This window comes from Paenibacillus anseongensis (genome assembly GCF_009757995.1).
Taxonomy (GTDB): Bacteria; Bacillota; Bacilli; order Paenibacillales; family NBRC-103111; genus Paenibacillus_E; species Paenibacillus_E chondroitinus.
Map to the genome: position 1 here is coordinate 173,014 of NZ_WSEM01000003.1, position 57,671 is coordinate 230,684.

Below are 57,671 nucleotides of genomic sequence, written 5' to 3' on the forward strand. Positions count from 1 at the left end.
TGGCAACAAACAGAATATATCCAATTAAGATTGGGATACACAAAAGGCTATACTTAATAGCTTCTTCATTAGTCGGCGTTTCGTTCTCATTAAAAAAGCCTTTTTTATTTGCATATGGCACAATAAAAAAGAACAAGTATAAACCAACGAACAAAGATACACATAACACAAGAAAATTTAATTTGTGGTTTAATACAATTGACTTTATTTTACTAGTTGAAAAAATAATCATAAACCTCCAATGCTCCCAAGAGTAATCTCTTAAAAGTTCTCTTTGCACCAGTTGTTCAAGGGTGCATTTAACAATTACTCATTTTAAATTCTACAGTTAATGGAAGTATCCTGCCCATTAGTTGAGTGGTTCATTTTAACTTGTCGGCATTCGGACAATGTTTGTGTCATCCGACACTTAAGCCTGGCATAAGATTTAGAAGCTTGTTTTTTCCCAATCAGTCTTACATTTTTTATCGTATGTTATAAAACCCTTAGTCGAAAACCTTTTTTCAAGCATCCTACTAGCGTCGTATTTACTACAATTCCTTTTGACATAAATTTCATCGTATAAAAATAATATAAGGAGAGAACTAGATGCATCGTTATTCGACAAATAGAAGCCTAGTAATTCATTGTATTGAGTGCTAAAAAACAAACCTATATACTCTACTTTGAGTATAATATTTTCCTCAAATTCAGTTAATCCTTCATAACTAGCAAATAAATTAAAATCATCTAAATCGAAAATTCTATTCACTGAGATTAACGGATTCATGCCTCTTATATACAGACCTATAACCTTACCGTCATCTTTCTCAAGAAAAAGAACATGGTCTAATCTCTCATTATCATCCTGATCATGTAAATAAATAATGTTTGAGATTTCTTTTTGCTTGAAATGAAAATCAAACTTTTTTGTAAAAGATAATATATAATTATTCATATTCAACCTCACTCTTTAATCAAACTAATTCGGACATCAACCTATTCCTCTAAAATCCTGTGCAACATAGGTGCCCCAGATATTACTTTTGTGATTTAATTTCTTGGTTCGTTCTCTAACAAAAAGAATCATACCGACGACAGTATCCTTACTAAATGCACCTAAAATTTATACAATATATTGGAATTGATCTGCCCATTACTTTAACGAAGCCAGGGAGCAGCTGCCGCGTGGCGAGTTGCTCCCTGGTTATTATGCTATCGTTCGCCGTTAACTCAATGCCGTGGCACATAAATACGGTCAGTATCGGTATCAATTACAACATCAGGCCTAACACCCATCCCGCACGAAGAAGGCAGACGCTCAAATTGAAACATCCTACAAAAGATATCTGTGAACTCATTTATGTTAGTACAATGAGATTTGGCTGTTTCATATTTGTTTCTTATTTCCGAAATAGAACATGTCTTGCCAATAAGATATGCATTTTCGAAATAACCATCGATTTCGACTATCAAATTCATCACCGCTGGTTGCTAACCAGCCTGTAAGCTTAAAGGTAATGTAACATAGTAAACGAAAATTCTTTGTTAAACTAAAGTTCCCGTTAGAGTTTAACTTCCAAGCAAGGCTGCATGCCGAATGGCCCGATGCGCGAATATGGTGTTATATGAAGGAACACTCTTCTTTAACTACTCTCACCATTCAGCTTGTTTAAATATTTCAGGGTTGTCTTCAATTATATTAGTAAGATTTAACTCTTCTAAAAACATCTTCATCCATGTAATCCAATTTGTATCGCATGTATCATCTGCCATTTCTATTGCCTGAATAATATAGGGAGTTAAATCTTCAACTTTCATCTTAAGCATTAAATTATATGCTTCGCTTGCTCCTGGCCAATTCATATCTTTAAGAAGAAAAAGCATTTGGGGAATCATTCTTACTTGGTCATGATATTCCATTTCGTTAATGATTTTCATGCAATTATCCCATTGATCTTTACTTGTTTGTGTAATTAATCCTTCAAAGAACTCTTTAAGATTGATTAATTTCTCAACTGCCATAGATTGTTCTTCAATTGGACGATTCCAACTTAATGAAGAAAGCAATTTTCTAACATTCTCTTCCATGAAATCACCTCCAAAAAGACACTTCTGTTCTTTCATATAACGTCTAATCTGCGAACTTCGCAAATTCTCCATACTTGAAATATTCGCGAAGTGATTAAACTATCCTGCCCGTTAGCTTAACGCCTCCAACAGACACCCGTATCCAAGTCCAGCTCTCTGTAGTAGTCATTCACAATAGCTTCACTTATATTCGCATTGCTCTATCAGTAAATCACCAAGTTGCTAACAGATCCAGCTATTGACAGAAACCTTAGCCCTTGGATATTCTAGACGTTCGCCAGCCCCTGTTCGGGACTTCTCCCTAGAGAAGACTCCCATCCTCGGCGTATATGAAAGAAAGCCGGAGACATTGCCTCCGACTACCTCCTAATATTAATCAACGACCTGAAGATTAAACACTGTATCAATATAATACTTTTTTACATTATATAAATAATACTTTTAAACCCATTACTTCATCCGTATCCCTTATCTACACTTTAAAATAAAGGTGGGATACTAATGTCAACGTTACTTATTCGTTTAGGTGAAACTATACGTAATTTAAGGAAATTAAAAGGACTCTCACAAGAAGAATTAGGTGAAATGTCTGGATTCCATTTTACCTACATTGGTGGATTAGAAAGAGGAGAACGAAATATTTCATTAACTAACTTAGAAAAGGTCGCGGCTTGTTTATCTGTCACATTATCGGATTTATTTAGCTCCGCTGAATCCAATGATGAAAAAACATACACTTCGATACACGAATCAGCTACACTTGAAATTACAAGCACACTGCAAAGGCTTAATGATAGTGAAATCACTATGTTTCGGAATATTCTTCGAGAAGTATTAAAAACCTATAAATAGCATCACCAACACTAATTCAACTACAGTTATTGTTATTACTTAAAATAACCCTACGTTGAATTTTTCTTTTTTTATGCAATCTATAATCATGCTTTAGTAATTGGATATTATTATGATACTCCTGAATTTCTTCTGGAGTCATTCTAGAATCTGGTTGAATCAAGTTTGCATAGCAATACTTCCATCCTTCTAATTTAACTAAAATTTTATCCGACATTAGTGGCTCGTAAAGCACCTCCACTTTCTTTTCCTCGTCTGTCCAGTTTTCTGGATCGAATAATCTTTGTTTTAAAGCCATTTGGCACGAGTAGTAGTTCCCCTTGAATAAGAATCCCTTTGGTGTAATAGTTGCTTCATCGCAAAGCAAGTAGTCAATTTGTTCCACACTAGTAACCTCCCTATTAAACTATGATATTTATAGTATTAGCGAGAAACAGTAAAATAATACTTTATTACACTATATAAATAATACATAAACATAAAAAACTGTATCCTCAATACTGGGAACACAGTTTAGACGTTTATTCACAATTTATTTTTATCGCTTTGGTATTCTTCAATTTTTTGTAATACCCACTCTTTAATTTCGGGGGAAGCGTTTAGATAGCCATGATGTAGTTGGTTAATAATCAACGGCCAAGTAAGAGTTTTATTTTGAGGAGAGTTTTCAAACCTCTTCAATACCACTGGAAATACTCTTTTTAGATAACTATCCCGTTGTTCAATTAATCCCTCTAATAATTGGTTTGTCTTGGAAAAACAGTCAACTTTATTTCTTATCCTACTATATAATAACTTGCTTGTACGATTTAAAATTAATGTTTTTGAAATCCTTCGATTAGGGTTCTCGATGAGCAATTGCTCATAAGCTTTTTTTACCGACTCGTACGATTCTATATCCAATTGACGATAGTCACGATACTTAGATGATTTTTTTTTAGGTAGCAGATTTTCCATCCATTCTCTTTCAGTTTTCATTAAATTATTGAACTTTTGTAGACCAAACTGATTTCTAACTTCACACCTTGATGTAAAATTTCCTATGTGCATTAAGTTTATAAACTCGTCTTTAAGTGGTTCAATGTTTTTTGGCATCAATGATCTATTAGTATTTAGAATATTAAGTTTGAATTTTTTTACTGTCGCTTTGGCCGATCCTATTTTTTTTGAAATATAAACTATTGGCATGTTTTCGGAAAGCATCTTAGTAACTGTTTCCCTCCAAAGGAAGCCAAAATCCACCAACAAAACCTTTTTGGCCGAATTATCTATAAAGGATTCAAATCGCTGTATATAGGAATAACCACAAATAGAGCATGTAAACTGCCCACTAATACGCTTTTTAACGATTCTAATACACCCAGTTATCACAGGTAAATTATATGACGGGCAGATTCTATTCTTACATAACCATGGCCCCTTGTCGAACGGTAACCTCGTTGAATATTCAAGATCACACAATATAAGTTTTTTAAAATCACCGATCAGAAATTTAACAAGAAACAAATACAAATAAATATTGGTATGTAAGTTATTTGGAGTAAATAGCTTTACTATGACAGTTTGTTCTAACAGTATCTTCTCATTTAGTCCATATTTATGTAATAATTTTGTACCAAAGAAAGCTATCATATCCTCTATTACTTTTCTCTTTAGGATCGCTCCCTTAATTCCAATATATCCTGATTTTGCCAAAATAGGAATAAATTTTTCAATTAACTTTTCTGCATCAATTTCTGTATAATGATCGATCATCAGCCTTAAACTCTCGACCATCCAGATCTCAAAAGGATCAAGTTCTCCTGGATGTAAACCATTCCGAGGCACCATATGTCCAGATGAACATCTTGGAACTAAAGCTAAATTAAGGGGAAGGTCGCCTTTTAAAGAATAATCTTTAGAACACAAGTTACAGCTTGTAATTAAGCTACATTCATGAATTGCACATATGTTGATATAACGAAATTGATGCTCCCTATGAGGGTAACAGATCCCATATTTAATAGCATCTGAGTGCATGCACTCAGGGCAATACTTAATTTTATCATCAAACATTCTCCAAGCACTTTTGAAAGTAAAAGGCTTTTTTATTAAAGTCTCCCATTTTGAACGTTTAATAAAGGGCATTACAAAAGGAAGATATGTATGCTCCCTGATAAAGCTTTTTCTGCGTTCTTCATCTTTATAGTGTAATTCTAAAAAAAGATCTAACTTAGTGTATATTCTATGCTTAACAATTTCAACGGAGTATAACTCTGTTAGGGTCTTATAAAAACTCTCATTACCGCTCTCAATGTGGTACCTAAATACAAGGCTACGGATGTCTTCATCTGGGAAAAGAATTGGCGAATTTAATATAAAAACCCCTCCATATTATATTTAAAAGGGGCTATTACACGATTAGTTTATTGAATTTAAATAATCCCCCCTCTATAACAAGTATTGGAAGTAGTTTGATTATTATACAAAGTGTCGAAAATCAATACTCTAACGTATTAACATTAAATATGTTATCCTTATTGGATTTCTAAGCAGCCTCAGAAACTTCATTATAAAAGTTAGAAATTGATCCATATAGAAACCGAATAAATAATATATGTTTAATAGGATGATATATATGTTTTTTTCTGTTAAAAAAATGTTGTAACCAATTGATATTTGATAACTCACACTCAAGTAATTTAAGAGTAGACCTGGTGTAGAAGCTTATAAAATCATTAGCAAGGGCTCTTTGGTTTAACCTCCCCGTCAAAGAGAAGTATTTGGTTTTGCTTATGCGATCTCTGTATAGCTGTTGCCACTGATGCCCCGTAAAAACATTTGCACTAAAAACGTATGCAATGTCTTGGCTTATATTTATCAACTCTAATTGAGCTCTGTATTCGTCTAAGGACACAACTTGGTTAGCTATATCGCATGAAAAATCATGCCCACACCTGCAAAAGCGCTTAATAACCAAAAAATTATTTTGTGTCTCAAATCTGAAATTACAACCTGGACAACTCCTTTTTAATCTTTTGCAATGCTTAGGACAATATAAGATCCCAGGCACTTGATGCAGTCTATGCCAGTAGGGAAACCCATAATTCAAATCATCCTCTTTAACACAATCTGAACAAAAATTTAATACTTGTCCCCATAAATTATTTTTGATCCCTAAAATAAAATGCGGTCGGTATTTTAATGTTCCATTAATCATTTGAAGAATTACATCAGATTCTTTATAATCTAAAAACGATCGAAAAATCGGGTATATTGTGTGATTCATAAGAATGTCATTACTACAAATCCTGCCCCACTTACAATTATATCTCTTGATAAAATTGTTGAGATGCGAAGGTAACATACACTTCATTTTGAAACTTGGATTCCCAAAAAGTTCTTTCATGGTTTGACTATTAGTTTCATTCCCACTTTCAATATGATAGCGTGTGCAACAGCTGTAAAAAAGCTCATCTGGAAGCATTTCTGGAAATGAGATCATATTCTCACCTTACCTATAAAAGATTGAACTCTAACGGGTCTTTAATCAAATCAGCATCAAGCAACGACTCTTCAATCGACATTTTTTTTTGCTCGCCAGCTTTAACTATATAACGAATATCAGATATATCCATGAGAGGAAGCTCTCCCTTGTTTTTTTTCAATTTAGGGAACTGTGCTACCTTATTTTTCGTCTGACTACGAGTGCTAGTTTCTTGCGATTCCATTACCAATTTTGCAACATGCTGGTACATAGAGTTTAAATCTCCCATACCATTACTTGACTCAAAAACTCTCTGAGCAATAGACTCAGCTTCTTCAATACTTTTTGACATCTTACTGGTAAACGCAATCAGATCTTCTAATATACTCATTCGATTCTTTTGTTGAATTGCACGTTCATGTTCTTGAGCAAGTTTACCATGAACATAAACTCGGTGAGCAGCCTCTTTAAAGTACTCATTAAACTCTGTCCAATGTATGTCCTTATTCTCGAATTCAATTAATACTGCTGATTCTCCTCTACGTACTCTTTCAAACATTGGCTGAAGCAGTTTTAGACTTTTACTTGCCACAGAGTTAATTAAATTCTGTGTAATTCGCTCGTCACCTCCGTTTACAATCGCTTGGCACTGTACATGCATAAATAATTTAACTGCTATATCTGGAATACCAATACAGTGATAATACATTTGCGACTTGAATTCTTCTGTCAAAGGCACTCTTGAAAGGGTATATTGAAACTCCCATAATGCTTCAATAAAATCATCCCATTCTGTTATCGCTTTTTCTCCGTTCGTATTTAATTCTCCTTCGACCATTCGATCCGTAATATTCTCCACGTAGCTATCTGGTATAGCTCTTCTTGAGTTAGCTAGTGAGCTTTTGAATAAGTATAAGGACTTCAGATTTCCCACAATAACGACAGGAATGCCAATAGTATTCGTTAGCTCTGTAATAAATTCAATCATTCTCTCATCACCGCCTGAATGCGCGCGGTGCACTTTTTGGATTTCATCTATAAGTAAAACCCCAAGATTAATTTGGTTAGCAACTTTAACCATTCTCTGTGCAAGAACTTCAATTGTCCCGGCCTTTTCTCCGAATTTTTCAAAAAAGTTGGATCCAGAACCTAATGCTTTATCTACCGCGGCGAAAAAGTTCCTGCTTAATTGAGAAACAGATTTACTACTCGGGCACTCTACATGGAGCCAAACAACCTGGGCTTTTGTTAATTGTCTCCCCTTGTATGACTTATGATGGATAACCTGAGGAAATAACTGTAGAATCCTCTTATTCGTTACACTCTTCCCCATACCACTTAGGCCAATATCTGCGAACCCTTCAGCTGTATGATTCACTCCTGCAATATTTCTGCCTTCTTCATCTACCCCAGAATTAAACACTTTATCCAAACCTAGAGCGTATTGCCTGTTATAGCTTGGTGAGTATGGATTTCTAGATTGATATCCTATTTTTATCATATTGTAATACTGTCGATACCGGTAAAAGTGTCCGGATAATGGGAGCCAAAAACTTTTACGAATTTGTTGAACCAAAGCCAATCGATCTTCAATATCTAGCTTTGATACATCACCTTTAAAACGGGGAGCACTATAGAGTGCCTCATATAGTTTATGAGCATTTAAACGATCAGGTATCGCTTCAATAAAAGCGTTCCCTTGATTTTCTGGGATTACTTGCTTTTTATATACTGCATCACAGTGGTAGCCTGTAAGATATTCTTCGTCATCAAGATTATTCATGCATGTAAAGTCCCTTTCTTTTCCTTATGCTTGTTTCTTAAGAAATCACTTAATTTATTCGTGGAAGACAGTTGTAAACTAGTTGCAGCTCTGATAATTTCAACTTCGTCCTGAATAACCTCTTGTCGTTGTTCTTCCCATTGTTTCGTAAAGGCATCGACACGATCTCGAAATTCCGCCTCTTTAGCTGTAGCTTCCCTTTTTCCTGATGGTTTTTCTTCATTCGAATATGTTTTTGCTGCTTTTTTTGCTGCGACGTCAGCTTTAAGGTGTGATGCTGCCAGTGCACGTCTTTCAGCCTTCGCTTGCATATTACTACTAGATAGTTTAGTGTACTCTTGCTTTTTAAAATCGAAAATTGCTTTAGCATCTTCAAAATTTAACCCTTTGTATTCGTTAAATCTTTCTGTCAAACTGCACGGTATTAATTTACCGGAATCTAACCGGATTAATATTGCACTGCAGTCCCGTGGATCATAGGAAACCTCAATTTCTTTTTTACCATCAAGTATTTCACTTATGAACCAGCCTGCATCTTCTCCTTCCTTACATGCATAGCATAATTTTGTATTTCCTTTTAACTCCAAACCGAAGCGAGTAACTTTCGCAGTCATTTTTGGAAGTAGTGTATAATGAATTAAATTCTTAGGGCGTTCATGAAGTAAGTTTTTATTAGCACCCCATTCCCAAAGTCCATTTGGCGTAAGGTCAACATGATCTTTAAACATCTCTGGACTTACTACAAACTCACGAGGCAGCGACATTTTATTAAATGAAATAATATGTGCAATCATAAATACATTAAATGTATCTAATGTTATTGTTTCATTAGGTGGGGAATCCCCCCGCTCGCGTATATCTTTTAAAATCGCTCCGTGATTACGAAAAAAATCTCTGATAATTTTATTTGTAATATGAAAGTGCTGCTCAACAACACCTTTTAAATCTGGCCGATATGAGGGGGTATTTGCAATATCGACCCCAATCCCAACTAGACCATTGGGATATTTACTTTTCATTTCACCACGATCTGAAACAATGTGACGCGGCAGATGAAAACAATCCCAATCTTCGGGATCTATCTCAACTCCATATCTTCTACAAAACTCAACTTTATTAGCGGTTGCATTTTCAAGAGCCATCATTGCCCCTTCAAGCCAACTTGCATGGTGGACACTAAGGTGATATCCAACAACTTTACGTGAAAAAACATCTTTTACAATAAACAAAGTTGCTCTATTAATTGGCGTTTTATGATCCATTGCTAGTAGAGTAACATCTGCAGGAGTAGAATCAATTTGATAAAGATAGCCTGGGCCTTCAATATACATACTATTGCTGCCTAATAATGCTCTAAACTCTTTCTTCATTTTCCGTAGGCCGTAGGTATGCCCTTTTCTTTCCCTATCTGAGTAGTTTTTTTCATACCAGTATCGTAACTGCTTCACTGAAGGAGTTTTGCTTCCATCAATTAGTGGTACTAATTCTCCACTTTTTCTTCTATAATGCGAACCTGCATAATATTGCTCACACATCTTCTGGTGAGTTTCTATCAAGTCTAATTTTTCCTCAATACGGAATTTATCTATCGATTTTTTAAAAATTTCAAAATCTTTATCATCTAATGTTTTAATATATTCCCCTTTTCGGCCAGGTCTTGTTTTATATTTTCTATCTCTTCCTTCAGCACCGGAGTCAAAATAGTTTGGTAGTAAACCGTTTATGCATTTCCCATAAAACCAGTATCGCTTTATGAGGTCATAAAGGACATTAAACTCTACGCCTGTTTTATCTTTTATGCTCTCGAAAAGCCTCATTCGTTCAGTTGAAATGTATATTTCTGGTTCCACAGCTACGATATTCTTAATTAGATTCCATTTATCATTTAACTTTTTTGAGTACTTCTCTAGGTATTCATCAGAAGGATTAATAATACGTAAATCTAGTTCATACTCGACTTTTTCTGCTCTAGACTCCTTCAAATCGTTAATTAAATCCTCCATTTTCATGGGATAAGGCAATCCCATTTTTTTAGAATTTGTAATATTAGTAACAAAAATATCTTCTGAATTTGGAGAAATCCAGCATACTCGAATATAATTAATGCTTTCACCTAGCCCAGCTAAAAGTCGAATGACAGAGTTTACATATATCACTTTATAACCCCCTTACTTATAAATAGTGGCTTAACATTTCTAATTAATTTTTGCATATCTGTATGAATCACTTTATTGGCTAACATGTGTTTTAGAATAAACAGGCAAGAACCCGATTCTAAACCATATTTATTATCCGCTCGTAAACAAAGTTTCTGAATGGGAGTCGCAGTCGCATCATCAATGAGGTATTGAATAAATGAATTCTTGATATGCTCTACCAATTCAATGTCTAATCCTTCACGACTATCTAAGAACCTTCCGTCAAAGATCCAATCAATATTCATAATTATAGTAGAGGGTAATCTTGATTCAAGAATAATCCCCCAATCTAAACCTTGTTCTTCAAAATAACGTCTCTCTATTTCGAATAATTCTAGTGTTCTTGATGTTAAGTCAGTTACCACCTTAACTGTTCTCACTACATCCCTAATTCCATTGGATGTTTCAATGGAAATCATAAAATCAGTAGTTTGATAAACCGGCACATTATTTATATGTGCATGAGGTATATGTAACTGCTCAGCTATCTCTAGTGTTCTTTCGATTTGAAGTGGGTACTGTTCTCTAATGTCCACTACAATATCCATCCAGCTTAATAGCATTAGATAGTTGTACTCTACTCTGGAAAGGGTGTGGTGAATTCTTTCTGTTTTCCAACCGAGTGATCGAGTGAGGTAACCATCTCCTGGAGTCTTGTTATCACTCGCTTGAATAAAAGGGACATAGTCTTTGCCATATCCTTGACCTCGTCCGTCCTTGATTCTATTTTCTTGAGATTTTCTTACTGAGTTGCCTCTATTCATATTTCACTCTCCCCCTAAAATAATAAAAAAGAGCCCGACCATATTGTTGGTCAGGCTCTAGTTGTAACAAAGCGGTTTACTATCATCTTTTCCAGAATAATTGCTAGACAAACCATATTTCAAAACTTTATTTGTCATTTCAAGACTTTATTTGTTATTTCAAAACTTTATTGTCAATTTCAAAACCAATTTGTCATCCAACACTTCGATTTCCAACCGCCCATTGACTTTCCATCTTCCACGTAATAAAATATTTTTACGTAACATATTAATTGTACTGGAGGCATCCTCTCCATGCTAAACGATATTCAGGAAAGGTATTACATCGAATCACCCGAGCAAGCTACAGTACTGCTTAACCCCATCCGCGGGGAGATTATTGCACAGCTCCTCGAACCTGGCTCTGCAGCTGAAGTTGCTCGAACTCTTGGTGAGACTGCGCAGCGGATCAACTATCACTTGAAAGCTTTGGAAAAAGCGGGTCTAGTGCAACGAGTCGGCACGCGTCAAGTGCGCAATCTGGTCGAAGTCCTGTACAGATCCATTGCCAAAACCTTCGTGCTAGCTGACAGTTTGAGCATGAAGCCTGAGACCGTACAAAAGCTGAAGGACCAAAGCTCGCTCGCCCATCTTGTCACAACGTCAGAGCGAATAAGGCGTGATGCCTTGCTGCTCATGGAGCAATCTGATGTTGGAGAAGAAATTCCCAGTGCTACGCTGCAGCTTCAAGTTCATTTGTGCGATGAACATCAGCGACAGGCGTTCATTGAGGAATATGCTGCCATGGTGCAGCAATTAGTGGAACGTTACGCTGCCGGCAAAGATGAGAATGAAGCCTATCAAGTATTATTAGCCGTGTATCCGAAACCGAAAGAATGAGGAGGACACCTTCGATGAGTCAAGAACATGAGCAAGAGAATGAATCAAAAAGAGAACAAAAGGACACAGTGCCAGGTGCAGCTATCATCACATGGGAGCACACTAGAGAGCGAGTAGCTCCAATCAAATCAGAGGGCCAAGTGATCTCCATTGACGATTATCGCCGCCAAGGCTTATCTGAGTCAGAAGCTACCTTTAACGTTCATGAATTCCCTTCTTCTCAGGGTGAGGAACCCGTCCGTCTTGTCATCATTTCCTCTGGTTTTGGCCAGAAACAGCCTGCTTACCGTCATACGCTACAAAGCAGAGCCGCGGCTTAAAAGAAAGATACTCCTCAATATAGAAAGGATGAATCCTATGAGTTTCATACCTATGGTTGTTGAACAATCCTCGCGCGGAGAGCGCTCTTACGATATTTATTCCCGTTTGCTTAAAGACAGAATTGTCTTCTTAGGAACAGAAGTGAATGATCAAGTAGCCAATGCGATTATTGCGCAGCTCCTGTTTCTTTCCGCTGAAGATCCTGAGAAAGACATTTCTCTCTACATTAACTCCCCTGGCGGTTCAACATCAGCCGGATTGGCTATCTATGATACGATGAATTTCATCAAACCTGACGTATCTACAATTTGTGTGGGAATGGCGGCATCCATGGGTGCGATTCTTCTGACAGCCGGTGCGCCGGGCAAGCGTTTTGCACTGCCAAACGCAGAAGTCATGATTCATCAACCTTGGGGCGGTGCCCAAGGGCAAGCCAGTGACATTCATATTCGCGCTCAGCATATTCTCAAAACACGCCACACACTTAACCGTATTCTCGCAGATACAACGAAACAGCCAATCGAGAAGATTGAGCTAGATACGGACCGTGATTACTATTTAGAGGCCGCTGATGCGAAGACGTACGGTTTGATTGACAAAGTTATCGAGAGAATTTAAGCTCGAGACCAAGTCACTTAGGTTAAAAAGGGAACTATGATCCACTATTTCCCTTGCAAACGGCCTTTCGGCAAGACTAAGTGAACTGTGGGCCGCTATTTCCAGGATTACAAGCGAAATGATGACAACCTAAGACAAATAAGACCCTACAGTTCTGCATGGCTACCGAAATTAGCCGAAGTGGCTCAAATAGCGACCTGTAGTTCCCTCCCACAGCCCACTCGCACTGATGTAAGCGAATTGGGTACTACTAGATCCTCAAAAAGAAGAAGCTGTCTCAAAAGTAGCAAACACTACTTTCACAGAGATCAGCTTCTTCTTTGTGCGATATGGCTGCTTCACAACCTAAACTCGGATAAGACCTTCCCTCGAAATCGTCAACTTCTCCCAACCGGTATCCGTAATCAGATACGTATCCTCAACGCCAACTACTCCCCGCCCGGGGAACGTAAACTTCGGTTCAATGGCGATGACCATGCCGGGAGCCAGCGGGTATTTGAAGCCTTTGGCGAGAACCGGCAATTCGTCGATCTCGAGCCCGATGCCGTGACCAAGGAACTTCACTTGGTCGGCGCCGTACCCCATGAAGTGGGCGCTCAGCCCCGCTTCCTGCACTTGATCCAGCGCGAGCAGATACAGATGCTCGGCAATCATGCCCGGCTGCAGCTTAGCCTCCGTGGCGCGGAGCACCTGCTCCGCCACGTCGTAGGCCCGCTGCAGCTCAGGGTCCAAATCGCCGATCACGAGCGTGCGCGTCTGATCGATCAAATACCCGTCGACCATGCAGCCAATGTCGACGAGAATCGGTTCGCCGCGCACAAGCAGCGCGCGGCCTGAGCTTTGCGGGCTGGACGGGTGGAGCCCCGTACCCCCGGCCGGCCCGTCAAAATAGGTGGGCACCGCTGCCGCCGCGCCTGTCGCGACCATTCCGGTGATTAACTCGGAATTGTACGCGCGCATGCGCATCAGCCCTTGGTGCCCGCGCAGCCGGAGCTGATGCTCGATGAGCGCCATCAGCTCAAACTCCGCTATCCCCTCACGAATGTGGGGGATGACTGCTTCCAGCGCCGCGTCGACGACGCGCGCCGCCTCCCGAATCGCCGCGACTTCGTCCGGCGATTTGATCATTCGCTGCTCGCGCACCAGCAGCGAGCCGTCCTCCCAGGCCGCGCCGGGCAGCGCCGCCTGGAGCTTCCCAAACAGCTGGACGGGTAACACGTCCAGCTCCGTAGCGATCCGCAGCGGTGCATCCCCCGCCGCGGCGCAGCGCGCGCGAAGACGCTCAGCCAGCGTCTTCCAGGATCCCAGCGCTTCCACGTCCGCTGACGCTTCCTCCTCCGCGCGGATCAAACTGCGGCGAACGAGATAAAGCGCCTCGCCCTCCGCCGGAATAAACAAATACCCTGTCTGCATCGAGCCGCAGTAATAATATATATCCACATGATGGGTGACCAGGAAGCCGGACCATCCCCGTTTGATCATCTCACCCTGAAGCCACTGCTGCCTTAGCTGGAAAATCGTCATTCGTACCTCTCCTCACAACTCCAAGAATGTACACCTCATCTGCTATTATACATTCAAAATACCATTTCTGCAGAACACTTAATCCTCCAAGTAATCGGCTGCAAAACAGTATAAGTTCTCGGGAATTGCAAGCGAATGAACATAATGACCCCTGGTCGGTTTAGCGTAACTGAGTAACCATAAGCGGAATTCGTATAGGTATAAGGAAATACCTCCCCTTCATTAACGATCTTAAATAACTCCACCACCACCTCATCCTGTAAAAAAGTGCCCGGCAGCGGATTATTCGCCGTATCCAGTCTTAAGTTTGCCTGCAAATATTGCAGGGCTACAGTCCTTGCCCTACTCTCATCAATAGCATGGATACCTTCAGCCAGCTTCACCTGATCATTTTGCTGAGCAGCCGCATGAACCGCGCGATTCAGTGCATGCTTCCCATGAAAAAGCGTATGCATGGCCAACTCTTCATCCGTTTGCAGCGCATACATCGACATAAACACGGCACTCATCAGCGCCATGAATAGCAGCTTATACACAACATCCCCTCAACCTTCAAGGCACATACTCACTCATCTTCATGCCGCTGGCCCCCATGCGGTCTGTTTCGGCTGGCACCGTGATCCCCACTAATCGATCAATAACAAAAAGCCGCTGATACGGATACGTCAGCTTCAAACTCAAGCCTGCTCCCCGCCAAACAGGTGATGTTGCATCCGTCCCTCCCATTCCCGTTGTGGTTCCAATCTTATACACGAGTTCTTCTGGCGTAAAACCCCTGGCCTCCATACGATTCCTGGACTCTTGAATCATCGACTGATCGATGTACCCATGCCTGCCGTTAGCGCCGATCTCCAGTAAATAATCAACCTCTTTTTGCAAAACAGCCTGGCGAACGATAATGACATGCTTGTACACGGGAGCGAACATGAACCAACAGAGCATAGTCACAAGTAAAACGAAAGCTAATAGCTGCTTCATGGATCAATCCGCTCTATGGTTCCATTAATTCTGGCACCTCCGTTGTTCACCTGCATGCGCGTTCCCGTATTTCCTCCAACCACATTGTTATAGATAACAATTACAACCATAATCAACATCACTGTCATCAAAATCGACCTCACAGCCTGCCCTCAGCATTAAGGCCTTAATGCCGTAATATCCGTATTGGCCTGCGTGCCATGCGTCGAAATATTCCGCCTTAATCCTGTCGAACCATCATTAACAATCGATGTAAAGAGGAAAGCAACCACAATCAGCATCATAACGGTAACTAAAATATTTCTCATAACACGCCACTCCTTTAGTTAATTGCATGAAATAAACGCTGACCCTCAGCAACCCACGGGTACATAAATACTCGAAACGTATTCAAAATCGGCAGTCCGGCAAGCACAAACAGTACGTAAGAGACTGCCTCTTTTTTACTTTCCCGCACTAACTCCATCTTTTCTTTATAGTCCTGAATCCTTTGCTTTAGCAGATCATAGTAGCTCGCATGTTCATTCAACCTGAGCACATTTAATGTCTCCCCGAAGCTGTGTGCTTCGTCCGTTCCCAACCTGATTTTGAACTGGGTAATTGCAGCTTCCGAGCCTTGATACCACTCATTGAGCAGCAGCCCGAACTGCGTCCGAATTGAGCGAGTTTGAGCAGCACATAAAGATAACTTTGCATGTAAACTCATATGTGAATCATTGTAATAAAGCAGATGATGACTAATGACGTAAATTTCCCGGACAATGCGATGAGCCCTCTTTTCCTTTAACTGAGCCAGCACTTTTTTATCGAAAAACAAAAATAGCAACAGACAGGCCGCCCCGGTTAATACATAGATAGGCTCAATAAACAAAGTGAGCAATGGATGTTGTAGGCCAACATAACCTAAAACACCAACCAGAAAGGCTGCAAGCAACAGAATTCTCCTGCCACCTTCGTAGAGACCTGCATTCATCCGGATGCCGCACCCTATAAGAAGCTGACGCTTCTCTTCTGTCGTTTTTGCCTTTAGCCCTAAGCATTTGAACAACCAGTCAGGGAGCTTCTTCTCCCGAAGCGCGCTCATAACCTGCGATGTCCTCCACCTATTTGCCCGAACAGGCACAAGCATAATACCGTGATAAACGGCCGTCATGAAAAGCACGAAGAGGAGTGAATTGGAAGCAATTTGAATCATTTCAGTAGGCCCTCACATTCTTCGCATTGAAAGATAAATCCCCATAATAAAAGAAACGAATATCAACAAAAGCGCATCCAAAATCATATTGCGTCCGCCAGGGTCCAAAACATAGTATAAATAGGCATTGTCAGCGTTTACTTTGAAATTAATGAACAAAAATAAGGCTAGAAATAAAATCGGCGTAAAATTGGCAATCCGAATCTCCAAAAGTCGATTTCGTTCCATTTGATCGAATCGCTGCGCTTTTCGCATGTCGATAATTAGCTCTTTGAAACTATCGCCAACAAAACTCCCTTCCGTCAAAGCGACACGCATAATACCAACGAAATACTCGGCCCATGCATGACCCAATGTAAGTGAAAAAATGCGCAGACTCTCCTCCTTATCTCTTTGTGTCATCAGATTTCGATAAAGCTGCTCAAACACAGGCTTAATCGGATACAAAATGCGGTTTTCCTCCAAACAATATTTCAATGCCATTTTCATATTCTTGTGAGGATCTACCATGTAATACTGGTAAAATACTTCTACAGCTGGGAGAAACTCCAATCGGGTTTGCAGCCTCACACTAACCAATTTAAGTCGAAGCAGCACATAGGGCAGTGACACGGAGATGCAAGTCAAAATCAGAACACCTTTTACCGACTGAAAATACAAGATTCCCGCTATCACGCCGACTAAAAATAAGACAAAAGTCACCACCAGCATCGTTTGCAGGCTCATGCCTAATTCGACGGATTCCATCATCTCCTTTACATGCTTAATCAATCGACTTCTATGGCCCAAATATTCACTTAAACGATTGCCAAACGAAGATGTTTTGACATAATGCAGCCTGAATCTGGCTTTGCGCTGTCGGATTAGTACGTGTAAAACGGATCGCACAGCCAGAAATACGACGATAAACAGCAGCGTCAGAAAGGCATATGTAGCGAAAATCATGCCATCACTCGCCTTCTTTCTCAATAAAACCGAGCTTCATCAACAAAGCATGCCCCTCATGGTCAGCCTTACTGATTTTCCGCGATGCGGGTTGCGACAATTTCCCGGGAAATTTCCAATCCTCTGTCGACTTGTCATAAACTGCGAGTTCCGTCACGCAAACCTCCTCATTTTCGTACCGATATTCGACGATCCGCACAATCTTCCTTTTCCCGTGGACGACGGCCATCTCCATCCCGATTTGTGTCACAAACGCGGTAATCCGTTTCGTCAAACGCAGAGGATCCATTCCCCTCCCGTCCAACATGCACATGTCCGTAATTGCATCAGGAACATCCTCAAGTTCACTTACGTGAACGGAAGTGATGCTGCCTTCATGCCCCCTCGTACAAGCTCTGACGTAAAGGTTCGCATCCTCGTCTCGAATTTCAGCATGACAAATCCGCTTCGGTGATTGACGCAATGCCAGCTTAAAAGCCTGCAAGCCGGAATGTCTCGGGTCTTCCTCGTCAATTTCGTATTCGACGATATTTTTGTACGGAAAATCACGTTTCAAATTTAATTCAAACCGCGATTCGATCGTAATAATCCTTTCGTTATGATCCATTTCTGCAATGATTGCTTTAATAAGATTGGTTTTACCGGAATTCGTGGGGCCAATAACGACCAAGTTAAAATAAGAATGGATCAAACACCGAATTAACTGCTCCATTCGATGATTCATTGTGGCAAGCTCCGCAGAAGCCAAAATCGCCAAATCAAACCTTTTTACCGTATAAAAACGAATCGTCAAAGTGGGTTCAGCCGTAAATCCGAAGCCAGTCATCGTCACTCGCGATCCATCCCGCAGCACAACCTCAGCCCAGCGCTTTCTAGGATTCAGCGTATCATTGTTAAAAAGCACTAAATTTTGTTGAATTCTTTCTAATTCACGTACAGAAGGCAGCGCATAAGCGGATGGGATCGCATTCCCGCCACGCACCTCAAAAATCTGCCTCCCCACAACTTGGATCTCCTCAAGTCCCTCCTTATGTTTCAATACCAGCTCCAGTACATTCATCCCAATAATTTCTGCAAAAATCGCCTCCGGCAAAGTCGTGTATCCGCTCGTTCGAGGTGGCCTGCCGGTAAGCCTTCTTTTTGAAACGAGATCATGAATAACGGCAAGCAGCTTCCCTCGATCCTCCTCATAACCAAGAATGGCGCGATTCAGCGTCTCATTGTAGAGTTGTTTCTCGGCCTCCGTTCTGCCTTTCATTGTCACAAGCTCACTGCGTATATCCTGTACCCATTGCTCAAAAATCACATCCTCCTCTGAGGACTGTCCACCCGCTCCCTCTCCTAAACCGTTGCAGCTTCCTCTATTTTCTAACTCTAATCCAACCATTTTCTCTGTGCTGCAGTTGCTCGTCGGATAAGTTCCCGTGTCAAAACCTGCTCCTGAGACCTTTTCCTTCAATTTTCGTTCGTGCATATAAGTAATAATCGAAAATCTTTCCTCGTTCACTCCTTTCACCCCGTTTCCATGTCATTAACTTGCCGTTTTTCTCCCCGTCATCAGCTTCTGCAGCCATGTAATTTGCCGTACAGTTTCTTTTCTGGGCAGCTTATAAAAGTCGGCTAATTTGGCCGCAACAGCTTTAACCTCCTCATACATCGGATGACTTGGGGTCAGCATGTCGAATAGTTTGCCTTGATTGCAGCGAGAAAGTGCGTCCCCATGCTTAGCCATCTGTCCGATCAAATGCAGCTGAGTTTCCTTGCGGATATCTTTAATCGTAAACTCACTATGCTTCGAATGACGTTCTGTCTGAACGGCCATGAGCTCAAAACCGTCCGGCTGCAAACCAAAAACCGAGCCAACCTGCCTAATCCACCGTGAAAAGTCTTCCTGAAAATGAGCAATATCCGCTGTCGTAACGACTACTTTGCTGTCAGCTTCCAACAACCCGCAAACGGTTGCCGCGTTATCCCAATAAGCATTGACCTCTATGACGCAAATATCAAAAGCCCTCCGGGCTACACGCAGCAAATGTACGATTTCCGATGGCGAAAAGAACTCTGCTTGCTCGCGCAGCATATTCCCATAGAGGACATGCAGCCCGTGGGCTTCTTTTGGTTTATCGCAAACGAGCAGCAATCTATCGGGTGTCAAGCTTTGAGCTTTTAGCTCCGCGCGCAAGCCATCCAGCGTAAAGCCGTTTTCGTCTCTCCCTAAGTAGCGATGGAGTTTAGAGCTTTTTAGATTTAAGCATACATATCCCACCTTCTGCGACGTCTCCGCCGCCAGCGAATAAGCCACACCAAAAGAGGCCAGGGTCGTCCCGATATTTGGCGTGGATCCGATAAATGTAACTAATTTACCTACAGGCTGTTGGTACCTTAAATCTCCCCCGGACCCGTCGACCCAAGCCCGAATGTCATCTGCAATCACTGCGGTGCTGCGTCCCGGCTGAATGTAGTCCAGCCTCCTAAGTTTGCACATTTTCACATACTTTTCATTGATCGTTACATCGTGATAATTGGAAAGCAAAACAATGATTTTCAAGTCGGGTTTTGCTTGCTGCAGCCCTTCAAGGAACTCCTCCAAGCCGCCGAAATCCAGTTCGCGATCGGATATAATCACATGTGAAAATGTTAACTCCGCTAAATGGCTGATCAAATCCGCAGCTGTTGATGAAATGATCCAGTTCAATGGTTTTCTATAAACGACGTGAATAATTTCGTCTATTAATCTTTGATCTGTTGAAAGTAAACCGATATTCATACCTCATCCCTCCTTCGCGCTCATTCTCCGGTCAAAATGGAAGAGGAACTGAAAGCAATAACCAATTTTGCTTTCTTCGAGCTGCATAAACGATCAATCTCCAGCCATTCATTTTCGGTTAAATTCAAGTTGATTTGGTCAATAGCCCCGTTAGCTTCCAAGCGGGAAGCATACATTTTCTCCTTATCACCTTCCACCTTGGATAACAAATTTGGATTTTTGGGATTGTCCACTTCCACATTCGCCGAGGATTTTACAGAAGCAACCGTAATTTCTTTTTCTTCAAAAAGCCTCCGTGAACCGCCGTCCTCCGTACCCGAGACATACACACGAACACGATCTCCCGCACGAATGCCGTTAGACACAGACAGTAAATATTCTTTAGGCATTTGGAAAGTAGCCTGCCGCTCATTCGGAAGCATATGATAACGGTTTACCTTCCATTTCAAAATAGGTTCCTTCGTGCCCAGCGGTATCAACGTTTCCTGCCCAATAATCTCGTTCAAACTAGTCAGCATACCGGATGTGTAGCTTCCCTTCTGTACAGGCCGGAGCTCCACCATGTCCTCACGTATTAAGACTCCCGCACGGATAAAATCCTTTGGAACCACGACCGGAATCGTCTGCTGCATCTCCACCTGATTAACTTGCAGCACGTATACCCCATACACGAGCATAGCCGCCGTAACAGCAGCAACCACAGCAATAAGCAGGCTTCTCCTGCGATTCAAATTCTCACCTCCATCGATAATAAAAAACAAAAAAACGCAGCTCTCGGACATTCATCCGAAATCTGCGTTCTTCGCACATTAAAAATAGCATAGAATCTTCCATATTTCAACATAAAAATGAAATCTATCTATTTCTCGTCCGTTCATGCAAAAAAATTACCCATTCCTTGTACTGATGTTGGGGGACGAGGGCTTGAGGGTTTCTCATTTCTACTCCTACCGCCACTATCCCTTTGACTCAGATTTTCGCATAAACAAGCTCTATCCCTCTCTAACCCTTCCTGCCTGTCTACCCTGTAGATACAACAGAAAGAATGAGAAATAGAAGAATAAAGCCTAAGTTCATTCCACTTCCGCTAGCGTTGGAAGTGCAGGAATCGCACCGCGACGCGTAGTCGTGATGGCGCCCACGCGGTTGGCAAAGTCAAAAACGCGCTCAGCGACGCCTGCTTCAGCGAGTGCGTCAACGATGTTCGCCGGCGTCACGCTCAGCGACGCCAGCTGAAAGAGCATGCCGCCGACGAAGCTGTCGCCGGCGCCTGTTGTATCCACGGCTGCCACCGGCGTGCCGGGGATGACAACATCCTGCCGCGCGCTCACAACGCGGCAGCCCTCAGGACCTAAAGTGATGATAATCACTTTAGGTCCGCGCTGCAGCAGCTGCTGCGCCCCAGTGGTCGCGTCCACGCCGAGGAGGAATTCGATCTCCTCCTCGCTGACCTTGACCACATCCGCAAGCGGAAGCTGCGCAAGGATTTCGGCCCGAGCTGCGTCCGCGCTCGGCCAAAGCGCTAGGCGCACATTGGGGTCGTACGACACCAGTGCGCCAAGATCTTTCGCCCTTTGCGCTGCGTCCAGCGTCGCGGTGCGGCAAGGCTCGGCAATCAAGGATACCGAGCCGAAATGATAGACCGCTGCGTCTTCCAACCACTGCGACTGGACTTCGTCTGCGCGCAGGAGCATGTCCGCCGCCGGGTCGCGGAAAAACAAGAAATCGCGCTCACCGTCCGCGCGCAGCGAAACAAAAGCCAGACCGGTCTTCGCCTCATCGGTCTGGACAACGGCCGTCTGCACGCCGACTTCGTCAAGCGTGCGCACGAGGAAATCGCCGAAGGGATCCCGGCCGATTTTCCCGATAAACCTTGCGTCGCCGCCTAGTTTGGCGACCGCCGCCGCGACATTAGCGGGTGCTCCGCCCGCCGCCCGCTGGAAGCTCGTGACGTCCGCCAAAGCTTGTCCATTTATTTCAGGTACGAAATCAATTAAAAGCTCACCCAAACACACAATATACGTTTTACCCATAAGTCCTTACTCCCCTTTACTTTGATAACCCAATGCGTTCAACACATAAGTGGTTGTTTGCTGAATAATCGTTCCCGTCTCGGGCCGCGGCTCCGAAAAAAGCGGCTCAAAGAAGTCTCGTTGCTTATAGAAAAAAATCGAACCTAATACAAACATTAGCGTACTGTCCAGGGAATCGAAGTGAAAATAACCTTCGCGCCTCCCCTTTTCCAACAAGTACCGAACCCTTTCCCATGCCGGAAAAACGAGAGCTCGTATCTTCTCAATACGCGGGGACGCCATGATAATTTCCATTTGAATCAGACTAATCATTTGAGGATCTTTATTCCGGATCAAAATAATTTCTTTAATAATCGCTTTAATTCCTTCTACAGGGTCTTCAATGTCAAAAAGGCCGGAAAGCTTATGTGAGGGAAAAAACTGATGGAAAATTTCATGGAAAACGCTCTCTTTTCCACCAAAATAATAGGAAACCAGAGCCACATTGGCCCCGGCTTCCTCACAAATTTGACGAACGCTTGTAGCATCATAACCATGCTCTGCGAATAATTTTTTTGCAGCGAGTACAATCTTTATCTTCATGTCTGATTCTTGGTGAGCCATTCTTTAGCGCCCTCCTTGTATAGAAGTTAAGCGGCTTGTGAGATTTGTCTCGTAGCAGGTGCTGCTTTTACTTTTTTAATAGATGCAACCACATAATCAATAGCTAATGCGATAACGGCAATCAGGAGCAAAGAACTTACTTCTTTCGTTACACCAGGACCGCCGAACAAAATATTCATCAGACCGTTAACCGCATACGTGGCCGGGAAATAATTGCTCAAAGTATGATAAAAGCTCGACAAAAGCTCCCTTGGTACGATGGCCCCGGAAGACACCAATTGCAAGGATAACATCGCGATGTTAAATAGCATACCTGCGTTCCCAAACAATGTCAAAAACATTTGTGCAACAAACGCAAACGTAAGCAAGAATAAGGATTCAAACAGCCATAATGCCATAAATCCTTTTTCTACATGTCCTCCCAAAGCAACAACCATTGTCGCGCTGATCAGCCCAACAACTACTGCGGCAATGACGGTGAGCATGAAGCGTGCGGCTAATTTGCCCATTTTACTTACCGATGCACCGAGGATATTCGTGGAAACGCTGAAGTTCATCCCCATAATCATTGTTCCTACAATTGAAGCAAGCACAAGCATCATAGGCAGCATTTGGTTCGGCATGTCTTTAACTTTATTTGTACTCTGAATATCCGAGGTTACCTTATTCGCCAGCCCCTGTGCAATCTGCCCCGCCTGTTCAGCCGGCAGTTCCGGAGCCATCTGAGTAAGCACGGCAGTTGCCCCTGCAGCTACTGCTTCCCCGTTCACAGTTGCCGTTACATTGCCTGCTACCGCCTGCATCACGGGTTTCATCATGGATGGATTGGACTCATTAATTGTATACGAAATGGGAGCGGTTTGCCCCGGTGTTTGCAGCTTTTTTGTAAAATCGGATGAAATGTGTATAACCATTTGCACTTGGCGGTTGTTCAGCATTTCTTGCGCTTTGTCGTTTGAGTCTATTTGCTCAGTTTGAAAAGGCAGATTCGCTTTCAAATTACTTGCCACTGTGCTTCCCATACCCTGATCTTCATTGACAATAGCGATCTTCAAATTCTTCGTGTTATCAGACACGCCTGCATAACCTGTCATCCAGATCAAGCTGAATAACAGTTGAAACATAATGGCTGTTATGATTCCTACTTTCGTCGTACCTTGCTTAAAAAATGCGCCTAGTGCTTGTTTCAACATGACCACTCCTATTTAAATTTAAACGATCATTTCAATTAAACGTTTGTTTAAATTATAGGGAGGAGTGCTTAGTCTGTCAATGAGGTTGTTGTTTAATAAGCAAATTTTTCACACCGCGCGCCACCACCACCGGTAACAAGAGCGCCGGAAAAACCTGAGTTCATGGAGGTTCTGTAGTGAATTGATTGACTGGGATGTTCGCCATAGCGCCGTTTGGAGAGCGGATGACGCACGCTGGCTAACCGGAGCAAGAGCGCTTGCAGCGCGATGACCGGCTACCGGTGAAGGCGAGCCGGGAAAACCTGAGTCATAGAGGTTCTGCAGTGAATTGACTTGGCTGCCGCCATAGCGCCGCTTGGAGAGCGGATCGCGCACGTCGGCTAAGCGGTGCTTGAGCGCCAGCTGCACGACGATGCCCCGGCCACCGGTTGCAGGACTGGTGTTAGTTTGGAGTAGAATGTCCGTTTCTAGAGGAGTGAAAATTCTTTAACTCTTGAGTGGTGGTTTTGTTTTTGATGGGAAGTTAAACCCTTCAAGTACAACGACATGAAAATACCCGCATTAGCGACAAGAAAATCCCTACAATCAATCATCAGCTTCTCTTGATTGATGGTATCGAAGTACGCTTGGATGTCGAAGTCAACCACCCAATTTCCTTTGCGGTTGTACGCCTTTCGGATACGGTAAGCGCCTGCTTTGCGCTTCGCATTGGCCTGAAACCAAACGAGGCTTCCTGAAAATCCGTTTCAAAGATCGGTTCTACGACCAGTTTCGTTGCCATCTGTTTAATGAAAAAGGGAGCAGCTGCCGCATGATATGCTCCCTTAACTTTCCACTAACGTTCCGCGTTTTCTTAATGGAAACTTGCCCTAATTTGTGATATATTCCGCTACCAAACAATTAATCGAAGAACGCGCGTGATGGACGTTCTCCTTGTCGATGGATCGGTGAAGTGCGGGCTGAGTAACGGCTCTTATAAGCTCTGGCTAATTTTGAAAAACTGCCGTTCTAAAGGCGACAACTCGTAATTTGTTCGAGTAACTAAAAACTTATCAATGTACCGATATTCCTGCGGAAGCTCCATGAAATCTGTAACTCCAAACTCTCTGACATTGGTTTTGGAAATAAGAGCGATGCCCATGCCTAGGCTAGCAAGTCGGAGCAGCGTTTCCAATACACCGACCTCTGATTTAGAAGCCAGATGAATGCCGTGGGCCGAGTAAATGCGCTGCAGAATCGAGGCGTACAAGCAATTTTTGGACAGGATAAGCATGCTTTCGCTTTGCAAACATTGGGCCAGACTTGCTGTAGTCTTGACTCTTTTGCCGACCAGAACCAGTTCTTCACTGCCGATTGGCCAGTAATGGAGCTGCTGCAAGTCCGATTTGCCAAAGGTATAGGCCAGGTCAATATTGCCTTCGATCAACTCTTCCTCCATCTTTTCAGTGGAACCGGTTATGAGCGTAACCGACATGTTGGGGTATTTTTCGTATAAATCGGAAAATGCTTTTGTGATATTTTCGCTGATCACGGATTGCATGATACCTAAACGCAGCTTTAACTCCCGGTGATTCATTTCCTGCTCGGTCTCTTCCCACAGCAGCAGCAGTTTTTTATACTGCCGATACAGCTTTTCTCCCTCAGGTGTCAATTCCATTCCTCGAGTGCTTCGAAAAAACAGTTGCTGCTGGTAATGGTTTTCGATCTTTTTTATTTTTGCTGTCATGTTGGACTGCAAATGATTCATGTTCGAAGCTGCTGCAGATACACTTTTCAGCTCGGCAACGGTAACGAATGCTATCATATTTTCAATATCCATAGTCATCCCTCTATCAAAAAAAATGATATCTCTATCTCAAATATACATTATTCATGATGGGGTTTCTACTCTATATTATGGATATGCGGACGGTTTGCTTCGCCGCTTTTAAGTAGATCCGAACAGGAGGCATACAAGATGAACGGTTCCATTATTAAGACTGGAATTATCGGAGCATCGCTTAATAATCACTGGGCAAGCCAAACGCACGTTCCTGCACTTCAGATGAGCAACAAGCACCGCATAACGGCGGTTGCCACATCCAAAATGGAAAGTGCTTTGGAAAGTGCCGCTGCTTTGGGTGGGGTTCAAGCTTTTACAAACCTAAACGAATTATGCGAAAGCCCGGAGGTGGACCTGGTTGTCGTCAGCATCAAGGTGCCTTTTCATTATGAGGCTGCCAAAGCAGCTATTGGAGCAGGCAAACACATTTACTGCGAATGGCCGCTGACAGTAACTGCGACTCAAGCCGAAGAATTGGCGGTGCTTGCCGATCAAGCCGGCATTCATCATGCCGTCGGTCTTCAGGCCAGACAATCCACTGTCATCCAAGACATCAAGCAGCGGATCGAATACGGTGAGCTTGGCCGGGTTTTGTCCTGCAACATGCGCTTATCGACCACCAGGGGGAGTGTTACGAGCCGTGACAGTTCCTATCTGTTAAAGGAGGAAAACGGCGCAACGCTTCTAGCCATCAATGGCGGACACTCGCTGGATGTGCTTTGCCGCCTGCTTGGGGACTTTAAGGAGCTGTCGGCTATTATGATCTGCAATTACAATGAGGCGGTGGTGTTGGAATCAGGTGAAAAGGTTGCCAAAGACGCAGCCGACCAAATCATGGTTGAGGGGATGTTAAGCAGCGGTGCCTCCGCGTCAGTACATATTCAGAGCGGAACTTATCCCGGATTTCAATTGGATATTTACGGAGAGAAAGGTATGCTTCAATTGAAGCAGCAGCATTCTGTCGGCCATGTACAGTTTGGCAACCTGCAGGTGTACCAAACATTGTATGCTTCTGGCATCCCGGCAGCGCATGACGACAAGCACTTCACGGCATTTCCTGCAGAGGAAGAATCAATGAAGTTTCTTGTTTCGAAGGCGCAAGAGCGTTTTGCCGCGGATATTCTTGGTGGTACTTTTCTTTCGCCCAGCTTCCACGACGCGGCCCGCTTGCATAGGCTGCTGGAGACCATCAAGCTCGCGGCTGCTACAGGCATTAGACAGAAGCTATAAGCTTTGACAGATGGCCATTTCTTACACCTAATTTTTCTACGTCACATGTGATAAAGTTCTGCTTAACCCTCATATCGGCGAATAGTAAAAAGGCACCCGATCGAGGCCCGATCGGGTGCCTTTTGGTGACTCATAAACGCCTCTTAAATGATCACTACTTAATAAATTTCGAGAAGTTTTATTCATTATATTTTTTACGACTTCTTGTGCTCTTTAATGATCTTTATCATGCTCTTTCCTGTAGCAGCTATGGCTTCTTCCGCCGAACGCGGTGTCCATCCAAGTAAACGTTTGGCCTTTTGATTGCTAGTTGACATATCTTGTCCCAGGAGTGTTGCTATCATTCTTAAGTGTGGTTTGAAGATCGAGATCGCACGAACCATAATATTTGGAAGTTCACCTTTTGGCGCGTTTTTAGCGTCTTCGCCCAAATGTTTTCTTAAAATATTCGCAATATCCAACATCGACAACGTCTCTGCGCTAGAGGCGATGAAACGCTCTCCATTTGCTTCGGGACGCAACATGGCCAAAAGATGCAAATCGGCAACATCACGAACATCTACATAATCGGAATAAATTTTAGGGACATACTTTTGATTTCTTTCCAGCATCTGACGAATGCTACTGTTTGAATGAGAATAATCATTGCCTAAGATCGGTCCCATCACGCCAACTGGATTTACCGTTGCCAGTTCTAAACCGTTTCCTTCTTGGCGAATAAATTCCCAGGCCGCCTTTTCGGCAATGGTTTTGGATTTTTGATAGGGATGAATGTTCGCGTCCGTATTCGACCAATCTTTTTCGGTGAAAGGTCCTTTATGATTCTTGTGGCCCACGCCAATCGCTCCGAAAGCGGAGGTTAAAACAACTCGTTTGACTCCCGCATCACGCGCGGCTCTTAGCACGCGCAAAACGCCATCGCGTGCGGGTTGAATCATTTCATTCTCGTCTTTATACACTTTATTGGGCGTCGGGGAAGCAACATGAATGACATATTCCGTTCCTTTAACAGCATCGCCCCAATTATGATCATTAGATAAATCCGCTTGAATAAACGACAGGCCTTCAAAACAGGTAACTCCGCCTGACCTTAGCATATCTCTTACTTCATCTTGTCTACTCATGGTACGAAGCGATGCCCGAACACTATAACCTTGCTCGAGTAATTTCAACATAATATGAACCGCGATAAATCCTGAACCGCCGGTCACAAGAACTAAGGGCTTGTTACTCTCCGCCATCGTGAATGCTCCTCTCATTGACGTTACACTTGTAACAGTTGTACACTATTTTAAAGCTGAATATTCTCTAAAACAAGTGGAAGACAAACATCTGTGACAAAATGGAGGAAGTGTAATGGCAGCGACGGAACACGCCCAAAACATAAAGAAAGACACTAAAGAATGGATTGCTTTTGCGTTGCTCGAGCTTTTAAAGACCAATCGACTGTCAAAACTAACCGTTTCAGAAGTCGTCAAAAAAGCCGGCGTCAGTCGAATGGGATTCTATAGAAATTTTGAAAACCTTGAACAAGTTTTGAAGGAATACTACGAACCTAAATTCGCGGATATATTTAATAAAATCGCCATTCAAAAAAGCCATGAACAGAAAATAGCCGATCTAACGAGCTTTTTTCTTGACCTTTCCAAGGATTTTCACATGGCGATCGAAGGCGATTATATCGGGCTGTTTTATCAAATTTTCAAATCTCACGTTGCTCAGCTTTATGATGAGATTATTCCCTTTCCGGACTGGACGGGAGCTAAACGAAACTACTGGATAGACTTTATGAGTGCAGGCGTTTTTGAAATTTGGGTGATGTGGATTAAAAATGGGCAAAAAGAATCCATCGTAGAAATCTCGACGCTTATTCGGTTATTTCATAAATAAAATTTAGGAGAAACCCATCAATGGTACTCATGTAATCCTTTCACTCCTATAACATACATGTATAATTTTTTATTATTATTTACCAAGTTAATAAATGGAAAGTTGTAATGACCATATCTAAGTACTAATACAATGATCTTTTTTCTATTCATAATTATAAAAGGGAACTTTAAATATTAACTATTTTCATTGCTATTCACTTTGGACGCTTTCTAGGGAGTTTCTTGTCATTGGCATGTTATCCAGGGAGTTTCTTGTCGCTAAAAAAACGACAAGAATATCCTTACAAAAGAAAAAAACCTTGATTTAACAAGGTTTCATTGCAGGTACTTTCATGTCGTTGTACTATAAGTTCAATAAATCGTATTAATTTCATAGGCTCCCAAACATATTAGTACGCTATAATGGATTTAAAAAATAACATTGTACATAGTTTTTTTAAAAGGAGAACATGATTTATATATCTGAGACTTTACTATACCTCTGTTTCTGTATCATTGTCGGAGAGCAAATTTTAAACCTGGTTCCTCCGAATAAGCGGCCAAGAATTGAAGTGCCTAACTGGTTAATTCTTTTATGTATTAGTGGAGTTGCCCTCCTATCCTTTGCTCCAGTGTTTAAGATCATCGATTTTTTCGCAAAGGACTTTGGAGAAAGCTATTGGGTCATAGGTAAAGGTGTTCTTCTTGACTTTAAATTAGGCAACGCATGGCTGTATACCCTCTTCTTCTCCATGGCTTTAATTTTTATTCGGGTACTACGTGGAAACAAAAGAGAACCTCTAGTTGAGGCAATAAGTATTATTTTCACAATTGGTTTAATTGGTGCTTTCGGCTGGGCTAGTCATTGTGCTTCTAACTATGCACTAAAAGGATTTATTACACATAGCTCGCACTTCATAGCTGTCTCGGTTTGGATCGGGGTTTTATTTGTGGTAACTTGGTTCTCGAAAGATAATGAACACTGGAAGGCCTTTTTTAAATGGTTTAGCCCTGTAGCTTTGGTTTGTGTAACAATTACGATTGCAGCAGGACTTATTCTTATGAAATTTATAGTTCCTGAGTATTTAAATTCTTGGATGATAACTTACGGACAAACACTGTTAATTAAACACGTATTCATTATTCCGCTTTTAGTAATAGCTTTTATGAATGGCTTCCTTACGAAACGCAAATTTAATCTTAATCCTAATTATGATCCCAAACCTTGGCTGAGAATTGAGAGCATTTCCGCGATTCTAGTTTTATCCGCTACATCTGTAATGGGACAACAGAATCCTCCTCATGAATTAAGTATTGAAAATACAATTAAGCTGACACAACCATCTAGTTTGTTTACCATGTTCCACCCACTGCCATTTGATTATATCGTTAAAATAGGGGTTAATTTATGGAGTGTAGTACTCCTGCTTTTAGCCACCCTATTAGTTTTTACAATGCTCTTCCTATTTATTAAAAGGCAAAGAACTTCGCTCCCTGTTATCTCTCTGGGCACAATTCTTGCGGCAGTAACATACGTAGCCGTGATGGTAAGTGTTAAATAAAGTGCCTGCTATTTACTACAATTTCAACGTAAAATCATTGACTTCAGGTCCTGTACCTGAAGTTTTTTCTTTTTCTTTCGAACTTTCACAGCAATGTAAATCTATTCGCTAATCTGATATATACATTATTCTCATTGTTTTTAAGTTGAGCGAAAAATTTATTTAAGATATTGCGTATATTTTAGTTGAAATTGCATAGACTGTTTTAAAACAAGTTCGAAAGGTTCCATTTATTCCTTTAGTTCTGGGAAAATTTATGATACGATGTAGGTGATGGAGGATGATTAATATGCCAAATGTTCTTAACCAGGTTACGCTGCCGGACAGCACAGAGCGGATACTTGATACCGAATCGAGGATAAGTCTGGCCAAAATTCTTATGCTTAGAAGAGCTCTGATCGCTGAACAAATGAGAGTGGTAGAGGTTGAAAAGCTCACTGATAACGACGTAAGGGCAGTAGAAGAGATAGTTAACACGCTTCAACTTGATTACCCTAACTTGATGGAAGAAGAACTTGAAGCCCCTGAATACCTGTCTGTTCGTGATGTTTCGAAACTAACTGGTCTCGTACCTCAAGTTGTACGACGCCATTGCGCAAGCGGCACCTATAAAAGTCACCAAGTTGCTGGTGAAAACAGCTCGTGGAGAATTGAGTCAGACCAGTTCAAAACATTTCCTAACTGGAAAAAATTTCTACAAGAGCGAGAAGAGGAATTTGGAAGTTCTCAGCGTGTAGCCAAGCTGGCACTGAAACTTTGGTCCGATAAAGGTCCGATAGAAGAAACAACAGAATAGAAAGAGAAAAGGAAATAGTTAATCCCATGTCACCTCCCGAAACTATCATCTACCATCCAGATACAAATTTGTTCTGTTACCTCATAAATGATGCTAAAGACCAACAAGACTATCGGAAAAGCGCTACTGAGTTTTGGGAAAAAGTATTGTTAGAAGCAACTCAGAAAACAGCCAAAATAGTTATTAGTAAAGAGGTTGAGCGAGAACTTCGCGTCCAAATGCAGACTTTGAAAGAAAAGAAACGGAAAATTATTGAGGAGATTCTAGAAACGAATTCCAACAGAATAGACCAATCTTTCTCTATGGATTTAGAGACCGAATTAAGAATTTTCTCAAATTTTATCCGAAGCGAGCCTATTCGCCCTCTTCTAAATATTCCTGGGTATAAATTCAAAGACTATCCAAAAGTTTCCGATATACGCATTTTAGTTGATGCACTCATGAATGAGGCTGTTCTTGCGACTGGTAACATTAAGGATTTCATCATGTATCCATTGTTCCTTGATGAGCCGGAGGACAAACTTTACGACATTATCAACAAAAAGTTCGTGAATTTGCCGCCTGAATTTGTGAAGGCAGTAAAAAAGGATACAAAACTTCATTCCATTATAGATAAACTTGGACGGCTACAACGCTAAAAATTAAAGAACCCCTGGGAATTTCTCCTTGGGGTTCTTTTGATCAGCGCACAGCGAATGCCCTTCTATCATACAGCAAACATTAAAGCCATATATCCACAAATAACAAAAAGCAGTGCTGAGACTAAAGCCCACTTTGGATTTTTATTTCTCCATCCCCAAAACAGCCCGGCAGTTAATAAAATTATTGCAATAGCGACAAGACATATACTAACTAAGTTCGGGACGATTTGTAGTTCTATCCCTTGTTTTAAGCTGTAACCAGTTACAGACATAAACAAGGATGAAGGCGGTTCCTCATCAAGTAACTCCTTTAGATCATCATGAGGAGGTGCTTGCTGTCCCATAAATGCTGTTACCGCTAACAAGAAGATAACAACAATACTCTCTACCTTTAGCCAAGACAATGTTCCGGCAGTTCCTTTGCGCATTAAGAATCCATTGATAAAACCTAACACAATTATTGGGACTATCAATAAGTGTTTGATCAACATTGCTTGACCATACGAAGTTATCCAGGAGCTTACATACTGTGGCGAGAGTTTGCTCATTAATAGTAGACCAGCCACAATTGTAACGAGTACACAAACGATGGCCATCGGTGTAAACCACTTCAAGAATGTTTTCCAATTACGAATTTCGGTCGTAAACCATCCGATTACGATCATCACACCAATCCAAACCATTGCAGCGATAAAATGAGCCGCATGAGAAACAAAACCAGTCCAACCATAAATAGAAGCTGAGTGACTGGCGTATCCGAAAGTGATTAACAAAATACCTGTTAATACGGGTATTACGCCCCACTTATATCTTATAAATTTAGAATCTTGCTTTAGGCCAAGACAATAAATGATTGCCATTGCAACAATGACGGTAATGAACCAAGCCTTGCCTACATTATAATCCCCCAGAACTGTGAAAGTGAGATAAGAGAGTTCGTAATTTAGAGCCGTTTTATAAAAGATTATGAGCTTTATGATTTGAAGGGATGACAACACAACAATCCCCACTAAAATCCAAGTTAGCACGTTCTCTGATATGTAATATTTCGGCTTTCTATTCTCTGGAACAAGAGCAAGTATACTTGCTCCTGTTAGCATAGCAAAGCAGATGTAGAGCAGAGCTTCTGAAAAAATGTAAATCAATTACTTTTTCCTCCTAGTAACCGACAGAACTACAAGTGCAATCAGGATTACCCCTACTGCAATCCAGATCCAGTAGTTATTTGAAGTAGCTGCTTTAGACTCTGATACCTTGACTGGGATTGGCGTGCTTGAAGGCGATGTTGAAGGCTCGACTGTCGCAGAGGCTGCGGGAGTAACTGTTACCTCAGGCTGAGGTTGTTTATCCGCCGCATTTTTTACAGTAAAAGTATACTTACCTTGAATGGGGTGGCCATCCTCACCAACAATTGTCCATTGTACCTCATAGCTGCCGTTAGACAGCGGTTGACTCAACTTCCCTGTCATTAGTTTCTCTTTAAGCGTAACATTCGCCTTAATCTCTTGTTTATGGCTATCAAACAATTTAAATGTACTTAAGTTCTCAAGTTTACCTTCAAATGTTAAAGTAATTTCTTGCAGAGGCTCGGTAATTTCTGCTCCTGCTTTAGGAGTGGAACTTTCTAACCCCGTATGAGCAAATGCAGGTTTAGTAAAAAATATCGTTAGACAGAGCAACAATCCTACAGTTATGATTGGTAGTTTAGAAAACACCTTATTTTCAGCGATTACCATATATACCCTCCAAATGCTTTATTATGAGATTATAAAATAAATGACCAGGATAACCATAGAAATTAGTGTTCCTAACATTCCACCCAAAAGCCATGATTCTTTCCCTTTCAGAAAGATAGAAATTAATACATGCAAGGAAAACGGCACGACGTATGCATAGACTCTTTGAATCGTAGAAAATCCAATTATCCTATCTAAAGTAAAAATAACGAGCAGTAGTCCGAGAATAATCATGGCACTGTTCCTTATTTTTCTCCAATCTAATATCCCATGGAAATGAAAAAGCATTTGTATTCCCCTTACACTGGTTATTAATGATCCTGAATATTTTCGGTTTGAACATCAATTTCCTCATGCCACTCTACGGCTGCTCATCTCCATTAGTCACATCTCAATATTTCAAAAAAAACTACGATTCATAGTTTTAACTGTATGATACCCAGATACCCCTGTCAACACGATAAATGAATATGTGCTAATATGTTCACTTTTAGTGAATGAAAAGAGATTTAAGTTGCCTGTAAACAAAAAAACGTGGATGATCTCCACGTTTTAGATACAACTATATATGACGATAGATGTGAAAACTACTCCAACCACTATCGATGACCAGAAAGCTCTTTTTGAAAAATATACAACATGAAGATTCTCTTGAAGATCTAATAGTTGCTTTAAACGATAATTTATTGCAGTAGTCGCAAAATCAGCTGTTACAACTAAATTTCTTGTTCCACGACTCGCTGAATGATTAATCATTTTCAAAATTGCTGAGGCAAGATATGTTTTATTCCTCATAAGCTCTATGGCATATCGATCTGCCAGAAGCTCTATCCATATGGAGTAATAAAAAGATAATCCCTTTAATATTGGGAAATATCTCATTACTTGAGCTAAACGCCTCAAAACCCATTTCTTAAAGGGATGTCCGTTGAGACAATGATAAGCTTCATGAGCAAGAACAGCCTTTGTTTCATTTTCTGATAATGATTCGATAAGCCTGGTTGAAATAACGATCTGCTGCTTCAAAATGCCAGAAGTTAGAGCAAATGGTTCCCTATCGACAACCACCTGAATTGGATAGCCTAAATCGCCATACTTATGGTTAAATTGTATAGTCAGTGCTTTTTCTGTTTGATGCTTGATAAAATTATTCCATTTGTAATGCTTATACAAATCCTTTATTACAACAAACAAAAGTGTGATAAAGGTATATAAGAAAACTACTGTTAACAAAGACTCCCCAACAGAGTGTCTAAAACGAAAGTCATGCCAAAAGTTTATCAAGATATGTGTTACATTAGGTATCCAAGTAATATCCTTAAGTTGATGACATAGTGACCAAATCAATAAAACAAACAAGGCTGATGTAATCACTGAAAATAATACAAATGCAAGATTAGCTTGATTTATTTTCTTCATCACTATTCCTCATTTTTGCCTCTTGGAGCATATGCTCTACTTTCTTCAATAAATGCGGATCTATTTCTTCCATAACATCAATCATGTGTGCAACAACTACTTCCCCAAAATCTTTAATAAGCCCCTCTGTAACATTTCTGGTTTGCTCCAAAATAAAATCTTCTCTGGTAGTAACAACCTTAAATTGAGCAAGCTTATTTCGCCCTCGACCTGAGGCCATCTTAACCAAGAGCCCTTTTTCGGATAATCTATTTAATACCGTCATGATTGTGGTCACAGAGTAGTCATGTTCTGACTTCAAACTTTCACGAAGCTGCTGCACATTTAACCAGTCTCCCGAATCCCACATTAACTCCATAATCAAAGTTTCCAGGGATCCCAGAAAACGACTAACTCCCTCTTCTTGCATGCGATACCCTATTTTTTTCATTTAACTCGTTATTCCCCTTTAGTTGTGTTTCACGTGCTGAAGCATCTGCACAAAAATTTGCTCAATATGTTCATCATCCAAGGAATAATAAACGGTCTTTCCAACTTTACGGCGTTTAACAATTCTAAGATTTCGTAGATATCTGAGTTGATGTGATACCGCGGACTGGCCCATTCCTAGAATTTGTACAATATCGTGAACACATAACTCTTTATTCAATAGGGTATGAATGATTTTCAATCTGGTCGGATCCCCGAGGGCTTTGAATACTTCAGCTAACCCGTTAACAGTTTGATCATTTATTAATTGATCCTTTAAGACATCAATATTTGAAGTTCCATTACAAGTGTCATCACATTGATCTTGTACGGTTTTAGGCAACATATCTTCCATAAACATTCTCACTTTCTGATGATAAAACTTACGATTTACATTCATTATAACAGAAATCCTATGTATATTGTGAAATTGGAAATACTACTGACCAAGATCTCTCCATATTATTGCCATTTCATTTTTTTTCAAATATAATAACATATGAATACTTGATCATATGTTGTAGGAGGGGTTTAGATGCATAATCACAGTCACACACATCATGAACAGGGACATAACCATTCTGATCATGAACACAGCCATCATGACCACAATCATGGGCATGGACTTGGGCATAGTCATGCACCCAATAATAAAAAAGGATTAGCCATTGCTCTCATTATTACAAGCGGTATCATGTTCGTGGAGTTTTTTGGAGGCTTAATTACAAATAGCTTAGCTCTTCTTTCGGACTCAGGCCATATGTTGAGTGATGCCGTATCCTTGGCATTAAGCTTAGTGGCTATGTGGTTCGCAAACCGGCCAGCTTCTCCGCGGAAATCGTTCGGTTACTACAGGTTTGAAATTTTAGCCGCGTTGTTCAATGGATTAGCCTTATTCATCATAGCTGCTTTTATTATAAAAGAAGCTATAGCGCGGTTCTTTGATCCACCTACTGTTTCCAGTGGATCTATGATATTAATTGCCTTAGTCGGACTCCTAGCCAATCTGTTGAGCGTTTGGGCATTGATGAGACAAAGTGATGTGAAGGACAACATCAATGTTCGGAGCGCTTATTTACACGTAATTGGAGATGCCCTAGGCTCAGTTGGTGCTATTCTTGCAGGACTATTAATGCTTTTCTTCGGCTGGTACATTGCCGATCCTATTATCAGTGTAATCGTCTCTCTTCTTATCCTAAAAAGCGCATGGGGAGTTATTCGCACCGCCATACACATACTAATGGAGGGCACACCGGTAACAATTGATACCGATCTAGTTAAAAAGACACTAGAGAGCATTGACGGAGTTATTAACGTTCACGATATGCATGTATGGACAATTACATCAGGTCTTGACTCTCTGAGTTGCCATATTCTAATTGATGATTCAAAAGATAGTCAGATTATTCTACAGTCAGCCATTCATGAAATAGAAAAGAAATTTAAAATACAGCATACAACTTTTCAAATTGAAACTTCGAATATACAACATGCGGAATGCAAAATTTAAAATAATAAAGAACCGAGTCGTTGTTTATTAAGTAACAACGACTCGGTTCTTTTCGTATATTTTCAGGATTTCATATATCAATTTGTTCTTATAACGTTCAATTTTCCGTTAGTAAAGTTGTAAAACTTTGTTCAATTCGTATTCACAGATTATGTGAAAATAATCACATACAATGGAGTACACTATTTCCATAACCAAATAAAATTTACCAGAGGGTGATACAACTTGGACCCATTTCGAAAGCATGAAAAGCGATTAATGTACCTCATGTTCAGTGTTGCTTTTGTCATGTTGGTTTCATTTATTCGCAAACTTTTTTAACCTAGATAAACGAAAAGGAGATGATTTCACATGCCTACCTACGATTCCGTGTTTTATAGCCGGTTACTAACAGAGACCACATTGGCGTTTCACATCATTTTCGCCACAATCGGCGTTGGTGTTCCCGTCATGATCATGTTGGCTGAGCTCGCTGGCATTAAACACAAAGACCCCTACTACACATTATTAGCACGAAGATGGGCCCGTGGTTTCGTTATCACCGTTGCTATTGGCGTGGTTACCGGTACAGCAATTGGCCTTCAACTCAGTTTATTGTGGCCTACCTTTATGCAAATTGCCGGACAGGCCATTGCGCTTCCATTATTTCTAGAAACGTTTGCTTTTTTCATTGAAGCTATATTCCTAGGTATTTACTTATATACATGGGAACGATTAAAACCAATGCATCATCTCCTTCTACTCGTGCCTGTTGTCATCGGCTCCTCCGCTTCAGCTTTTTTTATAACTACTGTAAATGCATTTATGAATACTCCTCAAGGATTTTCACTGAAAGACGGCTTAATTACGAATGTACAACCGATATTGGCTATGTTTAACCCTTCTATGCCAACCAAAGTAGCGCATGTGCTCTCCTCTGCTTATATGACAAGCGCATTTATCTTGGCAGCTATCGCAGCCTACTCTCTTCTCAAGAAAAAAGATGACGTCTTATATGCTAAAAAGGCATTAAAATTGACTGTCACCGCCGGCCTTGTATTTGCTGTGACTACAGCACTTATTGGTGATTTATCCGCAAAGTTCCTAGCTCAAAATCAGCCTGAAAAACTTGCTGCAGCGGAGTGGCATTTCGAAACCACGGCCAATGCGCCGCTTGTACTAGGTGGTATTTTGACTGATAGGAATGAAATTAAATATGCTTTAAAAATTCCATACGCGCTTAGCATTTTAGCAGGAGGTAATCCTGGATCTGAAGTAAAGGGGCTTAATGAGATCCCCCCTGATCTTCGTCCTCCTCTATACGTTCATTACTTTTTCGATGCTATGGTAGGTATAGGTATGTTCGTGATTGTTGTTGCTATTCTTCATTTGTGGTACACAAGAAAACGATCCGTTAAACCTTATCCTAAATGGCTATTAGCGATTATAGTTGCTTGCGGGCCTCTTTCTATGCTTGGTATTCAATGTGGATGGTTTTACGCTGAAGTTGGTCGTCAACCATGGATTTTACGTGGGTATTTAAAAGTTGCAGATGCGGCAACTACCTCTCAAGACGTGGATTTGATGCTATTGCTATTTTGTTTCCTTTATATCGTACTAGCACTCACCGCAGTCAAAGTGTTATCCAAACTCTTTAGAAAAAGCGATGTCGCAGACGAATTAATGGCTCTTGGCATTTTCGGAGGGAGGACAAAGAAATGAGTCTTGAAGTAATAGGAATTACGGTTTTATGGATTTTTTTATACGGGTATTTAATCGTGGCATCCATTGACTTCGGTGCAGGTTTCTTCAGTTATTATTCTGTCATTACAATGAAACAGCATATCATTCATAAAATTATTGAGCGTTATCTTTCTCCAGTCTGGGAGGTAACGAATGTCTTTTTGGTTTTTTTCTACATCGGAATGGTCGGATTCTTCCCGGAAACAGCACGTTATTATGGTACCGCGCTTCTCGTTCCAGGCAGTATAGCCATCATATTGCTTGCCATTCGAGGAGCCTACTATGCCTTCAGCAACTACGGTTCGAAGGATAACAAATGGTATATGCTCATCTATGGAGCAACTGGCTTGCTCATCCCTGCAACCCTCTCTACGGTACTTACTATTTCAGAAGGTGGCATCATTAGTGAGCAAAATGGATTGATCCTGCTTAATTGGCAAAGGCTGCTCGGCAGTCCCTATACCTGGTCCGTCATTTTACTGTCGTTGGTCAGTGTTCTTTACATTTCTTCCATGTTTCTTTCGTATTATGCATACAGAGCAGAAGATAGGCCCGCATTTAAAATCTTACGTGGGTACGCCCTTTTTTGGAGTGGGCCAACGATTCTTGCAAGTTTTCTTGTTTTTTTCACGATCAATCAACAAAACCCGGAGCATTTTAGCAACATGCTTTCCCATGGCTGGATGTTTGGAACATCGTTCCTATGTTTCTTGATTGCAGTCTTTCTCCTTTGGAAGCAACGGAAGTTGGGTACTTCATTCATATTTGTGCTGCTGCAATTTGCTTTTGCCTTTTTTGGTTATGGTAAAGCCCATTTACCGTATATTTTATTTCCCTACATCACCATCCATGAAAATTTCACAAATCAAACGATGGGGACTGCACTGGTTATCGCCTTTATCGCTGGAATCGTTATTCTAGTCCCATCACTCTTTTTACTCATGCGTCTATTTCTATTTGATGCCGATTATGTACAAGGCAAATTAATAAAGAAAGGAAGTTAAACTTATGGAAAACTTTCTAATTCAGTACGCTGCGCCGGTTATTGTACTGTTTTCGCTCGTATTTATGCTTTTTTGGGTTACGAGAAGCAGTGATGTAATTGAATGACATGCCAGAAAATAGAGTTTTAGTCTGCCGCTTATATATCTTCATTTCTAGCTCTCATAAAATTAAACCCCGGTCACCTTGATGACCGGGGGAATAATCATTTTCTTGATTCCTTTACTCAACCTTTTGCGCCAACTTTAATAGCACCGTTACTGACTCTGCTCGTGTCGTTTTATCACCCGGAGCAAATGTATTCGAGCCTTTACCTTCGATCATACTCAGCTTTTTCATGGCTCCAACTGCACCTTTCGCCCAGTCTGGAATGTCTTTGTCGTCCGCAAAACCTGTTGCTGTTGCAGCTTCAACGGATTGTCCCAGCGCTTTGGCGATCATCACGGCCATCTCCGAACGTGAGATTTCGGCATCTGGTCGGAATGTGCTATCTTCATAGCCTGTAATGATGCCTGCTTGTACCGCTTGCGCAACCGATTTCTGCGCCCATGTTCCGATCTTTCCTTTATCCGTAAACGTCAGTTCGGCTCCATTTCCTTGCGGCTTGAGCGTATTCATTAGCATAACCGCAAATTCCGCGCGTGTTACGGTTTTATTAGGCTTAAACGTACCATCAGGATAGCCGTTAACAATCCCAAGGTTTACCGCTTGCTTGATACTCGCCTCAGCCCAATGTCCAGATATATCGCTGAAATGAATGGATGGTATGATGTCTGTTGGAGGTACAGTCGCGCCTTGACCCACAGCAAAAACGGCATATTTGGTAAAATGATTAACCTCTACGGTAATCTTGCCCTCGTTAATCTTACCGCCGGGAACCTTCACCCATTCCTTTTTCGCTTCATCAAAATAAAATACGGATACGGTTTGGTCACCGCTCAATTTGGACTTATCAAATACAAACGTCAGTGTGATTGGTTTAATAAAGTTCTCTGAGAAGTTCTTTACGATCTCAAAAACCGGGCTAGCAAGAGCCTTTTGGTTGGTTAGAAGTGCTTGCGCTTCTAATACTTTGGTAATTGTTACTTTGAGTTCCCGACTCGTAGCGCCTGCCGGAATCGAGACTGTAACCTCTTGATTCAAACTAACCTCGCCCTTATCGCCTGCTGGGAGCGTTAGTTTACCATCCGTGTAGGTACCTGTTGAAGATGATCCTGATGATCCTGATCCACCTGACCCTCCTGATGGCCCACCACCTCCACCAGCGTTTGCACGAGTTATTGTAACCGTGTAGGTTTTCGTTGTGCCATCCTGTGCTGTCACTACCAAGGTGATCGTGTTACTTCCAACAATCAAAGGAATGACATCACTTGTCCCGCCACTTGCAACCGCAGTTCCGTTCACAGCTACCCTTGCATGGCTCTCCGATACGGTTGGCGTTACGGTCGTGCTGGAAACCTCATTCGCCACATTGGCTGTGTACGCTGTCGTTCCGGAGGCGAACGCTGGAATTAGGTTAACGCCTGACAAAGTTAATCCACTCAGATCGGCGTAGTTGGATAGCCTCTCTGCACGCGTTATCGTAACCGTGTAGGTTTTCGTTGTGTCATCCTGTGCTGTCACTACCAAGGTAATCGTGTTACTTCCAACATTCAAAGGAATGACATCACTTGTCCCGCCACTTGCAACCGATGTTCCGTTCACAGTTACCCTTCCTTGGCTCTCCGATACGGTTGGCGTTACGGTCGTGCTGGAAACTTCATTCGCCACATTAGCTGTATACGTCGTGGTCCCAGAGACGAACGCCGGAGTTAGCCCAATGCCCGACAGTGCTAATTCGCTTAGCTCGGCGTTGTTACTTAAACGGTTAACCGTTAAGTTATACGTGTTTTGTGTTTGATCCTCGGAGATCACCACGATACGAATCCCATTAGCCCCTACCGTCAGGTTCGATGCCTGGTAAGTATAAACATTGCCCGTTGCCGTCATGTACACAGCACCCGTAACTGCAAGCGTTTGACTCACTTCCGCTTTGGTTGCTGCCACATGGAGACTTGTAATCGCGTTCGGGACATCTACCGAATACGTACCCTGCAACGATGAAAATGTCAATGCGCCTTGATCAACGGTTAAGTTAGCGAGCAGCGCGTTATTGTTTAAGGGTGCAGTTGCTGGAAAAACAGCGGTTACGACGCCCGTGTCGACATCCGTGGTTACAGAGGTTGCTCCGGCTACTGTAAAGAAGTTGTCACCAATCCCTATTAAGGTGTACCCCTCATTAGGTGTGATTGTTATGCTGGCTGTGTAGCTGGTATTTGGAGCGAATACGGCGTCAGACGGCGACCATGCTACCGTTGCTGTATATTCACTTGTTGCTGGGATGGCGGATACCGGCACTGCTCCCGTAACTGGCGGTGTTATTCCAGCTATTGCTGCAGTTCCTATCGGTATTTCCGTTGCTGAAAAAGCTACCGTAAACGTCACGGTGTTGCCTACGCCCGTACCCGTTGTAATTGTAGATCCTACCTCAGATGCTTCATCTACTGTCGGGGTGAATGCAACGGCTTGGAATTCCTTTGCATTCTTGGATGTTAGTTCAACCGTTGCCGTATAGCTTTGGCCCCTCTTAAATTTGCCGTCCGTTGTTAAAGGTTCATTCCAAGTTACATGTGTGACTGTGTAATCAACATTGGCTGTTGCTTCCTCTATCGCAGTTGCATCCTGCGGAGTTGCGTCGAACACTGGCGCCTCGATGTTTACTGCTGCTGCTGTCATGACCCACTTCGCATACAGCACATGATCAGAAGTAATGGCGGTTGTCGCAACATCAAAGGGAGCTCCGCTAAATTGACTTGAGCTGTACCACCCCTCGAACGAGTAACCCGTTCTCGTCGGTACAGTTGGCTCTGTGGCAAGATCATTATGGATTACAATTTGATCCCCCGCTGTCCACCACGCATCGTTGGTAACGAAGTTTACTGTATACGCATGTGATTGTTTTCTTATGAAATTACTAGTATCCGGTACATACAACGTACCGTCACTGCCTACTGCGATACCATTAGGATAGTAGAATCCTCCTGAATTAGTGATGTCCTTCCAGGAACTGCCTCCACTCAATAGCTTTTTAACTTGGCGGTTATCTTCAGAATCTACCACGTATACGGTACCGTTACTACCTGCGGCGATACCCGTTGGAAAGGAAAAGGTTCCCGATTTGGTGATATCCTCCCAGTCACTCGCTCCGTTGGGCAGTTTTTTTATTTGGCTATGATACGTATCCGCCACATACACTGTGTCGTCATTGTCTACAGCTATACCCGCTGGATATTGAAAGTCCCCTGCAAAGGTAATGTCCGCCCAGGTGCTCCCTCCACTTGGAAGTTTTTTAATTTGGTTATGCATCGTATCCGCCACATACAACGTGCCATAACGATCTACGGCTATCCCCCCCGGAAAGTTGAATCCCCCTGAAAGGGTGATGTCTTCCCAGGCACTCGCTCCGCTCGGCAGTTTCTTAATTTGACCAATGCCAGCATCTGCGACATAGACCGCACCGTCGCTGCCTACGGCTATACCGCTTGGGGAGTAAAACGTCTGCGAATTGGTAATGTCCTCCCAGGCCGAGGTGCTGCCGGTGTTCGATAATTTTTTGATTTTGCGATTAGTTCTGTCCGTCACATACACTGTGCCGTCACTGCCTACCGCGACGCCACTAGGATTATTAAAGTCTCCCGATTTGGTGATATCTACCCAAATGCTTGTATCCCACTTTGCATATAGCGTGATGTTCGCTGTAATTGCTGTTGTTGCAAAGTTAAAGGGTTGCGTCAGCGCGCTGTCACTATACCACCCTTCCAACGTGCTGTATGCCTTGCTCGCAGCCGGTTCTGCTGCATAACCGTCTTTGGCTACGGGCTGAGCGTTAATGCTTGTCCCTCCCCTGCTGTCAAAGCTTACAAGGTAGCCGGAGGACCATTTTTTAATTTTGTAATTACGCGAATCCACCGCATACAACGTGCCGTCACTGCCTGCTGCTAGACTAGCCGGGGTGTTAAATGCTCCTGAACCTGTGATATCCTCCCAGACGCTTCCTCCACTCGGCAGTTTTTTAATTTGCCCAGTCGTACCATCCGACACATAAATCGTGCCGTCACTGTCTACGGCTATACCATCAGGATTATCGAACCCTCCTGAATGGGTGATGTCTTCCCAGGTGCTGCTTCCGCTCACCAGTTTTCTAATTTGATGATAATAGCGATCCGTCACATACAACGTGCCGTCACTGCCTAGGGCCATGCCTACCGGACTCCCTGAATAGGTGACGTCCTCCCAGGCGCTGCCTCCGCTCGTCCGTTTTTTAATTTGGTTATAGCCAGGGTCCGCAACATAAACTGTGCCGTCACTGCCCACTGCGATGCCCGTCGGAATGTTGAATTCGTATTGTTGTTCATTGGGGATGTCCTGCCAGGCGCTGCCACCGCTAGAAAGCTTCTTAATTTTTTTATTCCTGCCATCCGAGACATACACCGTACCATTACTGTCCACCGCGATACCGTTAGGATTGTCGAATCCTCCTGCATTGGTGATATCCTGCCAAGCGTTGCCTCCACTAGGCATTTTTTTAATTCTATTACTATCCCTATCCGTTACATACAACGTGCCATCACCACCCAAGGCCACACCATATGGATTCCAAAATCCCCCTGATTTCGTGACGTCCGTCCACACCTTGGTTTCAGGTGTAGCATAGGCAACACTTCCTCCCAGAACGATCTGCATCACCGGAAGGACAAGTAGCATGAAACTCATCAGCATGGCTGCTACTCTCTTCATGGTATTTACGTTATTCATCTTCTTCGGCACCTCTCCTTTTTATTTTTCTAGCCCCTTAGATACTCTGCAAGCACGACTGAGTGATTCGACCGAACCCGCATCTACTGGCTATTCTTGTCGAATAATGCATACTTTTGTCCTAATTCTATGACTTTCGGCCCAATAAAAAAATCCCCCATTGCTGGGGGAGTGAATTTAAAATAATGGGGGATATACATGATGATAATATGTATTGTATAATCATGATTTTCTGAAATTATGGTAAATAGCTTCTACAACCATTGGAATTCCCTTCCTTGCTGCAGTGCCTGTTCCCTGCTGTTCACATGAAGTTTTCTATACATACTTTTCAGATGGCTCTTGACCGTTTCGGCTGTAATTTGAAGTTGTTCCGCAATTTGTTTATTGGACAGGCCCATGTCAATCATTCGTAATATTTTTAATTCCTGTTTCGTAATAAGAGTTCCCGAACTTTCATTTTCATTCTTAGGATCCGACATTAGAAGGAGCAATTCTCTGGCGTATATTACGCTCGCAGACTTACGGCTAGCATTGGTCTGTCTTTGCTGGATATATTCACGTAACAGTTCCGCCATCTTGGCCCCTTCATCCACAAAACTGCGGATGTATGTCCCCGGTTCTGCCAATTGGAGTGCCGCCTCCAGCTTCATAACAGCGCTCGTCATATCCTCTTTTTGATAAAAAGCCATACTTTGCAGGACAACCACCTTTACCTTATCCCACAGCCGATCTTCTTCATCGACAAAACGATACATGATCTCAAGCAGCTGCAAAGCGTCGTTCTCTCTGCCACATGCCATTAACGCTCGAGCCAAGTGAAGATATTCCCTGATCGAAGCAAACGGAGCCGTATCGGTATATTGGATGCCGCTTGTTTGCAGCCACCCCGCATCGAAAGAACCGCTCATCAGCGACAAATACGCCTTCTCGGATGCTATCTTGCGAATGAAGATACTTTTATCCGGGGAATGAATTTTCGATGGGAGCCGTTCCAGCAGATCAAACGCTTTGGCTGTATCTCCTTTGGCCTGATAAATTCGCACAGCAACCGCAGCGGCGCCAAATAAAATAAGGCCATAGGGCTGTATACACTTTGTCTGCAGCACCCTTTCCACGTAAACTTCAGCCTCTGCCAAGCGGTTCTGCTCATATAACAGCAAGCTGTACGTAACGTAGTAAAAGCCAACAAACGGATACTCTTGTCTGTTCTCCCATCTCTTAACCCATTTAGAAAAGTATCGCTCCGCCTCATGCAAATCATTAATAAAACTCAATTGCGTATCGAAATTAATGGAATATGAATTCCCCTCAATCATCTGAATGTAGCTGCCTTCTGGCATATGCCGGTCAAACATCTCCATATATTCATCCAATTTCCCCATGTCTTTCCGATAAAAAGAAACCGCCGAGGACAAATAAAGCACCGTTCCAACGTACTCTTTCCATTCGGGATCCGACAGCTTGTCCTCCATTTGACGAAGTCTGGCTTGTGCCAACTCCATTTGGCCCGCTTCCACCATCACCTTAACATAAAGAAACTGGATGCCCGGCTTCTCTGCCAAGCAGGACTCCGGTAGCCCACTTAGCCATCGGTAAAGCACCCCTCTTTTCACACGCAAGTCTTGCAGATGCTTTTCAATCAAAGCACTTGCTTCGTGATGATACCCGTCCACAAACAGTTGCTCAACCGCCTCTTCCAAAAATCCGTGCTCCTCCAACCAATGAGCTGCCTTGACATGCAACGCCTTCGATTGTCCCGCATACCTCTGACGGAAAAGCCTGCGTAAAAAATCAGAAAACAAATGATGATAGCGATACCATTCACGGTGGTCATCCAATGAAACAATAAACAGATTATGTTGTTCCAGCATTTCCAGCAGCTCCTGACAATTCGCTTGTCCGGTAACGGCTTCACACAACGGGCCACTTATCCTGTCTACAATCGAAGTTTCCAAGAGAAAGGACTGAACGTCGCTCGACTGGAGACTAAAAACCTCCTGAAACAAATAATCCGAAATGCTGCGGTGCTCCCCGCTGAAGGCACGGATAAAATCCGCATAATTGCCGTTTCGTTGCAGCGAAATGGCCGCGAGATACAGCCCGCTGATCCATCCTTCCGTGCGATCAACCAGATCAGCAATCTTGTCTCCCGACAAGGATAATCCCATGCAATCCTGAAAATAACGAATTCCCTCCGCATGTTGAAAGCGCAGCTCCTGAATCGTGATTTTGACCATTTGACCTGTTGTCTGCAGCCTGGCCGTAGGAAAGGGCATTTCAGCCCGGCTTGTTACATAGAGGTGGATGTGTGCAGGCAAGTAAGCGAGAAAATAAGCCACCGAAGCCTGGACGGGAGCAAGATCAATCACGTGATAATCGTCCCAAATCAAGACCAATTCATCCGAATAGCTATCAATTTCGCGAATCATAGCTGAGATGAAGGGTTCAAACGCTCCCGACTTTAAGGAGGGCAGAAACGGAGTAACCGCTTCCGCAAATTGGGGTTTCTTACTATTGATCGCGGCGATCGTATAGCTCCAAAATACAATCAGATCATTATCTTGAGGACCCAAGGAAATCCATACGGCAGGTATGGCGGACTGCTGCAGCCACTGGCTCAAAGCTGTTGTTTTGCCGTACCCTCCGGGAGCCGTTATGGATGTGTATTTGCGCTGTAATCCTTTATTCAGCAGCTCGGTGATCGCCGCTCGCTCAACAAGGTCATCGCGCCGTTGCGGGATATGAAGTTTGGTACTCAGAATCATGATCGGCACCTCGAATTGGGCTGTTAACATCTATCCTTTTATTATAGCTGATTTCTAAGCAAAGGTGGCTCGCTAAAAAAACAAAAACCTGTGAACCAACTAGCATTCACAGGTTTAGGCAATATGAATCTCAAATAGCTCTTCGAGTGTTCTGGAGGTGCCTTATTCATTTTCAGATCAAAAGAGTTCGCTAAACTGTGATAAATCATTCTTCAATCGGTTTTTGAAATTCTTAGAAAGTAAGGTGGAGTTCTTCCCTTTCTGTTGGATAAGCCCTAAATAAACGGGACTTTGCCCTGTCAGATCGAGATCTAGGATGACTGAATCCTCCCGAATAGAGGACATTTCGCTTACAAATGAATAGTTAAGACCGATGGTAATAGCGAAATGATCGCGAAGTGCTCGAATGATTGAATTGCGATTATTCGTCGTAAACAAAATATCAACAGGGCCAAAGTTAACTTGAAAATCATCTATGTACCATTTGACATAATCATCGTTATACAAAACAATCGTCTGCTCCAGAAGATCCTCCGGGGTAATCGTTTTGCGGGATGCCAAAGGGGACTGTTTGCTGACGGCCGCAACCATCTTTACGGTCAGCAACCGTTCAATCGAGAGCCCAATTTGTTCAATAGGTCGATTCTCAAATAAGATAACAAAGCCCAAATCGATTCTTTGATGCAGGATGTCATCAATAATCTCTTGGGAACCTTTTTCAGTAATCTCCATTCTTATCTGTGGATAATCTTTTTTGAAATCGATGGCAGCATTCTCAATTAAGGACGTAGGACCTGGAATCGTAGCAATTCGCAGGTTTCCCATTATGGGATTCGAAAAACCATGAGCTGTTTCTTTTAATTCTTCGTACTTGTCCAGCAATTCATATACTTTTTTTAATATGATGATGCCTTCTGCCGTTAGAAGCACCCCTGATCGCGATCTTTTGAAAATGATAACGCCCCACTCGGCTTCTAAGCTGGAGATCGCTTGGCTGATTGCTGAAATAGTTATATGCAAATTTTGAGCAGCGGCTGAAATCGAGCTTGTCTTTGCTACCTCAACAAGATACTCCAACTTTTCAATATTCATCGAACAGGCAGCCCTTTCTTTTAGTTTCTCTTAAGCTAGGTCCACTATGTTTAAATATTTCTTCCTTTAGGATGATGATAAAATAAAAGAAGGACATCGAACAACACCTCTTAACAAAGAAGAGTTAAATGTGAGCATCACGGATAAAATAGACCAGTCAAGGTCAAGGGCCTTGAATATGTAAAGGAGTGTTAGGTATGAGATTTCAGGCAAAAGTAGCGATTGTTACAGGTGGCGCAAGCGGTATTGGCGAAAAGACCGTCCGCTTATTTGCAGAAGAAGGCGCTAAGGTTGTTATTGCAGACTTTTCTGATCGTGGACAAGCTGTTTCAGATCAGTTAAATAAAGAAGGATTTGATACGTTATTTATTAAAACAGATGTAACCAAAGAAGATGAGGTCATTCATATGGTGACCCAAACGGTGAATAAATATGGCAAGCTGGATATTCTATTCGCCAATGCCGGAATCGCTAAAGACGCACCCGCGGATCTCTTAAGTGCGGAAGCATGGCAGAAAACGATCGATATCAATTTAACCGGTGTGTTCCTATGCGATAAATATGCGATCAAACAAATGCTCGAACAAGGGACAGGCGGAGCTATCGTGAACTGTGGCTCTATTCACAGTCATGTAGGCAAGGCAAGCGTTACCGCTTATGCTTCGGCTAAAGGCGGGGTTAAGCTTCTAACCCAGTCACTTAGCGCGGATTATGCTATTAAGGGGATTCGTGTCAACGCGGTATGCCCAGGATACATTGATACCCCTCTCATTGAAGGTCGGAGCGAAACGGTTAATCAGCATCTCATCGGGTTGCATCCTATGGGACGTCTAGGAAAGCCTGAAGAAGTTGCTAAAGCTGTGCTGTTCCTTGCCAGCGATGATGCTTCTTTTATAACAGGAACGAGCTTGCTTGTAGATGGCGGTTACACAGCTGTCTAATGTAGCAGTTTGAAGAAAACCTTTTATGGAAAGGTAAGTATGAACCATGCGACTAGCAGGCAAAGTTGCCCTTATAACGGGTGCAGGTGCAGGAATTGGAAAAGTAACAGCGCTTAGACTTGCAAAAGAAGGGGCAAAAGTAGTTGCAACGGATATCAATGTGGACAATGTCAATCAAACCGCTGCTGAGATTCAACAATCTGGTGGTGACGCGATCGCATTCCGCCATGATGTCAGTCATGAGGACAACTGGAAGCAGGTCGTAGAAGAATCCATTGCAAAATATGGGCAAATCGATATTCTATTTAACAATGCCGGTATATATTTCATTAAACCTCTTGCTGAAACCACTGTGGAAGAGTGGAATCGTATGATGAGTATTAATGTTACAAGCGTATTTCTTGGGATGAAGCATGTCATGCCGCATATGGCTGTGAATAAATGTGGTTCTGTTATTAATGCCTCCTCCATCGCAGGAATTAAAGGAGCGGCGGGACACATTGCTTACGGTGCTAGCAAAGGCGCGGTGCGCACCATGACGAAGGATGCAGCAGTTGAATATGCACAGGCCAATGTCCGCGTCAACTCGATTCATCCGGCTTATATCAATACAGCGATGGGTACTTATGCGGTTGATACGGCAAAGGTGCCTGAAGAACAATTAGCCAAGATTATGGCCCCCTTAGGCCGGTTCGGAACGGTAGAGGAAGTCGCGAATTTAGTTGTTTTTCTGGCATCGGACGAGTCATCATTTTCAACAGGGGCAGAATTTATTCTCGATGGCGGGGCGACAGCGAAATAAGATTACTGGTAGCAAGAGCTGCGTAGGAATGTTTCCTATGTGGCTTTTTTATCGTTTTCGTTTATTAGGTAGGATAACGAACTAGTTCAAAGAAAATGGTTTATTGAAAGGTGACTTATTGGATTGCTACGTTATTCTGTCCGTTAGCATGGAAACGGCAGCCGATTTTATGATGACCGGCTGCCGTGTTGTCTTTATTAAGCTATAGTCTCCGTTAGTTTAATCCATGGTCCTCATCAATTAACCATGAAAACTCTTTAACTATAGCGTTAACGATGTCCGATATTATTAATTCTAAGTTGTCATCAAGGTTCAATGGCACATCAATTTCAATCAAATTTATTTCTTCAACACCCTCGAGTGTGTTTATGGCATAGTTTCCATTTAAGTCAGCAGGAATTCCATTTAATCTAATAAACTCCCCATTGACTTCTTTGCTAAATCTTAAATTGCTTACTGTTGTAAATCCTAACTGGGAAGTTAAATATTGCTCCAAAACTTTCGACTTTATTTTCTTCACATAATTTTCAGAATGGATGCCTATATAATCGTACATAAAGCCCTCCTATTCACTGATTTTAAAATCCCCAGTCAGTTATCGTTATTATATGCTGCATTGTTTTCTATCCATTTATTGTTCTGAGCAACGTATTATAAGCAATTTCTTACTTTGTCCATTATTGTATCAAGTGCTATTATGATTTCAGCTTGCTGTTTCTCAGAATATCGACTCAAGGTTGCATTCATAACTGGATCTATATGAATAAAGTAATCAACTGCCTCTTTCGATATCTTATCATCATTTTCCCACTCGATGGCTAACTGGGTTAATATTGAACAGATCTCATCTACTTTACTTTTATCTAAACCCTCACCTATTCTTAATTTACTTAGCAATCCGTCATCTTGATTTAAAAGTAGATCTCCGAGATATTTTACTAAGTCATTTTTCATAATATCCTCCCTGAAACAAAACTTTGTTCCTATTCGTAGTGGTCCAGATGTTCACTACAAGCCCGAACAATTATTCGAGAAATATGATTAATTCCCTCCTATTTTTCATCAGGAACAGCTGCCGACCCGCGGCATTCTGCTCCCTTATTTTGAACTATCGTTATCCGTTAGCGTAATGTTATTTATCTGGTACTTGCATACTGTGTTCTTCTAATAAGCCATCTGAAATTTTTGCATCTTTATATCTGATAATCCAAATATCTGAATTTTCATCATAGCTCACTCCTTTAATAGCAAGCACATTTATACTTGAAATATCCTTATTTAACAGGGCTTTGCGTATTACTTCGTCTTGAGACAGGATTGCTTTTTCAGGTTTCTGTATTTTGGCTATTGTTACCTTCGAAGCTTTCCCTTGAGCAGGGTATGAGGCTGCTATGGCACCTTCTAACCATAAATTAACGTATTGTCCAACCTCAACATCTTGGGGCATATTTGAAACCCATATTGCATCGTAGAACTCTTTCCTCGTTTGATTTATTTCTCTACTTATCGGACTAACCACTAAGGCTCTTTGATTTTCAAGCTTGGTAATAAAGCCCACAAGTTCCGTTGAACTGGATTTATTATTTTCCGTTAAAGGAGAATGCCTAGGTTCGACTTTGTTCGTACAAGCATTAAGAAAAAGTGATGCTATTAAAAGGAATAATAAACAAAGTTTTTTCAAATATATAACCTCCTTTGTGTCTTACGTCCTACATAATAGACGTGTAATCATTTTAAAGGGTGCAAAGGTTTTTCGTTATCCTGTATGTTTGTTGAGCAAATCTGCCTTTTAGTTAAACAAATAGGCAAATCATTTAAAATACTTAAATATACTTAAATATTACTTTAATATACTTAAAATTAATGATAAAATTACTTACAAGAGGTGATGATGATGTATCAAGAAGAACGATTACTGAAAATACTCGATTATATTAATGAACACCATGCGATGAGTGTTATGGATATCTGCTCTCTTCTAGAAGTATCTAGAGATACAGCCCGTAGAGATATTGTTAAATTAGTACAAGAAGGGGTCGTTGTTCGTACACATGGAGGCGTCGCTTTACCTCAATTGAAGAAGGAAATAGCCTCCTATCAGGAACGTTTAATTGACGAAACAGACAGCAAAAGTAAAATTGGGAAGATAGCAGCTAAACTAGTTCAAGATCGGGAAACAGTCATTCTAGACGTATCAACTACGGTACAATCTGTAGCAGAACAAATTTCAGCTAAAAATATTACAGCTATCACACATTCCATAGACATTGTAGGCATTCTCTCAGGACGGGAAGATCTGCAAGTATATGTGCTAGGTGGCTATTTACATACCAAGAATCGGTTATTATATGGACCTTCCGTCATTGATAAGCTAAGAGAATTAAGGGCTGATAAGGCATTTATCGGAGCTACATCTATACAAACTGATGGGCTTTACTTCCCTTACGAAGATGATGTTTCTGTAAAAAAAGAGATGGCCCGCAGATCGGATCAGGTAATCGTCGTGGCTGATTTCACGAAGTTTACAAGCAAATCGGTTTATCGTCTAGATTTTGACTTTGTGGATATTTTGATTACCGATCAAGAGGTGCCTAACGAAATAAGAGAAGTACTCCATAATAAAAATATAACGATTATTCAATGTGAAGAGGAAGACAAATACGAGGAGGATAACAAAGATGAGTCTTAAAATTTTGCACAACGTAAACGTGATTCAACCAGACGATCTTGTTCTACCTGCCACACTTTGGATAAGAAACGGAATTATTGAAAAGTTAGAAAGTGGTCTTTCTTCTCTTCCGGAGAGCGAGTATGAACTATTGGATGGCCAAGGACATTTATTGATACCTGGTATGATAGATGTGCATATCCACGGTGCTAACGGGTTCGATATGATGGATGGCAGTGTGGCGAGTATTCAGGAGGTCTCGCGTGCTTGTGCTGAAACGGGCTGCACCTCGTTTCTGGTTACCTCCGTTAGCTCTACAATTGAAGAATTACTAGCCATGATTCGTAGTGTGAAACGTGTAATCGGGCGTGAAGTCGGGGCCAAAATTGCCGGGCTTCATCTAGAGGGTCCTTACCTGAATCCGAAACGTAAAGGTATGCAAAATGAACGATTTTTACGACATCCGAATCTTACTGAAATGAAAGAAATATTTAACGAAGCAGATGGACTGATTAAGATGGTTACAATAGCCCCAGAATTACCTGGCGGGATGGAGCTCATCTCTTTTCTGAAAGAAAATGGCGTCATCATCGCCGTTGCGCATTCGGATGCCACATACGAGGAAGCAAAGCAAGCCTTTGAAGCCGGAGCGAGTCACGTTACGCATTGTTTCAATGGTATGCGACCGATACATCATCGTGACCCCGGTCTGGTTGTAGCCGCTTTTGAAGAAGAACATGTAAGCCTCCAAGCGATTGTGGATGGTATTCATTTGCATCCTGCGATCGTTAGAATGATGCATCGTCTGAAAGGACCAGATGGCATGGTACTTATCACGGATGCTTTACAAGCCATGGGACTAGGTGATGGGAATTATGTGTTCGGTGGCCATCATGTTACAGTTTCCGACGGTGTAGCTAGACTAGAGGATGGGACTTTAGCCTCCAGTACGGTTACGATGAATGAGGCACTTCGTCTAACCGTAGAAACCGGCATTTCTTTAAAAGACGCGGTTCAAATGGCTTCAACCACACCTGCACGAATATTAAGCCTTGATACCCTCGGCAAAATCTCCACGGGCTTTGACGCTGATCTTGTCTTATTGAATAAACAATTCCAAGTGCAATGGACAATGATTAAGGGTCAAATCATCTAATGTTTGGATAATAAGATTCCCCTGCAATTAGCATAAGGAAAGGCAATCGAGCCATAAGTGAGCGACTGCCTTCTCCGGTGTTGAACTATAGTCTCCCGTTAGCGCAATGTTTATAGCTGAATGGGCTTATAGTTTAGTGCTTGTTCAACCACTTGTTCTGCTGTGAGTTCATTTTCATTCCAGTAAATTAAATCACTAACTTCAGGATACGGGACGTTAGATTTAAGAAGTTTGATCATGTTATCGATTACTTCTTCACTGCCTTCAACGTTCATAATTTTCCTTACTAACTCGATCAATTCCTCTTTATTTAGCACCTTCATTACGGCCACCTATCCCTTAAACCACATAATACTCGGTAAATAATGTGAGAATGATCTTGTCATCCGACAAATTGCAAGAAAAGAAACAAGAGGTTAGCCATATCCACGACCCTGTAAGACGAGAAAAGATGCATCTTAGAATGTATTTGCTGTCGCCTTTGGCTTCGCTCATACATTCTAAGATGCATCCAATTCATTACCAATCGTCTAGCTTATAATTTTGCAACAAGATATGAGGCTACCTCAGCCAACCGTGAAGCATAACCCCATTCGTTGTCATACCAAGTAGCGACAGACAATAGTTCACCTTGTACTTGGGTTAAAGGCAAGTCAATAATCGAAGAATGGGGATCAGCTACGATACGGGACGAGGCCCATTCCCCTTCCAAAACATCAAGAACTCCCTTTAATTCGCCTTCTCTTGCAGCTTCTCGAAACATATCGTTAATCTCTTGAACGGTGCATCGTTTTTCCGTTATTAAATTAAGTTCTGCGATACTCCCAGTACGGGTCGGAATCCGGTAGGCTTTGCCTGTGATTTGCAGGTCATTCCAAATGAATTTCAGAGCTTTTGCTGCACCTGAGGATGACGGAATGATGTTCTCGGCTGCCGCCCATGAATCCCGTCGGTCTTTCATCGGCTGATCCGTCAACGATTGCGTATTCGTATACGAGTGTATCGTGGAGAATAATCCGTATTGAATGCCATAGTTTTCTCTGACCAATTTTACTACCGGTGCAAGCGCATTGGTTGTGCAACTCGCCATGCTAATGATTTTATGCTTTTCCGGATCGAAGCTTTCTAAGTTAATTCCTTTAAGAAGTACCGCGTCGCAATCTTCTAAGGTTTTGCTCGGGCCGCTGACAAGCACCCTTTTGGCGCCTCGCTCCAAGTGCAGTTCAGCTACTGATCGCGTAACGGCTCGTCCGGTACAATCAATGACCAATTCCACACCTAACTCACCCCAATTCGGCAATTCTGCGACCGAATTCAAATAACAAATTTCTCGGTCACCGATTACGATTGCGCCTTCTTGAGCAGATACTTTCTCATGCCAACGTTTGTAATTTGTATCCACTTCAAAAAGTGCGGCAAGCGTAGCTTCGTCTTTAATATCCGAAATGGAAAAGGGGACAAACAAATTTTGTTGCAACGCCGCCCGAAGGAGCTGCCTTCCGATACGTCCAAATCCAAAAATCGCAATTTTACCCATAATATCCTCCATTATATATAGTTTAGTTATTATCTTCACTACTCATTAAGCCGTTGTACCTGATTAATCCATTGCACAAATGATTGAACATAACGCTGTAAATATTTGCGAGTCGTATCATCTGTGAGCTTACGAGTATTTGAATCAATCTTGTCCGTGATTTGAGAAATATACATTTTTTGAGCAGGCATCACATAGGACTGGATGGCATCCAACGTTTGTCTGATTTGCTGCTGCGAAAGAATCGTCCCTTTTGCGCCTGGTGTTGCGCCTATCACACCTGAAGGCTTATGAATTAAGACAGCTGTTTTGGTAGGTGTAGATGCCCAGTCCAGTGCATTTTTCAGTACTCCCGGTATACCTGAGTTGTACTCAGGGCTAACTATAAGAATGCCATCCGTCTTCTGAATCGCCTCGCGATAATGCTTAACCGGAACTGGCCCTTCTCCATGATCCAAATCCGCGTTATAGAGGGGAAGATTAGCAATCGATATGTTTTCATATTCCACGGAATCTACAAGTTCTGGAATCGAATTCGCAATCATCTGATTAAAAGAGTTTTCCCTCAAACTTCCTACAATAATCCCTATTCTTATTGACATCAGCCAACCTCCGGAATTCATTCTCATATAATCATACAATACTTTCCATATTAAGTGTGGGATAAATTTAGTTTAGGTGCCGCGGCTATATAACCAATCTGGTTGCCAATCTCAAAACTATCTTAATTTAATTATTCTTAAATTTAAGATATTAGAGAAAAAATTATTGATCATTAGCTATTTTTTTATCAAGAAGTTTTTTAGGTGTAATATCGTTCCCTAATTCATCCATTACAGACACGTTCAGAAGCGTTGTTAATAGTTGCCCGCGTAAAATCTGTAAATACTGCGTCCGAAGCGCTGCTTGTTCCGCTTCCTCAGTATCAGATAGACCTGAACTGCGCTCAATTCTACTCAGTTCATTAATACGGTTCAAAATTGGAATCATTCCCATTACCTCCTTGGAATCGATTAGAAAATATCTTAAAATCATTAATCTTAATATAAAGATATTAGATATTAAGATAATTGTCAATGGCTTGCTTTCAATTAATTTGATTTCCGGTTCAGTGATCAAGATCAAAAGCTGTCTTTGGTGTTATAGCGATCTAGTATTTAGATTTTATCTTCGGAAGTTAAATCCATATTTTCGAAGAATTCATCAAGGTGCTGATAGAATTTATCGAAGGCTTCTTCATCAGTTGTACAATTCAACTGAATTATACTTGCCCAATTATTAAATCCATGGATATCATAAATATCTTCTATATATTCCTGAAATCCTGTTAAGTGGTAAAATTCGCCTTCAAGATCATATAAACAATTTTGATATCCATAAAAAAAGTGTTGAAGAAATAGGAGTGATTTTCTTCCGAGATATATGCCTGGTCTTTTCTTGATATTTTTAAGTAGTTCGATTAACCTACTATCCATTCTGCTCACTCCAATACAAAGATTTTCTTTAAGATTTGTTATAAATATTTCTTCCGAGTGTTTGTGAATTCTTCCTTTAATGAAATAACATCTACTGACGATCACGGCGAACAGCTCCCATAATTCTCAACTAACGTTCTCCGTTAGTTGAACGAGTGCTCACCCATAATACTCTTTAGGGATTCAGCCCTGGTTTAATTGCAATAATTGATCGCGTACTTCGGTCAATGCAAATCCAAGCAGGTTTCTCCCTTTCCATTTCAACGGATTTTCTATGTCTGGGTTGTCCTTTGCTAGCCCAATACCCCAGATAAGGTCAACAGGACTCGCTTCGACCAATATTCGATTTTTTGTAGTTTTCATGTAATTCCAAAGATCTGAGTTTTGCTCAAATTTCGCATAGTTTCCAC

58 protein-coding genes (1 of these 58 running past the window's edge) are annotated in these 57,671 nt (G+C 41.8%); 17 read left to right on the plus strand and 41 right to left on the minus strand.

The window, feature by feature from the left end:
- Positions 1–427 precede the first annotated feature (427 nt).
- Together GON05_RS01845 and GON05_RS01850 are read right to left on the minus strand one after the other, a co-directional pair.
- Positions 428–937, minus strand: coding sequence for a hypothetical protein (locus tag GON05_RS01845; RefSeq protein ID WP_157317553.1), 510 nt, complete (start codon positions 935–937; stop codon positions 428–430).
- Between the two features lie 698 nt (positions 938–1,635).
- Positions 1,636–2,070: a DUF5071 domain-containing protein gene (locus GON05_RS01850; protein ID WP_157317554.1), complete on the minus strand. Its 435-nt coding sequence runs from the start codon at positions 2,068–2,070 to the stop codon at positions 1,636–1,638.
- Positions 2,071–2,571: 501 nt separating this feature from the next.
- Here GON05_RS01850 and GON05_RS01855 point away from each other — a divergent pair.
- Complete coding sequence (locus GON05_RS01855) at positions 2,572–2,922, plus strand: helix-turn-helix domain-containing protein (RefSeq protein ID WP_157317555.1); 351 nt, start codon at positions 2,572–2,574, stop codon at positions 2,920–2,922.
- A gap of 16 nt (positions 2,923–2,938) precedes the next feature.
- Here GON05_RS01855 and GON05_RS01860 read toward each other — a convergent pair whose 3' ends face one another.
- The 6 genes from GON05_RS01860 to GON05_RS01885 form a co-directional block, all read right to left on the minus strand.
- Positions 2,939–3,307, minus strand: a complete 369-nt coding sequence (locus GON05_RS01860; RefSeq protein ID WP_157317556.1) for a hypothetical protein — start codon at positions 3,305–3,307, stop codon at positions 2,939–2,941.
- A gap of 140 nt (positions 3,308–3,447) precedes the next feature.
- Positions 3,448–5,280, minus strand: a complete 1,833-nt coding sequence (locus tag GON05_RS01865) for a TnsD family Tn7-like transposition protein (protein ID WP_309491742.1) — start codon at positions 5,278–5,280, stop codon at positions 3,448–3,450.
- Positions 5,281–5,449: 169 nt separating this feature from the next.
- Positions 5,450–6,406: a TnsD family Tn7-like transposition protein gene (locus tag GON05_RS01870; RefSeq protein ID WP_157317558.1), complete on the minus strand. Its 957-nt coding sequence runs from the start codon at positions 6,404–6,406 to the stop codon at positions 5,450–5,452.
- A gap of 13 nt (positions 6,407–6,419) precedes the next feature.
- Positions 6,420–8,171 carry an ATP-binding protein gene (locus GON05_RS01875; RefSeq protein ID WP_157317559.1) on the minus strand — a complete coding sequence of 584 codons (1,752 nt, stop codon included), beginning with the start codon at positions 8,169–8,171 and terminating at the stop codon, positions 6,420–6,422.
- Positions 8,168–10,327 carry a Mu transposase C-terminal domain-containing protein gene (locus tag GON05_RS39865; RefSeq protein ID WP_157317560.1) on the minus strand — a complete coding sequence of 720 codons (2,160 nt, stop codon included), beginning with the start codon at positions 10,325–10,327 and terminating at the stop codon, positions 8,168–8,170. The genes GON05_RS01875 and GON05_RS39865 overlap by 4 nt, the downstream gene beginning before the upstream one ends.
- Positions 10,324–11,133, minus strand: coding sequence for a TnsA endonuclease C-terminal domain-containing protein (locus GON05_RS01885; protein ID WP_157317561.1), 810 nt, complete (start codon positions 11,131–11,133; stop codon positions 10,324–10,326). Before GON05_RS01885 ends, GON05_RS39865 begins: the two co-directional genes overlap by 4 nt.
- 294 nt (positions 11,134–11,427) lie before the next feature.
- Here GON05_RS01885 and GON05_RS01890 point away from each other — a divergent pair, with 294 nt between their 5' ends.
- From GON05_RS01890 to clpP, 3 genes are read left to right on the plus strand one after another with little or no spacing between them, the layout of a single operon-like run.
- Complete coding sequence (locus GON05_RS01890; protein ID WP_157317562.1) at positions 11,428–12,012, plus strand: ArsR/SmtB family transcription factor; 585 nt, start codon at positions 11,428–11,430, stop codon at positions 12,010–12,012.
- A 14-nt stretch (positions 12,013–12,026) separates the two neighbouring features.
- Positions 12,027–12,332 (plus strand): hypothetical protein, encoded by a 306-nt coding sequence (locus GON05_RS01895; RefSeq protein WP_157317563.1) that lies wholly within the window; start codon positions 12,027–12,029, stop codon positions 12,330–12,332.
- Between the two features lie 37 nt (positions 12,333–12,369).
- Positions 12,370–12,951 (plus strand): ATP-dependent Clp endopeptidase proteolytic subunit ClpP, encoded by a 582-nt coding sequence (gene clpP / locus GON05_RS01900; protein ID WP_157317564.1) that lies wholly within the window; start codon positions 12,370–12,372, stop codon positions 12,949–12,951.
- A 345-nt stretch (positions 12,952–13,296) separates the two neighbouring features.
- On the opposite strand, the gene GON05_RS01905 is transcribed toward clpP, so the two are convergent.
- The 15 genes from GON05_RS01905 to GON05_RS01965 all read right to left on the minus strand — a co-directional run bounded on the left by GON05_RS01905 (position 13,297) and on the right by GON05_RS01965 (position 26,008).
- Complete coding sequence (locus GON05_RS01905) at positions 13,297–14,475, minus strand: M24 family metallopeptidase (protein WP_157317565.1); 1,179 nt, start codon at positions 14,473–14,475, stop codon at positions 13,297–13,299.
- Between the two features lie 53 nt (positions 14,476–14,528).
- Positions 14,529–15,011 (minus strand): hypothetical protein, encoded by a 483-nt coding sequence (locus GON05_RS01910; protein WP_181646090.1) that lies wholly within the window; start codon positions 15,009–15,011, stop codon positions 14,529–14,531.
- A gap of 16 nt (positions 15,012–15,027) precedes the next feature.
- Entirely contained in the window at positions 15,028–15,453 is a 426-nt protein-coding gene (locus GON05_RS01915) for a hypothetical protein (protein ID WP_157317566.1), read from the minus strand.
- Positions 15,450–15,581 carry a hypothetical protein gene (locus tag GON05_RS39610; protein ID WP_258567494.1) on the minus strand — a complete coding sequence of 44 codons (132 nt, stop codon included), beginning with the start codon at positions 15,579–15,581 and terminating at the stop codon, positions 15,450–15,452. Before GON05_RS39610 ends, GON05_RS01915 begins: the two co-directional genes overlap by 4 nt.
- Before the next feature lie 30 nt (positions 15,582–15,611).
- Positions 15,612–15,761 carry a hypothetical protein gene (locus tag GON05_RS38760; RefSeq protein WP_164819826.1) on the minus strand — a complete coding sequence of 50 codons (150 nt, stop codon included), beginning with the start codon at positions 15,759–15,761 and terminating at the stop codon, positions 15,612–15,614.
- A gap of 14 nt (positions 15,762–15,775) precedes the next feature.
- A complete protein-coding gene (locus GON05_RS01920) occupies positions 15,776–16,648 on the minus strand; it encodes a hypothetical protein (protein WP_157317567.1) in 873 nt (290 codons plus the stop codon).
- A 12-nt stretch (positions 16,649–16,660) separates the two neighbouring features.
- Positions 16,661–17,617, minus strand: a complete 957-nt coding sequence (locus GON05_RS01925; protein ID WP_185157179.1) for a hypothetical protein — start codon at positions 17,615–17,617, stop codon at positions 16,661–16,663.
- Complete coding sequence (locus tag GON05_RS01930; RefSeq protein WP_246238757.1) at positions 17,598–19,067, minus strand: ATPase, T2SS/T4P/T4SS family; 1,470 nt, start codon at positions 19,065–19,067, stop codon at positions 17,598–17,600. The genes GON05_RS01925 and GON05_RS01930 overlap by 20 nt, the downstream gene beginning before the upstream one ends.
- A 57-nt stretch (positions 19,068–19,124) precedes the next feature.
- Positions 19,125–20,360 (minus strand): CpaE/TadZ family protein, encoded by a 1,236-nt coding sequence (locus tag GON05_RS01935; protein WP_157317569.1) that lies wholly within the window; start codon positions 20,358–20,360, stop codon positions 19,125–19,127.
- A gap of 20 nt (positions 20,361–20,380) precedes the next feature.
- The gene (locus GON05_RS01940; RefSeq protein WP_127458335.1) at positions 20,381–21,091 is read right to left on the minus strand and encodes a CpaB family protein; all 711 of its coding nucleotides are present in this window, start codon (positions 21,089–21,091) and stop codon (positions 20,381–20,383) included.
- 342 nt (positions 21,092–21,433) lie between these two features.
- Positions 21,434–22,393 carry a PfkB family carbohydrate kinase gene (locus GON05_RS01945; RefSeq protein WP_157317570.1) on the minus strand — a complete coding sequence of 320 codons (960 nt, stop codon included), beginning with the start codon at positions 22,391–22,393 and terminating at the stop codon, positions 21,434–21,436.
- 6 nt (positions 22,394–22,399) lie between these two features.
- Entirely contained in the window at positions 22,400–22,996 is a 597-nt protein-coding gene (locus GON05_RS01950) for a TetR/AcrR family transcriptional regulator (RefSeq protein ID WP_157317571.1), read from the minus strand.
- 26 nt (positions 22,997–23,022) lie between these two features.
- On the minus strand, positions 23,023–24,189 hold the full coding sequence (locus GON05_RS01955) for a YhgE/Pip domain-containing protein (protein ID WP_157317572.1): 1,167 nt from the start codon (positions 24,187–24,189) through the stop codon (positions 23,023–23,025).
- Between the two features lie 592 nt (positions 24,190–24,781).
- On the minus strand, positions 24,782–24,970 hold the full coding sequence (locus tag GON05_RS01960; RefSeq protein WP_246238758.1) for a hypothetical protein: 189 nt from the start codon (positions 24,968–24,970) through the stop codon (positions 24,782–24,784).
- A gap of 192 nt (positions 24,971–25,162) precedes the next feature.
- Positions 25,163–26,008, minus strand: a complete 846-nt coding sequence (locus GON05_RS01965) for a LysR family transcriptional regulator (RefSeq protein ID WP_157317573.1) — start codon at positions 26,006–26,008, stop codon at positions 25,163–25,165.
- Positions 26,009–26,146: 138 nt separating this feature from the next.
- On the opposite strand from GON05_RS01965, the gene GON05_RS01970 reads away from it, so the two are divergent.
- The gene (locus GON05_RS01970) at positions 26,147–27,241 is read left to right on the plus strand and encodes a Gfo/Idh/MocA family protein (RefSeq protein WP_157317574.1); all 1,095 of its coding nucleotides are present in this window, start codon (positions 26,147–26,149) and stop codon (positions 27,239–27,241) included.
- Between the two features lie 194 nt (positions 27,242–27,435).
- Here the strand turns inward: GON05_RS01970 and GON05_RS01975 are convergent, their stop codons facing one another.
- Positions 27,436–28,482, minus strand: coding sequence for an SDR family oxidoreductase (locus GON05_RS01975; RefSeq protein ID WP_157317575.1), 1,047 nt, complete (start codon positions 28,480–28,482; stop codon positions 27,436–27,438).
- A 115-nt stretch (positions 28,483–28,597) separates the two neighbouring features.
- Here GON05_RS01975 and GON05_RS01980 point away from each other — a divergent pair, with 115 nt between their 5' ends.
- The 4 genes from GON05_RS01980 to GON05_RS01995 all read left to right on the plus strand — a co-directional run bounded on the left by GON05_RS01980 (position 28,598) and on the right by GON05_RS01995 (position 32,108).
- On the plus strand, positions 28,598–29,131 hold the full coding sequence (locus GON05_RS01980; RefSeq protein WP_127457920.1) for a TetR/AcrR family transcriptional regulator: 534 nt from the start codon (positions 28,598–28,600) through the stop codon (positions 29,129–29,131).
- Between the two features lie 613 nt (positions 29,132–29,744).
- Positions 29,745–30,674 (plus strand): CopD family protein, encoded by a 930-nt coding sequence (locus GON05_RS01985; protein WP_185157180.1) that lies wholly within the window; start codon positions 29,745–29,747, stop codon positions 30,672–30,674.
- Between the two features lie 289 nt (positions 30,675–30,963).
- The gene (locus GON05_RS01990; RefSeq protein ID WP_157317577.1) at positions 30,964–31,470 is read left to right on the plus strand and encodes a hypothetical protein; all 507 of its coding nucleotides are present in this window, start codon (positions 30,964–30,966) and stop codon (positions 31,468–31,470) included.
- A 26-nt stretch (positions 31,471–31,496) separates the two neighbouring features.
- Complete coding sequence (locus GON05_RS01995; protein ID WP_157317578.1) at positions 31,497–32,108, plus strand: PIN domain-containing protein; 612 nt, start codon at positions 31,497–31,499, stop codon at positions 32,106–32,108.
- Positions 32,109–32,176: 68 nt separating this feature from the next.
- Here the strand turns inward: GON05_RS01995 and GON05_RS02000 are convergent, their stop codons facing one another.
- The 5 genes from GON05_RS02000 to GON05_RS02020 form a co-directional block, all read right to left on the minus strand.
- A complete protein-coding gene (locus tag GON05_RS02000; protein ID WP_157317579.1) occupies positions 32,177–33,256 on the minus strand; it encodes a copper resistance D family protein in 1,080 nt (359 codons plus the stop codon).
- Positions 33,257–33,847, minus strand: a complete 591-nt coding sequence (locus GON05_RS02005; RefSeq protein WP_157317580.1) for a copper resistance CopC family protein — start codon at positions 33,845–33,847, stop codon at positions 33,257–33,259.
- A gap of 552 nt (positions 33,848–34,399) precedes the next feature.
- Complete coding sequence (locus GON05_RS02010) at positions 34,400–35,266, minus strand: M56 family metallopeptidase (protein ID WP_157317581.1); 867 nt, start codon at positions 35,264–35,266, stop codon at positions 34,400–34,402.
- Positions 35,244–35,696, minus strand: a complete 453-nt coding sequence (locus GON05_RS02015; protein WP_157317582.1) for a BlaI/MecI/CopY family transcriptional regulator — start codon at positions 35,694–35,696, stop codon at positions 35,244–35,246. Before GON05_RS02015 ends, GON05_RS02010 begins: the two co-directional genes overlap by 23 nt.
- A gap of 18 nt (positions 35,697–35,714) precedes the next feature.
- A complete protein-coding gene (locus GON05_RS02020) occupies positions 35,715–36,080 on the minus strand; it encodes an ArsR/SmtB family transcription factor (protein WP_157317614.1) in 366 nt (121 codons plus the stop codon).
- A gap of 189 nt (positions 36,081–36,269) precedes the next feature.
- Between GON05_RS02020 and GON05_RS02025 the strand changes: the two genes are divergently transcribed.
- The 4 genes from GON05_RS02025 (at position 36,270) to cydS (ending at position 40,076) form a co-directional block, all read left to right on the plus strand.
- On the plus strand, positions 36,270–37,244 hold the full coding sequence (locus GON05_RS02025) for a cation diffusion facilitator family transporter (protein ID WP_157317583.1): 975 nt from the start codon (positions 36,270–36,272) through the stop codon (positions 37,242–37,244).
- A gap of 351 nt (positions 37,245–37,595) precedes the next feature.
- Entirely contained in the window at positions 37,596–38,945 is a 1,350-nt protein-coding gene (locus GON05_RS02030) for a cytochrome ubiquinol oxidase subunit I (protein WP_157317584.1), read from the plus strand.
- Complete coding sequence (locus GON05_RS02035; RefSeq protein WP_157317585.1) at positions 38,942–39,970, plus strand: cytochrome d ubiquinol oxidase subunit II; 1,029 nt, start codon at positions 38,942–38,944, stop codon at positions 39,968–39,970. The genes GON05_RS02030 and GON05_RS02035 overlap by 4 nt, the downstream gene beginning before the upstream one ends.
- Before the next feature lie 4 nt (positions 39,971–39,974).
- Positions 39,975–40,076, plus strand: coding sequence for a cytochrome bd oxidase small subunit CydS family protein (cydS, locus tag GON05_RS40040; protein WP_397368827.1), 102 nt, complete (start codon positions 39,975–39,977; stop codon positions 40,074–40,076).
- Positions 40,077–40,190: 114 nt separating this feature from the next.
- On the opposite strand, the gene GON05_RS02040 is transcribed toward cydS, so the two are convergent.
- From GON05_RS02040 to GON05_RS02050, 3 genes are all read right to left on the minus strand, one after another.
- Complete coding sequence (locus tag GON05_RS02040; protein ID WP_185157181.1) at positions 40,191–44,804, minus strand: cadherin-like beta sandwich domain-containing protein; 4,614 nt, start codon at positions 44,802–44,804, stop codon at positions 40,191–40,193.
- Positions 44,805–45,076: 272 nt separating this feature from the next.
- On the minus strand, positions 45,077–47,620 hold the full coding sequence (locus tag GON05_RS02045) for a winged helix-turn-helix domain-containing protein (RefSeq protein WP_221435195.1): 2,544 nt from the start codon (positions 47,618–47,620) through the stop codon (positions 45,077–45,079).
- 147 nt (positions 47,621–47,767) lie between these two features.
- Complete coding sequence (locus GON05_RS02050; protein ID WP_157317588.1) at positions 47,768–48,682, minus strand: LysR family transcriptional regulator; 915 nt, start codon at positions 48,680–48,682, stop codon at positions 47,768–47,770.
- Positions 48,683–48,879: 197 nt separating this feature from the next.
- On the opposite strand from GON05_RS02050, the gene GON05_RS02055 reads away from it, so the two are divergent.
- Both GON05_RS02055 and GON05_RS02060 read left to right on the plus strand, forming a co-directional pair.
- Positions 48,880–49,623: an SDR family NAD(P)-dependent oxidoreductase gene (locus GON05_RS02055; protein ID WP_157317589.1), complete on the plus strand. Its 744-nt coding sequence runs from the start codon at positions 48,880–48,882 to the stop codon at positions 49,621–49,623.
- A gap of 46 nt (positions 49,624–49,669) precedes the next feature.
- On the plus strand, positions 49,670–50,425 hold the full coding sequence (locus GON05_RS02060; protein WP_157317590.1) for an SDR family NAD(P)-dependent oxidoreductase: 756 nt from the start codon (positions 49,670–49,672) through the stop codon (positions 50,423–50,425).
- Between the two features lie 214 nt (positions 50,426–50,639).
- Here GON05_RS02060 and GON05_RS02065 read toward each other — a convergent pair whose 3' ends face one another.
- From GON05_RS02065 to GON05_RS02075, 3 genes are all read right to left on the minus strand, one after another.
- The gene (locus GON05_RS02065) at positions 50,640–50,981 is read right to left on the minus strand and encodes a hypothetical protein (protein WP_157317591.1); all 342 of its coding nucleotides are present in this window, start codon (positions 50,979–50,981) and stop codon (positions 50,640–50,642) included.
- Positions 50,982–51,076: 95 nt separating this feature from the next.
- The gene (locus GON05_RS02070) at positions 51,077–51,379 is read right to left on the minus strand and encodes a hypothetical protein (protein WP_157317592.1); all 303 of its coding nucleotides are present in this window, start codon (positions 51,377–51,379) and stop codon (positions 51,077–51,079) included.
- Between the two features lie 178 nt (positions 51,380–51,557).
- On the minus strand, positions 51,558–52,106 hold the full coding sequence (locus GON05_RS02075; protein ID WP_157317593.1) for a DUF3221 domain-containing protein: 549 nt from the start codon (positions 52,104–52,106) through the stop codon (positions 51,558–51,560).
- Positions 52,107–52,319: 213 nt separating this feature from the next.
- On the opposite strand from GON05_RS02075, the gene GON05_RS02080 reads away from it, so the two are divergent.
- Positions 52,320–53,114 carry a DeoR/GlpR family DNA-binding transcription regulator gene (locus tag GON05_RS02080; RefSeq protein WP_181646092.1) on the plus strand — a complete coding sequence of 265 codons (795 nt, stop codon included), beginning with the start codon at positions 52,320–52,322 and terminating at the stop codon, positions 53,112–53,114.
- The gene (nagA, locus tag GON05_RS02085) at positions 53,104–54,249 is read left to right on the plus strand and encodes an N-acetylglucosamine-6-phosphate deacetylase (RefSeq protein WP_157317595.1); all 1,146 of its coding nucleotides are present in this window, start codon (positions 53,104–53,106) and stop codon (positions 54,247–54,249) included. Before GON05_RS02080 ends, nagA begins: the two co-directional genes overlap by 11 nt.
- Positions 54,250–54,359: 110 nt before the next feature.
- Here the strand turns inward: nagA and GON05_RS02090 are convergent, their stop codons facing one another.
- The 6 genes from GON05_RS02090 to GON05_RS02115 all read right to left on the minus strand — a co-directional run.
- Positions 54,360–54,572, minus strand: coding sequence for a bacteriocin immunity protein (locus GON05_RS02090; RefSeq protein ID WP_157317596.1), 213 nt, complete (start codon positions 54,570–54,572; stop codon positions 54,360–54,362).
- A 212-nt stretch (positions 54,573–54,784) separates the two neighbouring features.
- Positions 54,785–55,786, minus strand: a complete 1,002-nt coding sequence (locus GON05_RS02095) for a type I glyceraldehyde-3-phosphate dehydrogenase (RefSeq protein ID WP_157317597.1) — start codon at positions 55,784–55,786, stop codon at positions 54,785–54,787.
- A gap of 38 nt (positions 55,787–55,824) precedes the next feature.
- Positions 55,825–56,388, minus strand: coding sequence for an NADPH-dependent FMN reductase (locus GON05_RS02100; RefSeq protein WP_157317598.1), 564 nt, complete (start codon positions 56,386–56,388; stop codon positions 55,825–55,827).
- Positions 56,389–56,551: 163 nt separating this feature from the next.
- Positions 56,552–56,776: a DUF896 domain-containing protein gene (locus tag GON05_RS02105; protein WP_174806844.1), complete on the minus strand. Its 225-nt coding sequence runs from the start codon at positions 56,774–56,776 to the stop codon at positions 56,552–56,554.
- 167 nt (positions 56,777–56,943) lie between these two features.
- Complete coding sequence (locus GON05_RS02110) at positions 56,944–57,366, minus strand: hypothetical protein (RefSeq protein WP_157317599.1); 423 nt, start codon at positions 57,364–57,366, stop codon at positions 56,944–56,946.
- Positions 57,367–57,444: 78 nt separating this feature from the next.
- Positions 57,445–57,671: part of an NADAR family protein coding region (locus tag GON05_RS02115; protein ID WP_157317600.1), annotated on the minus strand (this coding region is incomplete at its 5' end). The annotated region continues 246 nt past the right edge of the window; the window shows 227 of its 473 annotated nt.

Coding starts and splice junctions, on each gene's coding strand:
- GON05_RS01845 (WP_157317553.1), bottom strand. CDS start 937: ATGAATAATTATATATTATCTTTTACAAAAAAGTTTGATTTTCATTTC.
- GON05_RS01850 (WP_157317554.1), bottom strand. CDS start 2,070: ATGGAAGAGAATGTTAGAAAATTGCTTTCTTCATTAAGTTGGAATCGT.
- GON05_RS01855 (WP_157317555.1), top strand. CDS start 2,572: ATGTCAACGTTACTTATTCGTTTAGGTGAAACTATACGTAATTTAAGG.
- GON05_RS01870 (WP_157317558.1), bottom strand. CDS start 6,406: ATGATCTCATTTCCAGAAATGCTTCCAGATGAGCTTTTTTACAGCTGT.
- GON05_RS01875 (WP_157317559.1), bottom strand. CDS start 8,171: ATGAATAATCTTGATGACGAAGAATATCTTACAGGCTACCACTGTGAT.
- GON05_RS01885 (WP_157317561.1), bottom strand. CDS start 11,133: ATGAATAGAGGCAACTCAGTAAGAAAATCTCAAGAAAATAGAATCAAG.
- GON05_RS01890 (WP_157317562.1), top strand. CDS start 11,428: ATGCTAAACGATATTCAGGAAAGGTATTACATCGAATCACCCGAGCAA.
- GON05_RS01895 (WP_157317563.1), top strand. CDS start 12,027: ATGAGTCAAGAACATGAGCAAGAGAATGAATCAAAAAGAGAACAAAAG.
- clpP (WP_157317564.1), top strand. CDS start 12,370: ATGAGTTTCATACCTATGGTTGTTGAACAATCCTCGCGCGGAGAGCGC.
- GON05_RS01905 (WP_157317565.1), bottom strand. CDS start 14,475: ATGACGATTTTCCAGCTAAGGCAGCAGTGGCTTCAGGGTGAGATGATC.
- GON05_RS01915 (WP_157317566.1), bottom strand. CDS start 15,453: ATGAAGCAGCTATTAGCTTTCGTTTTACTTGTGACTATGCTCTGTTGG.
- GON05_RS39610 (WP_258567494.1), bottom strand. CDS start 15,581: ATGACAGTGATGTTGATTATGGTTGTAATTGTTATCTATAACAATGTG.
- GON05_RS38760 (WP_164819826.1), bottom strand. CDS start 15,761: ATGAGAAATATTTTAGTTACCGTTATGATGCTGATTGTGGTTGCTTTC.
- GON05_RS01920 (WP_157317567.1), bottom strand. CDS start 16,648: ATGATTCAAATTGCTTCCAATTCACTCCTCTTCGTGCTTTTCATGACG.
- GON05_RS01930 (WP_246238757.1), bottom strand. CDS start 19,067: ATGCACGAACGAAAATTGAAGGAAAAGGTCTCAGGAGCAGGTTTTGAC.
- GON05_RS01935 (WP_157317569.1), bottom strand. CDS start 20,360: ATGAATATCGGTTTACTTTCAACAGATCAAAGATTAATAGACGAAATT.
- GON05_RS01945 (WP_157317570.1), bottom strand. CDS start 22,393: ATGGGTAAAACGTATATTGTGTGTTTGGGTGAGCTTTTAATTGATTTC.
- GON05_RS01950 (WP_157317571.1), bottom strand. CDS start 22,996: ATGGCTCACCAAGAATCAGACATGAAGATAAAGATTGTACTCGCTGCA.
- GON05_RS01955 (WP_157317572.1), bottom strand. CDS start 24,189: ATGTTGAAACAAGCACTAGGCGCATTTTTTAAGCAAGGTACGACGAAA.
- GON05_RS01960 (WP_246238758.1), bottom strand. CDS start 24,970: ATGGCAACGAAACTGGTCGTAGAACCGATCTTTGAAACGGATTTTCAG.
- GON05_RS01965 (WP_157317573.1), bottom strand. CDS start 26,008: ATGGATATTGAAAATATGATAGCATTCGTTACCGTTGCCGAGCTGAAA.
- GON05_RS01970 (WP_157317574.1), top strand. CDS start 26,147: ATGAACGGTTCCATTATTAAGACTGGAATTATCGGAGCATCGCTTAAT.
- GON05_RS01975 (WP_157317575.1), bottom strand. CDS start 28,482: ATGGCGGAGAGTAACAAGCCCTTAGTTCTTGTGACCGGCGGTTCAGGA.
- GON05_RS01980 (WP_127457920.1), top strand. CDS start 28,598: ATGGCAGCGACGGAACACGCCCAAAACATAAAGAAAGACACTAAAGAA.
- GON05_RS01990 (WP_157317577.1), top strand. CDS start 30,964: ATGCCAAATGTTCTTAACCAGGTTACGCTGCCGGACAGCACAGAGCGG.
- GON05_RS01995 (WP_157317578.1), top strand. CDS start 31,497: ATGTCACCTCCCGAAACTATCATCTACCATCCAGATACAAATTTGTTC.
- GON05_RS02005 (WP_157317580.1), bottom strand. CDS start 33,847: ATGGTAATCGCTGAAAATAAGGTGTTTTCTAAACTACCAATCATAACT.
- GON05_RS02010 (WP_157317581.1), bottom strand. CDS start 35,266: ATGAAGAAAATAAATCAAGCTAATCTTGCATTTGTATTATTTTCAGTG.
- GON05_RS02015 (WP_157317582.1), bottom strand. CDS start 35,696: ATGAAAAAAATAGGGTATCGCATGCAAGAAGAGGGAGTTAGTCGTTTT.
- GON05_RS02020 (WP_157317614.1), bottom strand. CDS start 36,080: ATGTTGCCTAAAACCGTACAAGATCAATGTGATGACACTTGTAATGGA.
- GON05_RS02025 (WP_157317583.1), top strand. CDS start 36,270: ATGCATAATCACAGTCACACACATCATGAACAGGGACATAACCATTCT.
- GON05_RS02030 (WP_157317584.1), top strand. CDS start 37,596: ATGCCTACCTACGATTCCGTGTTTTATAGCCGGTTACTAACAGAGACC.
- GON05_RS02035 (WP_157317585.1), top strand. CDS start 38,942: ATGAGTCTTGAAGTAATAGGAATTACGGTTTTATGGATTTTTTTATAC.
- cydS (WP_397368827.1), top strand. CDS start 39,975: ATGGAAAACTTTCTAATTCAGTACGCTGCGCCGGTTATTGTACTGTTT.
- GON05_RS02040 (WP_185157181.1), bottom strand. CDS start 44,804: ATGAAGAGAGTAGCAGCCATGCTGATGAGTTTCATGCTACTTGTCCTT.
- GON05_RS02045 (WP_221435195.1), bottom strand. CDS start 47,620: ATGTTAACAGCCCAATTCGAGGTGCCGATCATGATTCTGAGTACCAAA.
- GON05_RS02050 (WP_157317588.1), bottom strand. CDS start 48,682: ATGAATATTGAAAAGTTGGAGTATCTTGTTGAGGTAGCAAAGACAAGC.
- GON05_RS02055 (WP_157317589.1), top strand. CDS start 48,880: ATGAGATTTCAGGCAAAAGTAGCGATTGTTACAGGTGGCGCAAGCGGT.
- GON05_RS02060 (WP_157317590.1), top strand. CDS start 49,670: ATGCGACTAGCAGGCAAAGTTGCCCTTATAACGGGTGCAGGTGCAGGA.
- GON05_RS02065 (WP_157317591.1), bottom strand. CDS start 50,981: ATGTACGATTATATAGGCATCCATTCTGAAAATTATGTGAAGAAAATA.
- GON05_RS02070 (WP_157317592.1), bottom strand. CDS start 51,379: ATGAAAAATGACTTAGTAAAATATCTCGGAGATCTACTTTTAAATCAA.
- GON05_RS02080 (WP_181646092.1), top strand. CDS start 52,320: ATGTATCAAGAAGAACGATTACTGAAAATACTCGATTATATTAATGAA.
- nagA (WP_157317595.1), top strand. CDS start 53,104: ATGAGTCTTAAAATTTTGCACAACGTAAACGTGATTCAACCAGACGAT.
- GON05_RS02090 (WP_157317596.1), bottom strand. CDS start 54,572: ATGAAGGTGCTAAATAAAGAGGAATTGATCGAGTTAGTAAGGAAAATT.
- GON05_RS02095 (WP_157317597.1), bottom strand. CDS start 55,786: ATGGGTAAAATTGCGATTTTTGGATTTGGACGTATCGGAAGGCAGCTC.
- GON05_RS02100 (WP_157317598.1), bottom strand. CDS start 56,388: ATGTCAATAAGAATAGGGATTATTGTAGGAAGTTTGAGGGAAAACTCT.
- GON05_RS02105 (WP_174806844.1), bottom strand. CDS start 56,776: ATGATTCCAATTTTGAACCGTATTAATGAACTGAGTAGAATTGAGCGC.